This is a genomic window from Shinella sp. 1A1 (genome assembly GCF_055379515.1).
The window spans coordinates 1,546,413-1,602,491 of the sequence record NZ_AP039671.1 but is presented as its reverse complement, the minus strand read 5'-3'; the positions used below and the strand labels follow the sequence as shown (position 1 = coordinate 1,602,491).

51 protein-coding genes are annotated in these 56,079 nt (G+C 65.1%); 23 read left to right on the top strand and 28 right to left on the bottom strand.

The genetic code is table 11. From position 1 onward, the window contains the following. The first annotated feature begins 179 nt into the window (after window positions 1–179). A complete protein-coding gene (locus ACZ48C_RS08090; protein WP_464782689.1) occupies window positions 180–2,651 on the top strand; it encodes a ComEC/Rec2 family competence protein in 2,472 nt (823 codons plus the stop codon). Here ACZ48C_RS08090 and lexA read toward each other — a convergent pair. The 6 genes from lexA to ACZ48C_RS08060 form a co-directional block, all read right to left on the bottom strand. Continuing rightward, on the bottom strand, window positions 2,632–3,357 hold the full coding sequence (gene lexA / locus ACZ48C_RS08085) for a transcriptional repressor LexA (protein ID WP_424547320.1): 726 nt from the start codon (window positions 3,355–3,357) through the stop codon (window positions 2,632–2,634). The two genes, ACZ48C_RS08090 and lexA, sit on opposite strands and share 20 nt — an antisense overlap. Window positions 3,358–3,450: 93 nt before the next feature. Further along, entirely contained in the window at window positions 3,451–4,674 is a 1,224-nt protein-coding gene (locus tag ACZ48C_RS08080) for a molybdopterin molybdotransferase MoeA (protein WP_464782688.1), read from the bottom strand. Then, on the bottom strand, window positions 4,674–5,168 hold the full coding sequence (gene moaC, locus ACZ48C_RS08075) for a cyclic pyranopterin monophosphate synthase MoaC (protein WP_413251145.1): 495 nt from the start codon (window positions 5,166–5,168) through the stop codon (window positions 4,674–4,676). The genes ACZ48C_RS08080 and moaC overlap by 1 nt, the downstream gene beginning before the upstream one ends. Further along, window positions 5,168–5,983 carry an indole-3-glycerol phosphate synthase TrpC gene (gene trpC, locus ACZ48C_RS08070; protein WP_464782687.1) on the bottom strand — a complete coding sequence of 272 codons (816 nt, stop codon included), beginning with the start codon at window positions 5,981–5,983 and terminating at the stop codon, window positions 5,168–5,170. The genes moaC and trpC overlap by 1 nt, the downstream gene beginning before the upstream one ends. An 8-nt stretch (window positions 5,984–5,991) precedes the next feature. Then, complete coding sequence (trpD, locus tag ACZ48C_RS08065) at window positions 5,992–7,014, bottom strand: anthranilate phosphoribosyltransferase (RefSeq protein WP_464782686.1); 1,023 nt, start codon at window positions 7,012–7,014, stop codon at window positions 5,992–5,994. A 16-nt stretch (window positions 7,015–7,030) separates the two neighbouring features. Continuing rightward, window positions 7,031–8,920, bottom strand: coding sequence for a peptidylprolyl isomerase (locus ACZ48C_RS08060; protein ID WP_464782685.1), 1,890 nt, complete (start codon window positions 8,918–8,920; stop codon window positions 7,031–7,033). A gap of 294 nt (window positions 8,921–9,214) precedes the next feature. Between ACZ48C_RS08060 and ACZ48C_RS08055 the strand changes: the two genes are divergently transcribed. From ACZ48C_RS08055 to ACZ48C_RS08035, 5 genes are all read left to right on the top strand, one after another. Beyond that, window positions 9,215–10,864 carry a Na/Pi cotransporter family protein gene (locus tag ACZ48C_RS08055; protein WP_464782684.1) on the top strand — a complete coding sequence of 550 codons (1,650 nt, stop codon included), beginning with the start codon at window positions 9,215–9,217 and terminating at the stop codon, window positions 10,862–10,864. 80 nt (window positions 10,865–10,944) lie between these two features. Beyond that, window positions 10,945–12,324 (top strand): bifunctional UDP-N-acetylglucosamine diphosphorylase/glucosamine-1-phosphate N-acetyltransferase GlmU, encoded by a 1,380-nt coding sequence (gene glmU / locus ACZ48C_RS08050; RefSeq protein ID WP_464782683.1) that lies wholly within the window; start codon window positions 10,945–10,947, stop codon window positions 12,322–12,324. Window positions 12,325–12,451: 127 nt separating this feature from the next. Further along, complete coding sequence (gene glmS / locus ACZ48C_RS08045; RefSeq protein WP_464782682.1) at window positions 12,452–14,278, top strand: glutamine--fructose-6-phosphate transaminase (isomerizing); 1,827 nt, start codon at window positions 12,452–12,454, stop codon at window positions 14,276–14,278. Next, window positions 14,275–14,769, top strand: coding sequence for a GNAT family N-acetyltransferase (locus ACZ48C_RS08040; RefSeq protein ID WP_464782681.1), 495 nt, complete (start codon window positions 14,275–14,277; stop codon window positions 14,767–14,769). Before glmS ends, ACZ48C_RS08040 begins: the two co-directional genes overlap by 4 nt. A 35-nt stretch (window positions 14,770–14,804) precedes the next feature. Then, complete coding sequence (locus ACZ48C_RS08035) at window positions 14,805–15,512, top strand: DUF502 domain-containing protein (protein WP_119256361.1); 708 nt, start codon at window positions 14,805–14,807, stop codon at window positions 15,510–15,512. Window positions 15,513–15,551: 39 nt separating this feature from the next. On the opposite strand, the gene ACZ48C_RS08030 is transcribed toward ACZ48C_RS08035, so the two are convergent. Together ACZ48C_RS08030 and recG are read right to left on the bottom strand one after the other, a co-directional pair. Then, window positions 15,552–15,767 carry a hypothetical protein gene (locus ACZ48C_RS08030; RefSeq protein WP_464782680.1) on the bottom strand — a complete coding sequence of 72 codons (216 nt, stop codon included), beginning with the start codon at window positions 15,765–15,767 and terminating at the stop codon, window positions 15,552–15,554. Between the two features lie 79 nt (window positions 15,768–15,846). Further along, complete coding sequence (gene recG, locus ACZ48C_RS08025; protein ID WP_464782679.1) at window positions 15,847–17,949, bottom strand: ATP-dependent DNA helicase RecG; 2,103 nt, start codon at window positions 17,947–17,949, stop codon at window positions 15,847–15,849. On the opposite strand from recG, the gene ACZ48C_RS08020 reads away from it, so the two are divergent. From ACZ48C_RS08020 to ACZ48C_RS08005, 4 genes are read left to right on the top strand one after another with little or no spacing between them, the layout of a single operon-like run. After that, window positions 17,948–18,112 (top strand): hypothetical protein, encoded by a 165-nt coding sequence (locus ACZ48C_RS08020; RefSeq protein WP_464782678.1) that lies wholly within the window; start codon window positions 17,948–17,950, stop codon window positions 18,110–18,112. The two genes, recG and ACZ48C_RS08020, sit on opposite strands and share 2 nt — an antisense overlap. Beyond that, window positions 18,109–18,417, top strand: coding sequence for an FAD assembly factor SdhE (locus ACZ48C_RS08015; RefSeq protein ID WP_464782677.1), 309 nt, complete (start codon window positions 18,109–18,111; stop codon window positions 18,415–18,417). The genes ACZ48C_RS08020 and ACZ48C_RS08015 overlap by 4 nt, the downstream gene beginning before the upstream one ends. Beyond that, a complete protein-coding gene (gene mfd / locus ACZ48C_RS08010; RefSeq protein ID WP_464782676.1) occupies window positions 18,414–21,926 on the top strand; it encodes a transcription-repair coupling factor in 3,513 nt (1,170 codons plus the stop codon). Before ACZ48C_RS08015 ends, mfd begins: the two co-directional genes overlap by 4 nt. A 30-nt stretch (window positions 21,927–21,956) precedes the next feature. Beyond that, on the top strand, window positions 21,957–22,598 hold the full coding sequence (locus ACZ48C_RS08005) for a glutathione S-transferase family protein (protein ID WP_464782675.1): 642 nt from the start codon (window positions 21,957–21,959) through the stop codon (window positions 22,596–22,598). A gap of 5 nt (window positions 22,599–22,603) precedes the next feature. On the opposite strand, the gene ACZ48C_RS08000 is transcribed toward ACZ48C_RS08005, so the two are convergent. Continuing rightward, the gene (locus ACZ48C_RS08000) at window positions 22,604–23,275 is read right to left on the bottom strand and encodes a DsbA family oxidoreductase (protein WP_464782674.1); all 672 of its coding nucleotides are present in this window, start codon (window positions 23,273–23,275) and stop codon (window positions 22,604–22,606) included. A gap of 114 nt (window positions 23,276–23,389) precedes the next feature. Continuing rightward, a complete protein-coding gene (locus ACZ48C_RS07995) occupies window positions 23,390–25,189 on the bottom strand; it encodes an extracellular solute-binding protein (RefSeq protein ID WP_464782792.1) in 1,800 nt (599 codons plus the stop codon). 288 nt (window positions 25,190–25,477) lie between these two features. Here ACZ48C_RS07995 and ACZ48C_RS07990 point away from each other — a divergent pair, with 288 nt between their 5' ends. Next, window positions 25,478–26,101: an invasion associated locus B family protein gene (locus ACZ48C_RS07990; protein WP_119256354.1), complete on the top strand. Its 624-nt coding sequence runs from the start codon at window positions 25,478–25,480 to the stop codon at window positions 26,099–26,101. Between the two features lie 74 nt (window positions 26,102–26,175). Here ACZ48C_RS07990 and hspQ read toward each other — a convergent pair whose 3' ends face one another. Further along, window positions 26,176–26,508: a heat shock protein HspQ gene (gene hspQ / locus ACZ48C_RS07985; protein WP_119256353.1), complete on the bottom strand. Its 333-nt coding sequence runs from the start codon at window positions 26,506–26,508 to the stop codon at window positions 26,176–26,178. Window positions 26,509–26,652: 144 nt separating this feature from the next. Between hspQ and ACZ48C_RS07980 the strand changes: the two genes are divergently transcribed. Together ACZ48C_RS07980 and ACZ48C_RS07975 are read left to right on the top strand one after the other, a co-directional pair. After that, window positions 26,653–27,681, top strand: a complete 1,029-nt coding sequence (locus ACZ48C_RS07980) for a hypothetical protein (protein ID WP_464782673.1) — start codon at window positions 26,653–26,655, stop codon at window positions 27,679–27,681. Window positions 27,682–27,775: 94 nt separating this feature from the next. Continuing rightward, entirely contained in the window at window positions 27,776–28,810 is a 1,035-nt protein-coding gene (locus ACZ48C_RS07975; RefSeq protein WP_424547333.1) for a TAXI family TRAP transporter solute-binding subunit, read from the top strand. A 177-nt stretch (window positions 28,811–28,987) separates the two neighbouring features. Here ACZ48C_RS07975 and glnA read toward each other — a convergent pair whose 3' ends face one another. Both glnA and ACZ48C_RS07965 read right to left on the bottom strand, forming a co-directional pair. Then, the gene (gene glnA / locus ACZ48C_RS07970) at window positions 28,988–30,397 is read right to left on the bottom strand and encodes a type I glutamate--ammonia ligase (protein ID WP_119256350.1); all 1,410 of its coding nucleotides are present in this window, start codon (window positions 30,395–30,397) and stop codon (window positions 28,988–28,990) included. Window positions 30,398–30,456: 59 nt separating this feature from the next. Then, on the bottom strand, window positions 30,457–30,795 hold the full coding sequence (locus ACZ48C_RS07965) for a P-II family nitrogen regulator (protein WP_011975544.1): 339 nt from the start codon (window positions 30,793–30,795) through the stop codon (window positions 30,457–30,459). A gap of 366 nt (window positions 30,796–31,161) precedes the next feature. Here ACZ48C_RS07965 and ACZ48C_RS07960 point away from each other — a divergent pair, with 366 nt between their 5' ends. Then, window positions 31,162–32,649, top strand: a complete 1,488-nt coding sequence (locus ACZ48C_RS07960; protein ID WP_464782672.1) for an NAD(P)H-hydrate dehydratase — start codon at window positions 31,162–31,164, stop codon at window positions 32,647–32,649. A 36-nt stretch (window positions 32,650–32,685) separates the two neighbouring features. Here the strand turns inward: ACZ48C_RS07960 and ACZ48C_RS07955 are convergent, their stop codons facing one another. After that, window positions 32,686–33,489: a DUF72 domain-containing protein gene (locus ACZ48C_RS07955; RefSeq protein ID WP_464782671.1), complete on the bottom strand. Its 804-nt coding sequence runs from the start codon at window positions 33,487–33,489 to the stop codon at window positions 32,686–32,688. 17 nt (window positions 33,490–33,506) lie between these two features. Then, window positions 33,507–36,425, bottom strand: coding sequence for an excinuclease ABC subunit UvrA (gene uvrA / locus ACZ48C_RS07950; RefSeq protein WP_464782791.1), 2,919 nt, complete (start codon window positions 36,423–36,425; stop codon window positions 33,507–33,509). Window positions 36,426–36,716: 291 nt separating this feature from the next. Between uvrA and ACZ48C_RS07945 the strand changes: the two genes are divergently transcribed. Then, window positions 36,717–37,250 (top strand): single-stranded DNA-binding protein, encoded by a 534-nt coding sequence (locus ACZ48C_RS07945; RefSeq protein ID WP_119256348.1) that lies wholly within the window; start codon window positions 36,717–36,719, stop codon window positions 37,248–37,250. Between the two features lie 111 nt (window positions 37,251–37,361). On the opposite strand, the gene ACZ48C_RS07940 is transcribed toward ACZ48C_RS07945, so the two are convergent. Beyond that, window positions 37,362–37,991, bottom strand: coding sequence for a MarC family protein (locus ACZ48C_RS07940; protein ID WP_119256347.1), 630 nt, complete (start codon window positions 37,989–37,991; stop codon window positions 37,362–37,364). Between the two features lie 214 nt (window positions 37,992–38,205). Between ACZ48C_RS07940 and gyrA the strand changes: the two genes are divergently transcribed. Then, window positions 38,206–40,986 (top strand): DNA gyrase subunit A, encoded by a 2,781-nt coding sequence (gyrA, locus tag ACZ48C_RS07935; RefSeq protein ID WP_464782670.1) that lies wholly within the window; start codon window positions 38,206–38,208, stop codon window positions 40,984–40,986. 122 nt (window positions 40,987–41,108) lie between these two features. On the opposite strand, the gene ACZ48C_RS07930 is transcribed toward gyrA, so the two are convergent. Beyond that, window positions 41,109–41,255 carry a hypothetical protein gene (locus ACZ48C_RS07930; RefSeq protein WP_464782669.1) on the bottom strand — a complete coding sequence of 49 codons (147 nt, stop codon included), beginning with the start codon at window positions 41,253–41,255 and terminating at the stop codon, window positions 41,109–41,111. Between the two features lie 10 nt (window positions 41,256–41,265). After that, window positions 41,266–41,391, bottom strand: coding sequence for a hypothetical protein (locus ACZ48C_RS07925; protein ID WP_281048098.1), 126 nt, complete (start codon window positions 41,389–41,391; stop codon window positions 41,266–41,268). A 240-nt stretch (window positions 41,392–41,631) separates the two neighbouring features. On the opposite strand from ACZ48C_RS07925, the gene coaD reads away from it, so the two are divergent. The 6 genes from coaD to tgt all read left to right on the top strand — a co-directional run bounded on the left by coaD (window position 41,632) and on the right by tgt (window position 46,056). Continuing rightward, complete coding sequence (coaD, locus tag ACZ48C_RS07920; protein WP_464782668.1) at window positions 41,632–42,126, top strand: pantetheine-phosphate adenylyltransferase; 495 nt, start codon at window positions 41,632–41,634, stop codon at window positions 42,124–42,126. A gap of 34 nt (window positions 42,127–42,160) precedes the next feature. Then, on the top strand, window positions 42,161–42,727 hold the full coding sequence (locus tag ACZ48C_RS07915) for a peptidylprolyl isomerase (protein WP_119256344.1): 567 nt from the start codon (window positions 42,161–42,163) through the stop codon (window positions 42,725–42,727). An 81-nt stretch (window positions 42,728–42,808) separates the two neighbouring features. Next, a complete protein-coding gene (locus ACZ48C_RS07910; RefSeq protein WP_119256343.1) occupies window positions 42,809–43,324 on the top strand; it encodes a peptidylprolyl isomerase in 516 nt (171 codons plus the stop codon). Between the two features lie 79 nt (window positions 43,325–43,403). Next, window positions 43,404–43,853, top strand: coding sequence for a DMT family transporter (locus ACZ48C_RS07905; protein WP_464782667.1), 450 nt, complete (start codon window positions 43,404–43,406; stop codon window positions 43,851–43,853). Window positions 43,854–43,861: 8 nt separating this feature from the next. Next, window positions 43,862–44,929: a tRNA preQ1(34) S-adenosylmethionine ribosyltransferase-isomerase QueA gene (gene queA / locus ACZ48C_RS07900; RefSeq protein ID WP_464782666.1), complete on the top strand. Its 1,068-nt coding sequence runs from the start codon at window positions 43,862–43,864 to the stop codon at window positions 44,927–44,929. Continuing rightward, on the top strand, window positions 44,926–46,056 hold the full coding sequence (tgt, locus tag ACZ48C_RS07895; protein ID WP_454635424.1) for a tRNA guanosine(34) transglycosylase Tgt: 1,131 nt from the start codon (window positions 44,926–44,928) through the stop codon (window positions 46,054–46,056). Before queA ends, tgt begins: the two co-directional genes overlap by 4 nt. 9 nt (window positions 46,057–46,065) lie before the next feature. Here the strand turns inward: tgt and ACZ48C_RS07890 are convergent, their stop codons facing one another. Further along, window positions 46,066–46,488: a DUF4864 domain-containing protein gene (locus ACZ48C_RS07890; protein ID WP_464782665.1), complete on the bottom strand. Its 423-nt coding sequence runs from the start codon at window positions 46,486–46,488 to the stop codon at window positions 46,066–46,068. Beyond that, window positions 46,485–47,012: a DUF1428 domain-containing protein gene (locus ACZ48C_RS07885; protein WP_464782664.1), complete on the bottom strand. Its 528-nt coding sequence runs from the start codon at window positions 47,010–47,012 to the stop codon at window positions 46,485–46,487. The genes ACZ48C_RS07890 and ACZ48C_RS07885 overlap by 4 nt, the downstream gene beginning before the upstream one ends. Window positions 47,013–47,223: 211 nt before the next feature. Here ACZ48C_RS07885 and ACZ48C_RS07880 point away from each other — a divergent pair, with 211 nt between their 5' ends. Beyond that, the gene (locus ACZ48C_RS07880) at window positions 47,224–48,168 is read left to right on the top strand and encodes a phosphoribosylaminoimidazolesuccinocarboxamide synthase (protein ID WP_464782790.1); all 945 of its coding nucleotides are present in this window, start codon (window positions 47,224–47,226) and stop codon (window positions 48,166–48,168) included. Here ACZ48C_RS07880 and ACZ48C_RS07875 read toward each other — a convergent pair. From ACZ48C_RS07875 to ACZ48C_RS07840, 8 genes are all read right to left on the bottom strand, one after another. Then, window positions 48,156–48,974, bottom strand: coding sequence for an MBL fold metallo-hydrolase (locus ACZ48C_RS07875; RefSeq protein ID WP_464782789.1), 819 nt, complete (start codon window positions 48,972–48,974; stop codon window positions 48,156–48,158). The two genes, ACZ48C_RS07880 and ACZ48C_RS07875, sit on opposite strands and share 13 nt — an antisense overlap. Window positions 48,975–48,985: 11 nt before the next feature. Further along, window positions 48,986–49,765: a TatD family hydrolase gene (locus ACZ48C_RS07870; protein WP_318911953.1), complete on the bottom strand. Its 780-nt coding sequence runs from the start codon at window positions 49,763–49,765 to the stop codon at window positions 48,986–48,988. Between the two features lie 7 nt (window positions 49,766–49,772). Further along, the gene (gene metG, locus ACZ48C_RS07865) at window positions 49,773–51,323 is read right to left on the bottom strand and encodes a methionine--tRNA ligase (RefSeq protein WP_313194922.1); all 1,551 of its coding nucleotides are present in this window, start codon (window positions 51,321–51,323) and stop codon (window positions 49,773–49,775) included. Window positions 51,324–51,411: 88 nt separating this feature from the next. Continuing rightward, window positions 51,412–52,443, bottom strand: a complete 1,032-nt coding sequence (locus ACZ48C_RS07860) for a DNA polymerase III subunit delta' (protein WP_464782663.1) — start codon at window positions 52,441–52,443, stop codon at window positions 51,412–51,414. Next, the gene (tmk, locus tag ACZ48C_RS07855; RefSeq protein ID WP_464782662.1) at window positions 52,440–53,117 is read right to left on the bottom strand and encodes a dTMP kinase; all 678 of its coding nucleotides are present in this window, start codon (window positions 53,115–53,117) and stop codon (window positions 52,440–52,442) included. The genes ACZ48C_RS07860 and tmk overlap by 4 nt, the downstream gene beginning before the upstream one ends. 127 nt (window positions 53,118–53,244) lie before the next feature. Further along, the gene (locus ACZ48C_RS07850) at window positions 53,245–54,414 is read right to left on the bottom strand and encodes a D-alanyl-D-alanine carboxypeptidase family protein (RefSeq protein WP_464782661.1); all 1,170 of its coding nucleotides are present in this window, start codon (window positions 54,412–54,414) and stop codon (window positions 53,245–53,247) included. A 95-nt stretch (window positions 54,415–54,509) separates the two neighbouring features. Then, window positions 54,510–55,505: a septal ring lytic transglycosylase RlpA family protein gene (locus tag ACZ48C_RS07845; protein ID WP_464782660.1), complete on the bottom strand. Its 996-nt coding sequence runs from the start codon at window positions 55,503–55,505 to the stop codon at window positions 54,510–54,512. A 226-nt stretch (window positions 55,506–55,731) separates the two neighbouring features. Continuing rightward, window positions 55,732–55,947: a hypothetical protein gene (locus ACZ48C_RS07840; RefSeq protein ID WP_119256330.1), complete on the bottom strand. Its 216-nt coding sequence runs from the start codon at window positions 55,945–55,947 to the stop codon at window positions 55,732–55,734. Between the last annotated feature and the right edge of the window lie 132 nt (window positions 55,948–56,079).

The following is a 56,079-nucleotide window of genomic DNA, read 5'->3' as shown; positions in this document are numbered from 1 at the left end:
GGCTTTCCGGCAACGCAATATCTACCCTTTCCATGAAGTTGCAAGCAACTTTTGAGGGTGCTTTTCAGATTATGGAGGGGGCATCCTTTCTGTCTTGCTTAGCATTTGGCAAGCCTACTGCCGATTGAAGATTTCCCTGTTCGATTGCATGATGGGCCAGGGGAAGCGGGGCCGATGCCATGGCCGAGGGGAAAGTCGCGGAACGGAAGGAGACGCCGGAGGCCTACGCCTTTCGCATGGCCATCGACGACGGCGCCTTGCCGGTACCGGTGGCGGAAAGGCCACGCCTTCGTCTGCGGCTTGCTTCCTTCTTCCGGAAGATGCACCGGTTTCTGGTGGAACTGGGCGGCGAGCGGGCCGTCACGGAAGCCTTCGCCACCGAGCGGGCCTATGGGCACTTCTTCCTCTTCGTTCCCGTCTTTCTCGGGATAGGGGCGGCGCTCTGGTATGTGGCCGCCGCCGATCCGCCGCTGCATGCCATGGTCCTTTCGGCCTGCGTCACGATCTGGCCCGCCTGGCGACTGCGGCATCGGGAGGATTGGGCGGCGCTCGCCGCCGCGGCCGCCTTCCTCATCCCCGCAGGCATGCTCTTCGCGGCCATCGAAAGCGCCCGGCTCGACACCGTCATGCTGGATGCGCCGGTGACGACGGACGTCGTCGGCCGGGTGCTGTCGCGCGAGAGCGACGAGCGCGGCGCGATCCGCTATCGCATCGCGGTCGAAGCCACCCGCGATCCGGCGTTGAAGCGCGCGCCCGGCGTCGTGACCATGCTGGCGCGGATGAAGCATGCACCGGTCCCGATCGGCAGCGGCATCGAGGGGCGGGGGCGCATCAGCCCTCCGTCGGGGCCGGCGCTTGTTGGCCTCAACGATTTCGCCTTCGATGCCTATTTCGCCGGCAACGGCGCCGTCGGCTATTTCTATCGCGCGCCGGTCGCCGTGGCGGGCGGCGAGGCCGGATGGGACGTCAGGATCCTGCAGGAGATCGCGATCTGGCGGGACAACCTGACCGAGCACATTCGGGGCCGCATCGGCGGCGACGCGGGGGCGATCGCCGCGGCGCTGGTGACGGCCGAGCAGCGGGCGATCAGCCCGGATACGGTGGAGGCGCTGCGGCAGGCCGGGCTTGCCCATGTGCTCGCCATTTCCGGCCTCAACATGGTGCTCGCGGCTGGCACCTTCCTCGTCGGCGCGCGCATGGCGATGGCGCTCGTTCCGGGCTTTGCCGAGCGCTATCCGGCAAAGAAGATCGCCGCCGTCGGGGCGCTTGTCATGGTGACGCTCTATATCCTCGTCTCCGGCGGCGCCATCTCGGCGGTTCGCTCGTGGATCATGATCTGCGTGATGCTCATCGCCGTGCTTTTCGGCCGCTCGGCGATCAGCCTGCGCAATGTGGCGATCTCGGCGATCCTCATCCTGGCGGTGACGCCCTCGGCCGTCACCAATCCGGGTTTCCAGATGTCCTATGCGGCAACGCTCGGCCTCGTCGCGGGCTATGCGTCCTGGCGCGAGCGACCGGTCCGGCGTGAGAGCCGGGGAAGGCCGTTCCAGCTCTTCGGCGGTTCGGTCGGGCGTTTCCTCGGCGGGCTGCTTCTCTCCTCGATGATCGGCAGCCTTTCCACGCTGATCTATTCCATCGGTCATTTCCATCGCATTCCCGCCTACGGGCTGGCCGGAAACCTGCTCGCCATGCCGGTGATCAGCGCCATCGTCATGCCGTTCGGCATGATGGCGGTGCTGCTCATGCCCTTCGGGCTCGACGCCATTCCCTTCGCCATCATGGGCAAGGGCATCGACTGGATGATCGCGCTGTCGAAATGGGTGGCCGGCTGGGAAGGGGAGATCGTCATCGGCCGCATCCCGCCGCTCGCCTTCCTGCTGATCGGTGTCGGCGGCGGCCTGCTCTGCATCCTGCGCACGCGGCTGCGCCATGCCGGAACGGCGCTCGTCCTCATCGGGATCGGCGTCGCCTGCTGGCCGGAGGGACGCCAGCACCCGGAGGTGCTGGTATCGGAGGACGGCCGTCTCGTCGCCTTCCTCAGTGACGGCAAGGTGGCGGCGAACCGCACGCGCCCGCCGGGCTTCATCTACGACCAGTGGCGAAGGGCACTCCGGCTCGGCGAGCTCGTGAAGCCGGACATGCGGACGACGGCCGGCCTGACGATCGAACAGGTGAAAGAAGAACCGGCCGATACGTCACCACAAAAGCGCCCGCGCCGGAAGGCCGACCGCGGGAAGGCGGAAGCCGCCCTGATCGCGGCGCTGGAGACAGCCGAACGGAAAAACGGCTTCGTCTGCGAAAGGAAGGCTTTCTGCGCCGCCGTCTCACCGAGCGGCTGGCGGATCGTCACGCTGGAGGACACCGCTTTCCTGGGCCTTGCCTGCGACGGGGCCGACCTCGTCGTCGTGCCCTTCGCCCTCCGGCTCGATGCCTGTCGCTCCGGCGCAAGGCTCGTCACCGCGCGGCACCTGAGAAGGACCGGTGCCCTCGAAATCAGGCCGGCGACGGATTCCGTCTCCCAGGCGCTCGGCGATGCGGAGTTCACGGGAGCCGTCGAAACGCTCGACCGCCCCTGGTCCCGGCACCGCACCTACGACTGGCGCACCGACCGTTTCGAAACGGACACGCCGCTCAGTGATAGCGGCGAATAAGGCCGACCAGCTTGCCCTGGACCTTGACGCGGTCGGGGCCGAAGATGCGGGTCTCGTAGGCGGGATTGGCGGCTTCGAGCGCGATGGAGGCGCCCTTGCGGCGGAAGCGCTTCAACGTCGCCTCCTCGTCGTCGACCAGCGCCACGATGATCTCGCCCGGATTGGCGCTGGTGGTGCTGCGGATGATGACCGTGTCGCCGTCGAGGATGCCTGCCTCGATCATCGAATCGCCCTTCACCTCCAGCGCATAGTGATCGCCGCTGCCGATCATCTCGGCCGGGACGGTGACGTCATGCGTGTTGTTCTGGATGGCGGAGATCGGCACGCCGGCGGCGATGCGGCCCATGACGGGCACCGAGACGGAAGAGGCCATATCGGCTTGCGGCGCGGTGCGCTGTGGCGGGGCGGCGGCCGGCGCGGGCTGCTTGCCGCGGCTGCCCTCGATGACGGCGGGGGAAAAGCCGCGCCGGGGCTGGAGGCTCGGCGAATAGGCTTCCGGCAGCTTGATGACCTCGAGCGCGCGCGCCCGGTTCGGCAGGCGGCGGATGAAGCCGCGCTCCTCAAGCGCCGTGATGAGACGGTGGATGCCGGACTTGGAAGCAAGGTCCAGCGCATCCTTCATCTCGTCGAAGGACGGCGGAATGCCCGATTCCTTCATACGCTCATGGATGAACAGCAGGAGTTCCTGTTGTTTGCGCGTCAGCATGGCATCCCCATCGAGAATCGTGAAACAAATCCAGAACAGACACTATCTGTTCCATATGTGTTCCGCAAGGGGCCGCTGAAACAATAATGCCGCTCAGGCGGCAGGCTCGCGCAGGAGAAGGACGTCGCAGGGGGTGCCGGCGTCCGCGGCGGGCGCGTGCGGCGCACGGATCAGCAGCCCCTCGGATTCGGCGAAGATCTTCATCATCGAGGAATCCTGCTTGTCGAAGGGCGTGACGAGGAGTTCGCCGGCCGGGCCGCGGGCGATGCGGGCGCGGACATAGTCCTGCCGGTGGTCGTTCTCGCGGAGCGGCACGGCGGCGATCGCCTTGTGCAGGCGGCTCTTCGGCGGCAGGTGGGCGAGGCGGCGGACCAGCGGCTCCAGGAAGAGCAGCGAGCAGACCATGCTGGAGACGGGATTGCCGGGCAGTCCGACGAACTGGACCGGGCCGAGCCGGCCGACCATCAGCGGCTTTCCGGGCCGCATGGCGATGCGCCAGAAGTCGAGCTCCATGCCGGCCTCGCCGAGCACCGGCTGGACGAGGTCGAAATCGCCGACGGAGGCACCGCCCAGCGTCACCAGCACGTCGATGTCGAGCGACAGGGCATTGCGCACCGCTTCGAGGATAGCCTGCTTGTCGTCGCCAACGATGCCGAGATCGATGATCTCCGCGCCGGCCTCGCGGGCGATGGCCGAGACGCCATAGGTGTTGGAGGCGATGATCTGGCTTGCGCCGGGGGATGCGCCGGGCGGCACGAGCTCGTCGCCGGTCGCCAGGACCGCGATGCGCGGGCGGGCATAGACGGCGAGCGTTGCATGGTTCATCGCGGCGGCGACGGTCAGGCGGCCGGGATCGAGCACGCCGCCGGCGCGCAGCACGATATCGCCCTCGAAGAAATCCTGGCCCCGCGGACGGATGTGGCGGCCCTTCGGCGTGAGGAAGGTGGTGCGGATACGGCCGTCTTCCAGCCGTTCCGCGTCTTCCTGCAGGAGAACCGTGTCGGCGAAGGCGGGCAAGGGCGCGCCGGTGAAGATGCGCACGGCCTCGCCCGGACCTGCCGTCCCCTCGAAGGCATGGCCGGCGGCGGAGGTGCCGACGACCTTGAGGACGGAACCGAGTTCCGCGATGTCCTCATGGCGGACGGCATAGCCGTCCATGGCGGAATTGTCGAAGGGTGGTTGGGTGAGGCGGGCGGCGACATCCTCGGCGAGCACACGGCCCGCAGCCTCGTGCAGGCGCACCGTCTTCGTCCGTTGCACGGGCCTTGCCGCGGAAAGCAGGCGGTCGAGGGCATCGGAAACGGGCAGGAGGGACATCAGGCGTCTCCGCGTTTGTAATCGCCCGAGCGCCCGCCGGATTTTTCGCGCAGGCGCACGCCGCCGATCTCCATCTCCCGGTCGGCGGCCTTGGCCATGTCGTAGATGGTGAGGCAGGCGACGCTGACGGCCGTCAGCGCCTCCATCTCGACACCCGTGCGGCCGGTAAGCTTCGCCATGGCCTCGACGCGCAGGCCCGGCAGCGTGCGGTCCTCGCGAATGTCCACGGCGACCTTTGTCAGCATCAGCGGGTGGCAGAGGGGAATGAGGTTCGACGTCTGCTTGGCGGCCATGATGCCGGCAAGGCGCGCCGTGCCGATAACGTCGCCCTTCTTCGCGTCACCCTTGAGGATGAGGTCGAGGGTGGCCGGCGCCATGCGCACGAAGCCTTCGGCGACGGCGACGCGCACCGTCTCGGCCTTGTCGCCGACATCCACCATGTTGGCCTCGCCGGAGGCGTCGATATGGGTGAGCGTCCGGCCGTCCCCGGCCATCATTCGGCCGCCAGCATGCCGGCCTTGCCGGTCAGCAACTCGCGGGTGGCGGCGGTCACGTCGTCCTTGCGCATCAGGCTTTCGCCGACGAGGAAGGTGGAGATGCCGACCTTGCCGAGGCGTTCGCAATCGGCATGGGTGAATATGCCGCTTTCGCCGACGAGCAGCCGGTCGTCCGGCACCATGCCGGCGAGTTTCTCCGAAACGGCGAGATCCACCTCGAAGGTGCGCAGGTTCCGGTTGTTGACGCCGACGAGCTTGGACTTCAGCTTCAGCGCGCGCTCCATCTCCGCTTCGTCATGCACCTCGATCAGGACGTCCATGCCGAGCGAGAAGGCGGCGTCCTCCAGCATCTTCGCGGCATCGTCGCTGAGCGAGGCCATGATGATGAGGATGCAGTCCGCGCCCCAGGCGCGCGCTTCCAGCACCTGGTAGCTGTCGAACATGAAATCCTTGCGCAGCGCCGGCAGGGCGCAGGCCTGGCGGGCGGCCGTCAGGAATTCCGGGGCGCCCTCAAAGCTTGGCGTGTCGGTGAGCACGGAGAGACAGGCCGCGCCGCCCGCCTCGTATGCCCTGGCGAGCGCCGGCGGATCGAAATCCGGCCGGATGAGGCCCTTGGAGGGGCTTGCCTTCTTGATCTCGGCGATGAGGCCGAAGCGGCCTTCCGCCTTCCGGTCCCTGAGGCTGGCGAAGAAGCCGCGCGGCGGCTCCTGGTCGCGGATGCGGGCGCGAAGCTCGGCGGGGGCGACGCGCGCCTTGGCGGCGGCGATCTCTTCCAGCTTGTAGGCTTCGATCTTCTTGAGGATGTCGGTCATGGCCAATCCTACTCCGCCTGTCCCTCGTTGGAAACCGCGACGAGGCGTTCCAGTGCGGCGCTGGCGCGGCCGCTTTCCAGCGATTGCGTGGCGAGCTTCATGCCCTCCGCCAGCGTCTCCGCCTTGCCGGCAATGACCAGCGAAGCGGCGGCATTGGCGAGCGAGATGTCCCGGTAGGGCATGTGCGCGCCGCCGAGCACCGAGAGGAGGGCGGCGGCATTGTGCATGCCGTCCCCGCCGCGAAGGTCGTCGAGCTTGACCTGCGAAAGGCCGAAATCGGCGGGCGTCAGCTCGAAGGTGCGGATCCTGCCGTTTTCGAGGGCGGCAACCTGCGTGGTGCCGGTCGTGGTGATCTCGTCGAGGCCTTCGCCATGCACGACCCAGATGCTTTCCGAGCCGAGATCGCGCATCACCTCGGCGATCGGCACCAGCCATTGCGGCGAGAAGACGCCGAGGAGCTGGCGCTTGACGCCACCCGGATTGGAGAGCGGGCCGAGCAGGTTGAAGATGGTGCGCGTGCCGAGCTCGACGCGCGAGGGACCGACATGCTTCATCGCCGAATGATGCAGCTGGGCGAACATGAAGCCGAGGCCGGCATCGTGCACGCAACGGGCGATCTCGGCCGGGCCGATATCAAGCTTCACGCCGAGGCAGGAGAGGGCGTCCGCGGTACCCGACTTGGAGCTGAGCGCCCGGTTTCCGTGCTTGGCGACGGGAACGCCGGCACCCGCGACGATGATCGCCGCGAGCGTCGAGATATTGTAGGTACCCGCGCCGTCGCCGCCCGTGCCGACGATGTCGATGGCGTCGGCCGGCACGTCGACCGGCAGCATGCGGGCGCGCATGGAGCCGACGGCGCCGTAGATCTCGTCCACGGTCTCGCCGCGCACGCGCAGTGCCATCAGGAAGCCGCCGATCTGCGAGGGCGTGGCTGCGCCCGACATTATGATCTCGAAGGCGCCGCGCGCCTCCTCGCGATCGAGCGTGGCGCCAGTGGCGACCTTGGCGATATAGGGTTTCAGATCGGACATGCGGTGCCTTTCTGCCTTATCGCGCGATGCTCTGCTCGGCGAGCGTGCGGTTGATGGAGACGCCGTAGGCCGATTGCAGCGAGCTGACCATCTGGTCGAGGATGTCGTCGCCGCTGGTGCGGGCGACGGCGACGATCTGCTGCTCGTCGTTCGATAGCGCGTCGGTCGCGGCGTCGGCGTTCACCTCGGTGACCTTCAGCAGGATCTGGCCCTCGCCATCGACGCCGGGCGCGGCGGCGACCTGGCCGAGCGGACCTGCAAAGGCGGCAGCGACTGCCGCCGGGCTCAGCACCGGATCCTGCGCGCCGCGATGAAGGCCTACCTTGTTTTCGACGACCATGCCGAGCTCGGCGGCGATGGCGGCAAGATCGCCGCCCTTGCGCACGCGCTCGGCCAGTTCCTCGGCCTTTTTGGCGAGAGTCTGGCGCTGCTGCTCGGCCGTCCAGTCGGCGACGACGCGCTCGCGCACCTCGTCGAGCGTGCGGTCGCGTTCCGGGATCACGTCGAGCACCTCGAACCAGGCATAGCCTTCGCGGCCGACATTGATCGGCTGGGTCTCCATGCCGACATCCGTCTTGAAGACCTCGCCGAGCAGGGAGGATTCTTCCGGCAGTCCGGCGATCTCGTCGCCCTTCTGGTCGTTGCCTTGGGCGTCGGCGGCCTCGACGGTCACGGCCTTCAGGTTGTTCTTGGCCGCGGCTTCCTCGAGGGTGAGGCCGTCCGCGCGGCTGTCCTCGAGACGATCATGAACGGTGAGGATGCCGTCGGCGGCTTCCGAAAGGGCAAGCTCGCTGCGCAGTTCTTCCTTGACGTCATCGAAGGTCTTCATCGTTTCCGGGCGGATATTGGTCACGCGCAGGATGATGGGGCCGAAGGTGCCGTCGATCACCGGCGTCGTGCCGCCGTTCTCGGCCACGGCGAAGGCGGGGTCCGCCAGCTTCTGGTCCGGCATGTTCGCCTTGGTGAAATCGCCGAGCAGGACGTCGGCGGCGGTCTTGCCTTCCTCCGCGACGAGCGCGTCGAAGGTCGTGCCGGAGGCGAGCTTGACGGCGGCGGCATCGGCGCCGGCGCGATCCTTGAAGGTCAGCTGCTCGACGGTGCGCGTGGCGGGCGTGCGGTATTTCTCCTTGACGCGCTCGTATTCGGCCTTCAGCGCGTCATCGGTGATGGTGGAGGCATCCGCGATGTCCTTCGGCTCCAGCGAGACATAGACGAACTTGCGGTATTCCGGCGCGCGGTACTTCGCCTTGTTCTGCTCGAACCAGGGGGCGAGCACGTCGTCGCCGGGTGCCTTCACGGGATCGATATTGGCGTTGCTGAGCAGCAGGTAGTCGATGGTGCGCGCTTCGTTGCGGTACTGGCGCAGCGCATTGGTCAGCACGTCGGGTGCCTTGTAGCCGTCGGAGACGGCTTCCACGACCTGGGTGCGGATGGCGACCTGGCTGCGGTTGCTGATATAGTCGTTCTCGCGCAGGCCCGCATTGCGCAGGATGGCGGAGAAGGCCGTGCGGTCGAACTGGCCGTTGACGCCGCGGAAGGCCGGGTCGTCGGCGATCAGGCGGGCGAGGCGGCCTTCGGACAGGCCGAGATTCATGTCGCGCGAAAGCTGGTCGAGCGAGGCGCCGGCGACGAGTTCGGCGAAGACCTGATTCTCGACGCCGAAGGCGCGGGCCTGCTCGGCATTCAGCCGCATGCCGAAGCGCTGCGACATGGTGGCGACCTGGCGCTCGTAGGCGAGGCGGAAGTCGGTGGGCGAGACTTTGACGTCGCCGACGGTGACGACGGCGTTCGAACCGCCGGTGACGATCGTGTTCGAAACACCCCAGACAGCGAACGAACCGACCAGAACGATCATCAGGGCTTTTGCCACCCAGGTCTGGGCGGCGTGTCTCAGGGCGTCGAGCATCGTCTAAACTTCCTCATAGCGGCGGCCATGCGGCCGGAGATCGTCTCTTAACGGAAAGTTTGCGGGAATTGAAGTCCGCGGAACATGCGGAATGATGGGGTGAATGCCGGGCAAAATGCGCGATGCCGCAAATCGGTCAGGCATCGCCGATTTTGTTTGCCGGCAAATCAAAAATTTCTGAAATTATTGGCATATTCCGGCTGAATTCCCCTGTCATAATTTGAGAATTCGTGGTCGGATACAGGATCGCTGCAGTGAGTCAGCGCGCTGGCCCTTGCAGGAAGGAGTGCAGACGTGGAATCCACGATCGTCATGATCAACCTTTTCGGCGCGGTCGCGCTGCTGCTTTTCGGCCTCGCGCTGGTCAAGGACGGCATGACGCGGGCCTTCGGCGTCAAGTTGCGATCCGGGCTGGCGCTCGGCACGCGCGGGCCGTTCCGCTCCTTCTTCGCCGGTTTCGTCGCCACCGTCGCGCTGCAGAGCTCGACGGCGACGGCGCTGATGATCGCCTCCTTCGTGGAAAAGAACCTCGTGCGGGCCCGCATGGCGCAGATCGTGCTGCTCGGCGCCAATATCGGCACCGCCGTCACCGCCTGGCTGGTGGCGACCGGCATCGAATCGATCTCGCCGCTGATCATCCTCGTCGGTGTCGTGTTCTACAAATCGTCCGGCTCCTCGGCGCGGCAGGGGCTCGGCTCGGCCCTCGTCGGCATCGGCCTGATGCTGCTTTCGCTGCATCTCCTCAGCCTCGCGACGGAACCGATGCGCCAGTCGCCGGCGCTCGCCGCCTTCCTGACGCTGCTGGGCGATGCATGGCCCGCCGCGCTCGCCTTCTCCACCGTGCTCGCCATCATCTCCTCCTCCAGCCTCGCGGTGGTCGTGCTCATCCTGTCGCTGGCGGCGATGGGCATCCTGTCGCCGGCGCTGACGGTGATCCTCGTGCTCGGCGCCAATCTCGGCGGGGCCGTGCCGCCGGTCATCGCGACGCTCAAGGCGGCCGCCTCCGCCCGGCGCGTGACGCTCGGCAACCTCCTCGTGCGCGGCATCGGCTGTCTGGTCGTACTGCCCTTCGCCGGGCAGGTCGCGGGTCTCCTGGCGGCGCTGCCGCTTCCGGCGACCAAGCTGCCGGTCGATGTGCACCTTGCCTTCAACATCGTTGTCGCGCTGGTGTTCTGGCCGCTCTCCAGCCCGCTGTCGCGCCTCATGGAAAAGCTGGTGCCGGAGGAGAAGCCGGAAGATACCGGACCGAAATACCTCGACGATTCGGCGCTCTCGACCCCGGTCGTCGCGCTGTCCGGCGCGACGCGCGAGGTGCTGCGCGTCGGCGACCTCATCGAGGCCATGCTCATCCGCACCATGCGCGCCTTCAACGAGAACAACCTTGCGCCGCTGAAGGACGTCGGCGAGCTTGAGCACCAGGTCGATGCCCTGCAGCAGGAGGTGAAGATCTATCTTTCGCGGCTCGGCCGGCAGGGTGTCAGCGGCGAGAGCGCGGCGCGCTCGATCATCATCATCGACTATGCCATCAATCTCGAGCATGTCGGCGACATCATCGAGAAGGGATTGCAGGAGCAGGTGCGCAAGAAGATCGTCAACGGGCTGAAATTCTCCGAGGACGGCTACAAGGAGCTCGCCAACCTCTTCAACCTGACCATCGAGAACCTGCGCATCGCCCAGACGATCTTCGTCACGCGCGACACGGGCCTTGCCCGCCAGTTGATGGAAGTGAAGGTCGATGTGCGGCGCATGGAGAAGCAGTCGTCCGAGCGCCACCTCGAACGGCTGCGCGACGGCCGGCTCGACAGCCTCCAGACGAGCTCGCTGCATCTCGACATGCTGCGCGACTTGAAGCGCGTCAACGCGCATCTCGTCTCCGTCGCCTATCCGATCCTCGACGAGAGCGGCCAGCTCACGGAAAGCCGCCTGCGCAGCAACGCGAACTGAAGTGCGGAGGAATCCCTTTGTCTCCCGCTGTACCTTTTTGCTAAGGAACGGCGTCGAATACGGGTGAACGAGGGATTCCCATGACCGCAGACCGGACGAAGCGCAACTGCCTGGCCGTCATCCTGGCCGCCGGCGAAAGCACGCGGATGAAGTCCGCGCAGTCCAAGGTGCTGCATCCGGTCGCCGGCCGGCCGATGATCGCGCATGTCGTTGATGCACTGGCAAAGGCCGGCATTGGCGATATCGCGCTGGTGCTCGGGCGCGATGCGGAAAAGGTCGAGATCGCCGCCCGGAACGAGGCGGTCAGCAGCTCCGTCCATATCCAGACCGAACGGCTCGGCACCGCCCATGCCGTGCTCGCGGCGCGCGAGGCGATCGCCAGGGGCTACGACGATGTGCTCGTCGTCTTCGGCGACACGCCGCTCATCACCGAGGCACCGCTGGTCGCCGCGCGGGACGGGCTTGCCAATGGCGCGGATGTCGTCGTGATCGGCTTCGAGACGGCCGATCCGACCGGGTACGGTCGCCTGATCGTCGGGAACGGCGAGCTTCTGGCCATCCGCGAGCACAAGGACGCGAGCGAGGCCGAACGCGCGATCACCTATTGCAACGGCGGCCTGATGGCCATCGACGGGCGCAAGGCGCTCGACCTGATCGGCCGCATCGGCAACAGCAATGCCAAGGGCGAATACTATCTCACCGATATCGTCGAGGTGGTGCGTGCGGCCGGCGGCCGGGCAATCGCCGTGGAAGCGCCCGAGGAAGAGCTGACCGGCTGCAACACGCGCGCCGAGTTGGCGGTGATCGAACGCCTCTGGCAGCAGCGCCGCCGCCACGAGATGATGCTCGACGGCGTGTCGATGATCGCGCCGGAAACGGTGTTCCTCGCCTATGACACGAAGATCGGCCGCGACGTGACCATCGAGCCGAACGTGGTCTTCGGGCCGGGCGTGAGCGTCGAAAGCGGCGCTCTCATCCATTCCTTCTCGCATATCGAGGGCGCGCATGTCGCGGCCGGGGCCGAGGTCGGCCCCTATGCGCGCCTGCGGCCGGGCGCCAATCTCGGCGAGGGCGCGAAGGTCGGCAATTTCTGCGAGGTGAAGAAGGCGGAGATCGGGGCGGGCGCCAAGGTCAACCATCTCACCTATATCGGCGATGCCTTCATCGGCGCGCGCACGAATATCGGCGCCGGCACCATCACCTGCAATTACGACGGCATCAACAAGCATGTGACGCGCATCGGCACGGATGCCTTCATCGGTTCCAATTCGTCGCTCGTCGCCCCGGTTTCCATCGGCAACGGGGCCTATGTCGCCTCCGGCAGCGTGGTCACCGCGGACGTGCCGGACGATGCCGTGGCCTTCGGCCGGGCGCGGCAGGAAAACAAGGAGGGCAGGGCCGTCCTCATCCGCGAGCGCAACAAGGCGCTCAAGGACGCGAAAAAGAAGGCGGCGACGTAATTCGCCGATTGGGCGCGCCCACGTTAACGATTGCAATCGAAAGTGAGCGCGGCCGTGTTGCGCCGCAGGAAAAAAACTCTACGAAAAGAACGCAATGAAATGCGTCGGATAGAGATTGGAGCGCGCAATGTGCGGAATTGTCGGTATCGTCGGAAACCAGCCTGTCGCCGGTCGGCTTGTCGATGCCCTGAAGCGCCTCGAATATCGGGGCTATGATTCCGCCGGCGTCGCCACCGTCGTCGACGGCAGGCTTGCCCGCCGCCGCGCTGAGGGCAAGCTGTTCAACCTCGAAAAACGCCTTTCGGAAGAGCCGCTGGCCGGTACCATCGGCATCGCTCACACCCGCTGGGCGACGCATGGCGCACCGACGGAAGGCAATGCCCATCCGCATTTCGTCGATGGCGTCGCCGTCGTGCACAATGGCATCATCGAGAATTTCTCCGAGATCAAGGACGAGCTGATCGCCGGCGGCGCGACCTTCACCACGCAGACGGACACCGAAGTCGTCGCACAGCTTGTCGCGAAGTTCCGCCGCGAGGGGCTCGGTCGCCGCGAGGCGATGCATGCCATGCTGCGGCGCGTTACCGGGGCTTACGCCCTTGCCGTGATCTTCGAGGACGACCCTTCGACCATCATGGCCGCGCGCAGCGGCCCGCCGCTCGCCATCGGCCATGGCCGGGGCGAGATGTTCCTCGGCTCCGACGCCATCGCGCTCGCGCCCTTCACCAGCGAGATCAGCTATCTTGTCGACGGCGACTGGGCGGTGATCGGCCGCGACGGCGCCTTCATCTTCGATATGGACGGCAACCGTGTGGAGCGGCCGAAGCAGGTTTCCTCGGCCGCCGCTTATCTCATCGACAAGGGCAACCATCGGCACTTCATGGAAAAGGAAATCCATGAGCAGCCGGAGGCGATTTCCCATGCGCTCAGCCACTATGTCGATTTCCTCGCGCATACGGTGCGCCCGGTCGCCGGCGGCATCGACTTCGCGAAGGTGCCGAGCCTTGCCATTTCGGCCTGCGGCACGGCCTATCTCGCCGGCCTCGTCGGCAAGTACTGGTTCGAGCGCTATGCCCGCCTGCCGGTCGAGATCGACGTCGCCTCCGAGTTCCGCTACCGCGAGATCCCGCTGAACCCGGCCTCCGCCGCGCTGTTCATCTCGCAGTCCGGCGAGACGGCCGATACGCTCGCCTCGCTGCGCTACTGCAAGGAGAACGGCCTGAAGATCGGTGCAGTGGTCAATGCGAAGGAATCGACCATCGCCCGCGAATCGGATGCCGTCTTCCCGATCCTTGCCGGTCCCGAGATCGGCGTCGCCTCCACCAAGGCCTTCACCTGCCAGCTCGCCGTCCTCGCGGCACTCGCCATCGGCGCGGGCCGGGCGCGCGGCACGATCAGTGAAGCCGAGGAGAAGGAGCTGGTGCGCCACCTTGCCGAGATGCCGCGCATCATGGCGAGCGTGCTCAACACCATCCAGCCCGCCATCGAGCAGCTTTCGCGCGACCTCTCCAAGTGCAAGGACGTGCTCTATCTCGGCCGCGGCACCAGCTATCCGCTCGCCATGGAAGGTGCGCTGAAGCTCAAGGAAATCTCCTATATCCACGCCGAGGGCTATGCCGCCGGCGAGCTGAAGCATGGCCCCATCGCACTGATCGACGAGAACATGCCGGTCATCGTCATCGCCCCGCACGACCGCTTCTTCGAGAAGACCGTCTCGAACATGCAGGAAGTGGCGGCTCGCGGCGGCCGGATCGTCTTCATCACCGACGAGAAGGGTGCGGCCGCCTCCAAGCTGCCGACCATGGCGACGATCGTGCTGCCAGACGTCAACGAGATCATCTCGCCGATGATCTACTCGCTGCCGATCCAGCTTCTCGCCTACCACACCGCCGTCTTCATGGGCACGGACGTCGACCAGCCGCGCAATCTCGCCAAGTCGGTCACGGTCGAATGATCCTCCGGCCGGAGCGTGACGGCGATATCGATGCCATCCGCGCGCTGACGGAAAGGGCCTTCAGGACCGCGCCCCATGCCGACGGCACGGAGCAACTGATCATAGACCGCCTGCGCGCGGCCGGCGCCCTGACGCTTTCGTTGGTGGCGGAGGAGGGCGGGGCCGTCGTCGGCCATGTCGCGTTCTCCCCGGTTTCGGTGTCCGACGGCAGTGGGGGCTGGTACGGGCTCGGGCCGATATCGGTCGATCCCTCCCGGCAGGGCGGGGGGATCGGCAGCAGGCTGGTGCGTGAGGGGCTCGCGCGTCTGGAAGCGCTCGGTGCGGCGGGCTGCGTGCTGCTCGGCGATCCCGCCTATTACGGCCGTTTCGGCTTCGAACCGGATCCGAGGCTGACGCTCCACGGGGTGCCGCCGGAGTATTTCATGCGTGTGGCGTTTTCCCCGGTTTACGGCGAGGGAACCGTTTCCTATCATCCGGGTTTCTACGGCTGAGCGCCCTCCCACGCCCGCCTTACGCTGGACATCAGATGACCGACCTCGTTCCGAGACAGTCGCTCGCCATGCGGCTGCGCAACAATTTCCTGACCGGCCTCGTCATCTGCGCGCCGATCGCCATCACCATCTGGCTGACCTGGACCTTCATCCGCTGGGCCGATAGCTGGGTGAAGCCCTATATTCCGGCGCGCTACAACCCGGAAAGCTACCTGCAATTCGCCATTCCCGGCTTCGGCCTGCTGATCGCGCTGGTGCTGATCACGCTCATCGGCTTCCTCGGCAAGAACCTGATCGGCCGCACCATCGTCGAGTTCGGCGATTCGCTCTTCAACCGCACGCCACTGGTGCGTACGGTGCACAAAAGTTTGAAGCAGATCTTCGAGACGGTGCTGAAGGACAAAGGTAATTCCTTCAACAAGGCGGCGATGATCGAATATCCGAGCGCCGGCCTCTGGTCCGTCGTCTTCGTGGCGACGGATGCGCGCGGCGAGATCGCGACGAAGTTCAAGTCCATGGGCAAGGACATGGTCGCCTGCTTCCTGCCGCCGACGCCGTTCCCGACCGCCGGCTTCCTCGTCTACGTTCCGCGGGAAAAGCTCGTGCCGCTCGACATGAGCGCCGAGGATGCCGCCAAGCTGATCATCTCGGTCGGGCTCGTCACGCCGCCGGAAAAGACGCTGCAGCTCCTCGAAAGCGAGGAACAGCGCAAGGCCAAGGCGAAAGCCCGCAAGAAGGGATAAGGGCGAGCCGCCCCGAAAGGCGAGACGGCTCGAAACGCATTATTCCTCGACGACAGGCTTCTTCTGGTCGTTCGGAAGGATCAGGTCCGCGTCTGCCGGAAGGCGGGACTGCTTTTCCGTCGTGGTGACGCTTGCGGTCGTGATCGTCTTGTCGACCTTGGCTTCCGCCGAGACCTTGTTGTGCCAGGCGCAATCCGCAAGGGCCGCGGATGCCGAAAGGCCAAGCATGACTGCGACTGCGAGAACTGTCTTCATGGCATTTCTCCTCTTTCGCTGATGCAAAGGAGAGTATGCCTTCACGCGCGCTCTCGGCGAAATCACGTTTGCGTGGGCGTCAGCCGGCGCGCAGGAACCGGATCGCCTCGTCGCGGCGGTAGAGATAGAGCAGGGTGCGGATCGCTTCGCCGCGCTCGCTCGTCAGGTCCGGGTCGCGTTCGAGAAGATAGGCGGCGTCCTTGCGGGCGATCTCCAGAAGATCGCCATGCGCCTCGAGGCTGGCGACGAGGAAGCCCGGCGTGCCGGACTGCCTTGTGCCGAGAAGCTCGCCTTCGCCGCGCAGCTTCAGATCCTCCTCCGCGATGCGGAAACCGTCCTCCGTCTCGCGCAGGATCGAAAGCCGCGCCCGGCCGTTCTCGCTGAGCGGTCCCTTGTAGAGCAGGATGCAGCTCGACGCTTCTTCGCCGCGTCCGACACGACCGCGCAACTGATGGAGCTGGGCAAGGCCAAAGCGCTCGGCGTGCTCGATCACCATGATGGAGGCATCCGGCACGTCGACGCCGACTTCCACGACGGTCGTCGCGACCAGCAGCCGTGTCTCACCGCTTTTGAAGGCGAGCATAGCGGCATCCTTCTCCGGCCCGCTCATGCGGCCGTGCACGAGACCTGCGGCGGGGCCGAAGATGCTTGTAAGCGTCGCATGCCGCTCCTCGACGGACATTAGCTCGCTTTCTTCGGTTTCCTCCACCAGCGGGCAGATCCAGTAGGCCTTCTTGCCCTCGGCAAGCGCGGCGCGCAGGCGGTCGACGATATCGCCCACACGCTCCTGCGGCACGACGACGGTCTGGATCGGCTTGCGGCCGGCGGGCTTTTCCGTGAGCTTGGAGACGTCCATGTCGCCGAAGGCAGCAAGGACGAGGGTGCGCGGAATGGGCGTCGCGGTCATGACGAGCATGTGGGGTGAAATGCCCTTGGCCGTCAGCCGCAGGCGCTGGTGCACGCCGAAACGGTGCTGCTCGTCCACTACGGCGAGCACGAGATCCTTGTAGGCGACATTATCCTGGAAGAGCGCATGGGTACCGATGACGATCTGCGTCTCGCCGGAGGCGATGCGTTCGAGGATGGCGTCGCGCTCGCGGCCCTTGGTGCGGCCGGTGAGAACGTCGATGGTGACGCCGGCCGGAGCGGCCATGCGGGCGAGCGTCGCAAAATGCTGGCGGGCGAGGATTTCCGTCGGAGCCATCAGCACGGCCTGTCCGCCGGATTCGACGGCGGCCAGCATCGCCATCAGCGCCACCGCCGTCTTGCCCGCGCCGACATCGCCCTGGAGCAGGCGCAGCATGCGCTGCTCGCCGGCCATGTCCTTCAGCACTTCGGCAATGGCCGTCTGCTGGCTGTTGGTCAGCGAAAAGGGCAGGGCGTCGATGACTGGGCGGCTCAGTGCGCCCGTGGCGTTCACCGGCCGGCCGGCAACCTTGCGCAGGCGCTGGCGCACGAGGGCGAGCGAGATCTGGCCCGCGAGGAACTCGTCATAGGCAAGGCGTCGACGGGCGGGGGCCTGCGGGTCGAGGTCTGTTTCGTCGCGCGGATCGTGCATACGATGGAAGGCGTCGAAGGCCGAGGAGAAACCCTGCCGCTGCATCAGCGTGGCGTCGATCCATTCCGGCAGGTGCGGCACGCGGGCAAGCGCCGCTTCCACCGACTTGCGCAGCACGCGCGATGTGAGACCCGCCGTGAGACCGTGCACCGGCTCGACCAGCGGCACGCTGTCGGCTTCGCCGAGCCGCGCCATGTAGTCGGGATGCACCATGGAAGGACGGCCGTTGAACCAGTCGACCTTGCCGCTCACCACCACCGTCTCGTCGATGGGCAGCGCCTTTTCCAGCCAGTTGCCCTTGACCCGGAAGAAGGTCAGCGCCAGTTCCCCCGTCTCGTCGTGCAGGAACACGCGGTACGGCTGGTTGGACCGGCCCGGCGGCGGCTGGTGGCGGTCGACGCGGCCAGTGATGGTGACGATGACGCCGGGCGGCGCGTTCGCAATGCCCGGCTGGTTGCGCCGGTCGACGATCGAATGCGGAAAATGGAAGACGAGATCGACGACCCGGCAATCCTCGACGCTCTCCTGCCCGAAGAGGCGCGCGTAGAGGTCTCCCAGCTTCGGGCCGATGCCGGGAAGCGAGGAGAGGGGAGCGAAGAGCGGATCGAGCAGGGCAGGTCTCATGGCCGGCAAAATCGCCGGAGATCATGCCTTTGGCAAGGCTGACAAGCGGCTTTTGCCGGTTTATAGAAACGCCGACAAAGCAATTCCAGGAAAAGTGCAGGCGGTTTTCCGTTCGGAATTGCGAATAGCAACATTGCGGGTTGGAATGCGAGGACGATCATGACGGGAACGACACGCTCGAGCGCCGAGATCGACCCGCGCCGCAAGCGCATCCTCTTTCGCTGCTGGCACCGGGGCATCCGCGAGATGGACCTGGTGCTCGGCGCCTTCGCCGATGCCGAGATCGCCACGCTCTCAGAAGCCGAGCTGGACGAGCTGGAACGCATCATGGCCGAGGAAGACAACGACCTCGTGAAATGGGTGACCGGCGAGAAGCCCGTGCCGGACGAATTCCGGCGCGGCCTCTTCCCGCGCATCGCCGCCTACCGCCCCCATTTTTCGCCGCTCTTCAAAGACGACCGCGCATGATCCCCGGATTTTCTCCCGAACGCATTGCCGGCGCCGGCCGGCCGATGACCATCGGCGCCGTGCCCTCCGGCGTGGAACCGCTGATCCTCGCCGATCTCGCCCGCAAGACCGGCCCGGTCGCCTATGTGCTGTCGGACGGCCAGCGCATTTCCGATCTGGAACAGATGCTCGGCTTCGTCGCGCCCGACATTCCGGTTCTGACACTGCCCGGCTGGGACTGTTTGCCCTATGACCGCGTTTCGCCGAGCGCCGAAGTCTCCGCGCGCCGGCTTTCGGCGCTCTCGGCGCTGATCGCCCATCAGAAGAAGCCGCATGCGGCCATCGTGCTCGTCACCGTCAACGCCATGCTGCAGAAGACGGCGCCGCGGCCGACCATCGAAAGCCTCGCCTTCTCGGCAAAGCCCGGCAACCAGATCCGCATGGACGATATCGCCGCGCGGCTGGAGCGCAATGGCTTCGAGCGCGTGGCGACCGTGCGCGAGGTCGGCGAATTCGCCGTGCGCGGCGGCATTCTCGACGTCTTCGTGCCCGGCAGCATGGAGCCGCTGCGCCTCGATTTCTTCGGCGACACGCTGGAATCGATCCGCTCCTTCGACCCGGCCAGCCAGCGCACGACCGGACAGGCCCGCTCCCTCGACCTCAACCCGATGAGCGAGGTGACGCTGACGCCGGAGACGATCTCGCATTTCCGCAAGCAGTATCTCTCGTCCTTCGGCGCGGCGACGCGCGACGACGCGCTCTATCAGGCCGTTTCCGAAGGCCGGCGCTATGCCGGCATGGAGCACTGGCTGCCGCTGTTCTACGGCGAGCTGGAAACCGCCTTCGATTACCTGCAAGGCTTCCGTATCGTCACGGACCATACGGTACGTGAGGCGGCCGTCGAGCGCTCCCGTCTCGTGCGCGACTATTACGACGCGCGCCTCGCCTCCGCGACGCCCGGCAAGGGGCAGGTGGCGCAGGCGACGCCCTACAAGCCCGTACCGCCGGGCCTTCTCTATCTCGACGCCGAGCGCTTCGCCCGCGAACTCGACGAACGAGACGCCATCCGCCTCTCGCCCTTCAACGAGCATGAGGGCGAAGCACGTCATGTCGAGACCATCGCGGCGCGGCCCGGCGCGCGCTGGGCGCGGCCGGCCGGCAGCGAGGATGCCGACGGCGCGCGCGTCAACGTCTTCGACCAGGCGGTCAAACACATCGCAGACAAGCGGGCCTCCGGTGCGAAAGTGCTGGTAACGGGCTGGTCGGAAGGCTCGCTCGACCGCCTCCTGCAGGTGCTTGCCGAACACGGTCTCGGCAATGTCGTACCGGTCGAGAAATTCAGCGATATCCGCAAGCTGAAGCCGGGCGAGGCGGGTTCTGCCGTGCTCAGCCTCGAAAGCGGATTCGAGGCGGGCGATATCGTCGTCATCGGCGAGCAGGACATCCTCGGCGACCGCATGGTGCGCCGCGCCAAGCGCCGTAAGCGCGGCGCGGATTTCATCACCGAGGTCGCCGGTCTCGACGAAGGCTCCATCGTCGTCCACGCCGAGCACGGCATCGGCCGCTTCGTCGGCCTGCGCACCATCGAGGCCGCCGGCGCGCCGCATGCCTGTCTCGAACTCGTCTATGCGGACGACGCGAAACTCTTCCTGCCCGTAGAGAACATCGACCTCCTCTCGCGCTATGGCGGCGAGGGCACCGACGCGCTACTCGACAAGCTGGGCGGCGTCGCCTGGCAGGCACGCAAGGCCAAGCTCAAGAAGCGCCTGCTCGACATGGCGAGCGGCCTCATCCAGATCGCCGCCGCGCGCCTCGTGCGCCATGCGCCGGTACTAGCCGCGCCGGATGGCGTCTACGACGAATTCGCCGCCCGCTTCCCCTATGACGAGACGGACGACCAGGCGAACGCCATCGACGCCGTGCGCGAAGATCTCGGCGCGGGCCGGCCGATGGACCGGCTCGTCTGCGGCGACGTCGGCTTCGGCAAGACGGAGGTGGCGCTGCGCGCCGCCTTCATCGCGGCGATGAACGGCGTTCAGGTCGCCGTCGTCGTGCCGACGACGCTGCTCGCCCGGCAGCATTTCAAGACCTTCTCCGAGCGCTTCCGTGGCCTGCCGATCCGCGTGCAGCAGGCCTCCCGCCTCGTCGGCTCGAAGGAGCTGGCGCTGACGAAGAAGGAACTGACCGAGGGCAAGACGGATATCGTCGTCGGCACCCACGCGTTGCTCGGCTCGTCGATCAAGTTCGCCAATCTCGGCCTCCTCATCATCGACGAGGAGCAGCATTTCGGCGTGAAGCACAAGGAGCGGCTGAAGGAGCTGAAGAGCGACGTGCACGTGCTGACGCTCTCGGCGACGCCCATCCCGCGTACCCTCCAGCTCGCCATGACAGGCGTGCGCGAACTTTCGCTCATTACCACCCCGCCGGTCGACCGCATGGCGGTGCGCACCTTCATCTCGCCCTTCGACCCGCTCGTCATCCGCGAAACGCTGATGCGCGAGCATTATCGCGGCGGCCAGAGTTTCTATGTCTGCCCGCGCCTCAGCGACCTCTCGGAAATCCACGATTTCCTGCGCCAGGACGTGCCGGAATTGAAGGTCGCCGTCGCGCACGGCCAGATGCCGGCGACCGAACTCGAAGACATCATGAACGCCTTCTACGAGGGGCGCTACGACGTGCTGCTCTCGACCACCATCGTCGAATCGGGCCTCGACGTGCCGACGGCGAACACGATGATCATTCATCGCGCCGACATGTTCGGCCTCGCCCAGCTCTACCAGCTCCGTGGCCGCGTCGGCCGGTCGAAGGTCCGCGCCTTCGCGCTGTTGACCCTGCCGGTCAACCGCACGCTGACGGGCACCGCCGAACGCCGCCTCAAGGTGCTGCAGTCGCTCGACACGCTCGGCGCCGGCTTCCAGCTCGCCAGCCACGACCTCGACATCCGCGGAGCGGGCAACCTGCTTGGCGAGGAACAGTCCGGCCATATCAAGGAAGTCGGCTTCGAACTCTACCAGCAGATGCTCGAAGAGGCCGTTGCCGAAATCAAGGGCGACGAGGAAGTCGCCGACAGCGGCTGGTCGCCGCAGATTTCCGTCGGCACGCCGGTCATGATCCCGGACGACTATGTGCCGGACTTGCACCTGCGCCTCGGCCTCTACCGCCGCCTCGGCGAGATCACCGAGCTTGGCGACATTGACGCCTTCGGCGCGGAACTGATCGACCGCTTCGGCCCGCTGCCCATTGAGGTCCAGCATCTCCTGAAGATCGTCTATATCAAGTCGCTTTGCCGCGTGGCCAATGTCGAGAAGCTCGATGCCGGCCCGAAGGGCGTCGTCGTGCAGTTCCGCAACAAGGAATTCCCGAACCCGACGGCACTGGTCGGCTACATCGCCAGGCAGGGCGCACTGGTCAAGATCAGGCCGGACCAGAGCCTCTTCCTCGCCCGCGACTACCCGACGCCGGAAAGGCGCCTGACGGGCGCGGCGCAAGTGATGACGCAGCTTGCGGGGCTGGCAAAACAGGGCAACTGACCGAAGAATCGGGGCCGAGAGGATTGCGAAATGCCGGAAATGCATCCATCGGTCACGGTCTACGGCGCGAGCTGCAGCGTCTACGTTCGGATCGTGCGCATCGCACTCCATGAAAAGGGAGTGCCTTACAATCTCGTGCCGGTGGACGTGTTTGCAGACGAGGGCGTGCCGCCGGAGTATCTTGCGCGCCACCCCTTCGGCCGTATCCCCGCCTTCGAGCACGACGGGTTCGCCCTCTACGAAACAAGCGCGATAACCCGCTACGTGGATGAGGCATTTTCCGGACCGCCGCTGCAACCGAGCGCTCTTCGTGATCGCGCGCGCATGAACCAGATCGTCGCGATGCTGGACAATTACGCCTATCTGCCGATGGTGTGGGATGTCTACGTGCAGCGGATGGAAGCATCCGGGGCCGACGCGGTAGACGAAGCGCGCATTGCCGGCGGCCTTGAAAAGGCACGCCTCTTCCTGGGAGCGCTTTCGAACTTGCTGGGAGTGGAAAACTGGCTCTCCGGGCCGGAGCCGTCATTGGCCGATTTTCATGCCGCTCCGATGTTCGGCCTGTTCGTGGAAGCGCCGGAGGGCGCCGCGCTCATTCGCGAATTCCCGTCCATTCAGGCATGGTGGGAGCGGATCAGGGCCCGCCCCTCCGTTCTTGCAGCGAGCGAATAAACCGCTCAGTTCTTCCCGATGCGCTCTTGCGCCTTCATCGCCGCGATCTCGCGGAAGGCGTCGGTCAGCACGTCGACGGATTGCGCGCCCATCACGGCATATTTGTTGTCGATGATGAAGCAGGGCACGCCCGTCACGCCCATGTCGCGGGCCATGCCGATCTCCTCCTTGACGGAATCGACGTCCGCGCCGGCGGAGAAGAGGGCGGAGACGACGGCGCGGTCCATGCCCGACGCTTCCGCGATCTCGAGCAGCACGGCGCGGTCGCCGACATTGCGGCCTTCCTCGAAATAGGCCTTGAAGAGGGCGAGGGCGACGCGGTTCTGGACCTCCGGGCCCTCGATCATCGCCCAGCGCAGCAGGCGGTGCGCGTCGAGCGTGTTGGGGCTGATCTTGACGGCCGGGAAGTCGAACTCGATGCCGTCCGCTTCGCCCAGCCCCGCCAGCATTTCATGCGCGCGGTTGACGGCGTCAGTGCCGCCGAGCTTTTCGGCGAGATGCTTCTTGTGGTCGACGCCTTCCGGCGGCATGTCGGGATTGAGCTGGTAGGGCCGGAACGTCACCGCGACGGCAAGCTCGTCCTTCACGGTGTCGATCGCCTTGTCGAGCCGCTTCTTGCCCAGATAGCACCAGGGGCAGACGACGTCCGAGACGACATCGATCGTAATGGCTTCCATCCGGTTTTCCTTTCGAGATGCCGGGACATTCCGGACAGGACGCCGAGATAGGCCGGCGTGCTGCGCCTTTCAACAGGTTACCTCGAGGTAACCCGAGTTCTGGGGATAACCCCTTTACTGCGCCCGCTCGTCCCACCATGTCGGGAACTGGAAACCGTAGAGCGGAACCGCCTGCGGCCGGGCGATATGCTTCGAATGCGCGACCCACTGTTCGCCGAGATGGTAGAGCGGCACGACATAGTAGCCCGAAAGGAGCATCCTGTCGTGCAGGCGCACGGCCGAGCGGAAATCCTCCGCCGTGCGTGCGGTCAGGATGGCATCGAGGATGCGGTCGACGTCGGGATCGGCGAGGCCGGCGAAGTTGGAGCTGCCGGGCCGGTCGCGCATGGTCGAGCTCCAGTAGCTGATCTGGTCCCGCCCCGGCGAGAGCGAGGAGGGGAACGCCTTGACGATGACGTCATAGTCGAAGGTCTGCGTCCGGCTCTGGTACTGCGAATCGTCCACCGTGCGGATCGTCGCCTTCACGCCGAGCGCGGTGAGGAAGCGCTGATAGGCGAGCGCCAGCTTCTCCTGGTCCGCGTTCTGCGTCATGATCTCGAAGGTCAGCGGCTTGCCCGCGCCATCGACCATCTGCCCGCCTTTGATGGCGTAGCCGGCCTTCTCGAAGGAATCCATCGCCTGGCGCAGCACCTTGCGGTCGCGGCCCGACGCATCGGTCGTGGGCAGCAGATGCGTGCCGTCGAGAATATCCGCGTCGATGCGCGACAACGCGGGGCCTGCGATCTCACGCTCACGCGCATCGGCCGCAACTCCCATCGAGCTCAGCTCGGAATTCTGCCAGTAGCTCTGCGTGCGCTTGTAGGCGTTCTCGAAGAGGCTGCGGTTCACCCATTCGAAATCGAAGACCAGTGTAAGCCCCTTGCGCAGGTCGCGGTTCTGGAAGAGCGGCCGGCGGGTGTTGAAGACGAAGCCGAACATGCCCGAGGGCGTCTTCGGCTTGATGGCGTCCTTGACGACCGCGCCGGAGAGGGCGGCCGGGAAATCGTAGCCGCGCGTCCACTTCGTCGGGTTACCCTCCTGGTAGAGGTCGATCTCGCCCTTCTTGAACGCCTCGAAAAGCGAGTTGTCCTGCAGGAAATACTCGATGGAGATCTCGTCGTAATTGTCGAAGCCGACTTTCGAGGGAAGATCCTTTGCCCAATAGTTCGGGTCGCGGGCATAGACGATCTTCTCGCCGGGCTTGACCTCCTTCACCTTATAGGGGCCGGAACCGAGCGGGAAGGCGAGGGACGTGCGGTCGAACGTCTCGACGTCGATGGCGTGCTTCGGCAGAATCGGCGAATAGCCGGCGATCAAGAGGGGCGTCTCGCGGTCGGCCTTGTCGTTGAAGGTGAAGCGCACGCCGCGCTCGCCGACCTTCTCGACTTTCTCGACCCCGTCGAGCCGGAGGCTGAAGGGCGTGCGGCCCTTGTCGCGCAGCAACTCGAAGCTGAAGATGACGTCTTCCGGCGTGATCGGCACGCCGTCGGCCCAGCGCGCCCTGGGATTGAGGTTGAACTGGATGAAGGTGCGGTCGTCGTCCCATTCCGCCGTTTCGGCGATGAGGCCGTACATGGTGAAGGCCTCGTCGCGCGAGCGCTGCATCAGTGATTCGTAGACGAGATTGCCGAATTCCGGATCCCACATGCCGCGCGCGGTGGTGCGCATGCTCTTCAGGATGAAGGGATTGAGATTGTCGAACGTGCCGACCACGCCATAGGCGATGCGCCCGCCCTTCTTTACGTCCGGATTGACATAGCCGAAGTGCTTGTAGTCGGGCGGCAGGGCCGGATCACCGTGCATGGCGATGCCGTGCACCGGGGCTGCGTGGCCCAGCGTGGCCGGCAGGCCGAACAGGCAGGCGGCGAAGGCCATCAGAAAGGGACGCAAGCGTATCTCCTCGTCGGTCCGGATGATTCTCGTGCATTATAGCCGCCAGAAACAGGACGGCACCGTGGCGAGGCGGAAATAGAAGCAACGCGGGATTTTCGCAAGGAAAGGCTGGATATCCGGCGCGGCCCATTGTAACAGGTTACGCCGAAGCGGGTCATGCAAATGCCTCATTTCGCCGACAGGAGAGCGCACGGCTGACCAAATGCCCGAGAGGGGCTTGCGGAGGGGCGCTGTCGCTCCGGCACCGATTTTCAGGAGACCGAATTCGTCATGATCTTCACATCGAATCTCATCAAGCGGACCGTGCTTTCCGCCTTTGCCGCCTCGGTCGCACTCGCGGCGGCTCCGTCGGCATCGCTCGCGCAGCAGGCCGCTCCGCCGAAGGGCTGGTTCAAGGTCTGCACCAAGCAGGAAGACAACGACGTCTGCATCGTGCAGAACCTTCTGACCGCCACCAGCGGCCAGCTCATCACCGCCGTCGGCCTCATCACCGTCACCGGCAAGGCCAACCGCAAGATCATGCAGGTCTCGGTTCCGAGCGCCCGTCTCATTCCCGTCGGCGTGCAGATGCAGATCGACGGCGGCAAGGCCCAGAAGCTCGACTACGCCATCTGCATGCCCGACAAGTGCGTGGCCGAAGTGCCGCTCACCGACCAGGTCCTCGCAAGCCTCAAGAAGGGCGGCGAACTGGTTCTGACCTCGGTCAACTTCCAGCGCGCGCCGAATCCGATCAAGATCTCGCTCGAAGGCTTCACCGGCGTCTTCGACGGCGAGCCGATCGAACAGTCGCAGCTCGAAGAGCGCCAGCGCCTGCTGCAGGAAGAAATGCAGAAGAAGGCCGAGGAAGCCCGCAAGAAGCTCGAAGACGCCCAGAAGGCCGCCAAGAGCCAGTAAGCGGCCTTATAGCCAGATACGAAAAACCCGGCCATCGGCCGGGTTTTTTATTGCCTGCCATCGGGGTCCGCCGGTCAGTGGAAGAGGCTGCTCTGCTCCTTCCAGCGGTAATGGCCCTTGTCTACATCCATCAGCGCGCGGACCTGCGGGTGGCGGATCGGCTGGCCGCTGTCGTCGGCGACGAGGTTCTGCTCGGAGACATAGGCGACATATTCCGTGTCGTCGTTCTCCGCGAAGAGATGGTAGAAGGGCTGATCCTTCGAAGGCCGTATCTCGGCCGGGATGGAGTTCCACCATTCTTCGGTATTGGCGAATTCGGGATCGACGTCGAAGATCACGCCGCGGAACGGGAAGACCCGGTGGCGGACCACGTCGCCGATGGCAAATTTTGCGTCACGCATCTTCATGGCGTACCTACCTTTCCACTTATATTTGGGTAATTTCGCTGAAACATCAATAGTTCCGCTGCCGGGCGCCTTCCCCCTCGGCGCTTGCACCTCCGGCGGTTTCGGCGTACCTCGGGAAAAGATGTTTCAGGCGGATCGGACGGCATGAACAACCAGTGGGGCAGGAGCGGCAACGGAACGACGGCAGGCGGCGGCTCCGGGGCGGGCGGCATCCTGTTCGCCTCCGTGGTCAGCCTGGCGCTGGGCGCGGCAGCCGGTTACGGCGGCCTGCGGATGATGAGCGGCGCCGTTCCGGCCGGCGAGATCGAGCAGCGGGACCAGCGCATCGCCGAGCTTGCAAGCGAGCTCGACGCCCGCACCGCGCAGGTCGAGGACGGCAGCCAGCGGTCTCAAGCCCTCGCGGACGAGAACCGTACCCTCAAGCAGCAGATGGAGGCCCTTCGCAACGGCATAGGGAGCTCCGATAACGCTGCCGTTGCGGAAAATGCGCGGCTGACGCAGGAAGTCATCCCGGGGCTGAAGCGCGATCTGCAACGCGCCTCCCGCCGCGCCGCGGATGCGGAAGCCTCGAAGACGAAGGCCGAGAACGCCCTGCAGGAGCGCGAGCGCCAACTCTCCCTTAGCGCCGACCAGATCGCGCGGCTGGAAAAGGCCCTGGACCAGGCCCGTGGCGCGCAGGCGGGCGCGCAGAGCGCCGAGGTGAAGCGTCTCGCGGCAGAGGCCGCCACGCTGCGCCGGCAGCTCGACGAGGCACAGCGCGCCGCAGAGACCATGCGGGCGAAGGACCTGCCTGCATTGCGCAAGGAGATCGCTGACAGGGATAGGGAAATTGCCGACCTCAAGGCCAGCAACGGTACGCTCACGGCACGGATCGGCGCGCTGGAGGCGGCAGCGCGTTCAGTGCAGCAGGATGGTCCCGGGAATGTCGGAGACGATCCGGCGCGCAACAATGCGAAGCCGGCCGATAGCCGAAATCCGCGCGATGCGTCGCTCGTGGCCGATGCGATGCGCGACGCTCCCGGTCTCGATCGTCTCACCGGCACGCAGCGTGACCAGCTGGAACGCACGCTGGTTTCCGGCGAGTGCGTCACCAATTCGCTCGGCGGCGTCTTCAAGCGCGTGCCGGTGCTGACGCTTCGCAACCTGATGCGCGATCTCGACAGCGACTGCTAGTTTCCATGGCGGCCTTGCCGCCGGCCTGTATTTCCGCGATTCCCGATGCAAAGCCGCGGCGCTTTCTCCGGAATTGCCCAAGGGAGGGATTTCGATGAAGCGATCTGTTCTTGCGGCCGCACTCGGCCTTGCACTTTCCGTCGGCACCGCATCGGCCGAGGGGATCGAGCGCAACATCATGACCGGCGGCCCGCAGGGCACCTATATCAAGATCGGCCACGACATCGCCGCGCTCGGCGCCGAATGCGGCCTGAAGCTGAACGTGGTCGAAAGCGCCGGCTCGCTGGAAAACTTCGTCGGCGTGCGCAACCGCCGCAACACCCAGTTCGGCATCGTGCAGAGCGACGTCCTCGAATATCTGAAGACCTTCGAGGCGAACGACCCGGAGGTGCAGAAGGCGGTGAAGGGCGTGCGCATCATGTTCCCGCTCTACAACGAGGAGATCCATGTCCTCGCCCGCAAGGACATTGCCGGCATGAAGGACCTCGCCGGCAAGAAGATCGCCGTCGGCAAGAAGGACAGCGGCACCTTCCTGACGGCGACGCTGATCATGGACATCCTGCAGGTAAAGCCCGGCGAGCGCATCGACATCAACCCGGACGATGCGCTGCCCAAGCTGCTCTCCGGCGAGATCGATGCCTTCTTCTACGTCGCGGGCGCGCCCGCCGCGCTCTTTGCCGGCAATACGATCGACAAGGCGAAATTCCACCTTCTGCCGATCACCGAAGCGCCGCTGCTCGCCACCTATACGCCGTCGCGGATCGAGGCCGGCACCTATTCGTTCCAGGACCAGCCGGTCGATCTCGTCGCGGTGAAGGCCGTGATGATGACCTATGACTACGACGTCAAGCGCAATGCCTATCACCGCGACAGCTGCAAGACGGTCTCGGATTTCTCCAGCCTCATCCTCACGGGTCTCGACAAGCTGAAGGCCACTGGCCATCCGAAATGGAAGACGGTGGACCTCACCGCCCTGCCGCCCGGCTGGCAGGTGGGCGTCTGTGTCAAGGCCGGCATGGCGATGGACTACAAGCCCTCCTGCAAGGCCCCGGCCGAAAAGGCGGGAAGCGGCGCGGATGACTCGAACGAGGAATATCTGAACCTCCTCAAGCAGCGGCTGCAGCAGTAACGCTACGAGAGGGTGTTCCTGTCGCTGGCCGAGTGCCCGGCTTGAATCCTCGGGTCGAGCCCGAGAATCCCGCGACCTGACCGGCACGCTACACTGCCGGCAACAAAAAACCCGGCCGATGGCCGGGTTTCCCATATGGAGCACCTCCCGCCCGAAGGCGGGAGGGAATGCCGCCGATCAGGCGGAGTAGTACATGTCGAACTCGACCGGGTGCGGGGTCATTTCGAAGCGCATGACTTCCGCCATCTTCAGCTCGATGTAGGAATCGATCTGGTCGTCGTCGAACACGCCGCCGGCGGTCAGGAACTTGCGGTCCTTGTCGAGGTTTTCGAGGGCCTCGCGGAGCGAGCCGCAGACGGTCGGGATCTTCTTCAGTTCCTTCGGCGGCAGGTCGTAGAGGTCCTTGTCCATGGCCTTGCCGGGATGGATCTTGTTCTTGATGCCGTCGAGGCCGGCCATCAGCATGGCCGCGAAGCCGAGATAGGGGTTGCCGAGCGGGTCGGGGAAGCGGATTTCGACGCGCTTGGACTTCGGACCCGTGCCGAACGGAATGCGGCAGGAAGCCGAGCGGTTGCGGGCCGAATAGGCGAGCAGGACCGGAGCCTCATAGCCCGGGACGAGACGCTTGTAGGAGTTCGTCGTCGGGTTGGTGAAGGCGTTGATGGCCTTGGCATGCTTGATGATGCCGCCGATGAAGTAGAGGCAGCTCTCGGAAAGACCGGCATATTCGTCGCCGGCGAAGGTCGGCTTCGAGTCCTTCCAGATCGACAGGTGGACGTGCATGCCCGAGCCGTTGTCGCCGAAGATCGGCTTCGGCATGAAGGTTGCCGTCTTGCCATAGGCATTGGCGACCTGATGCACAGCGTATTTGTAGATCTGCACCTTGTCGGCGCTGCGAACCAGCGTGTCGAACTTGACGCCGAGTTCGTGCTGGGCGGCAGCCACTTCATGGTGCTGCTTTTCGACGGTGACGCCCATTTCGGTGAGGACCGTCAGCATTTCGGAGCGCATGTCCTGGCAGCTGTCGACCGGCGGGACCGGCAGGTAGCCGCCCTTGACGCGCGGACGATGGCCGAGATTGCCGGTTTCGTAGGCGGTGTCGTCGTTGGAGGGCAGTTCCGAGCTGTCGAGCTTGAAGCCGGTATTGTACGGATCGGCCTTGTACTTGACGTCGTCGAAGACGAAGAATTCCGGCTCCGGGCCGGCATAGACGGTGTCGCCGATGCCAGAGGCCTTGAGGAAGGCTTCGGCCTTCTTGGCGGTGCCGCGCGGGTCGCGGTTATAGGCTTCGCCCGAGACCGGCTCGAGGATGTCGCAGAAGATGACCATGGTGGACTGCGCGAAGAACGGGTCCATATGCGCGGTCGCCGGATCGGGCATCATCACCATGTCGGACTCGTTGATGGCCTTCCAGCCGCCGATCGAGGAGCCGTCGAACATGACGCCGTCGGCGAACATGTCCTCATCGACGCAGCTGACGTCCATCGTGATGTGGTGCAGCTTGCCACGGGGGTCCGTGTAGCGCAGGTCGACGAACTTTACGTCGTTTTCCTTGATTTGCTTGAGGATGTCATTGGCAGTCGTCATGTGTTGGTTCCTGTGTGAGATGACGAGATGGAAAGCCTTGGCCGGAAGGCGAGGCGGGATCAGATGGCGTCGATGCCGGTTTCGCCGGTACGGATGCGGATGACTTCTTCGACGTTGGAGACAAAGATCTTGCCGTCGCCGATGCGGCCGGTCTGGGCCGCGTTGCGGATCGCCTCGATCACGGCTTCCGCATTCTCGTCCGCCAGGACGACCTCGACCTTCACCTTGGGCAGGAAGTCGACGACGTATTCGGCGCCACGGTAGAGTTCCGTATGGCCCTTCTGGCGCCCAAAACCCTTCGCCTCGGTGACGGTGATGCCCTGGAGGCCGACTTCCTGGAGGGCCTCCTTCACCTCATCGAGTTTGAAGGGCTTGATGATCGCTTCGATCTTTTTCATGAGAAGATGTCTCTCCGCTTCTCCCGTTTGCGCAGCAGGACGGCGCCCGCTGCTCACTCCGAATGCATGTAGCATGCCAAGTCGAAGCAGGATGCATGCCAGACCGGAGGAAATCCGTTTCTTTCACCATCCCGCTCGTCCTCACGCGGCGATGATGCGGCTTTCCGGGCAAAAGGGCTAGGGGTTCCTGCCTAAAAATTGTCTCTTTGCTTTCCGGATGGCCGAAGGAGGCGGAGTGCCGGGCAACGCTGCCTGAGAAAGCTGCAAATTTGAGCATATCGAATATGCAGATGCATAAAATTCAGGCTTTTGGCGAAGATGGCCGACGACCTTGCCCCGGCGGCGTCTTTGCAGGCATGGTGGGGCATGCACCAGGAAATAGACACCTTGATCATCACGCCCAGGGACATGGGCCGCATCGATGCCGCCGCCGCGGCATCGGGCCTTGCGAGCTACGGCCTGATGGAGCGGGCCGGGCAGGCGGTCGCGGCGGCGGCGCTGCGGCGCTTTCCCGGAGCGCTCCGCTTCGTCGCGCTCTGCGGCCCCGGCAACAATGGCGGTGACGGATATGTCGCCGCGCGGGCGCTCAAGGCGGCCGGCGCGGAGGTCGCCGTCTACGCCCTCGGTGATCCATCCGCGCTCAGGGGCGACGCGGCCATTGCCTTGCGGCATTGCGGCGCCGCACCGAGGGCGCTTGCGGAATATGGGCCGCGCCCGGGCGACGTGGTCGTCGATGCGCTGTTCGGCGCAGGCCTGTCGCGCGACCTGCCGGACGAGGCCGTGCAGGTCGTCGAGGCCGTGCGCCGGCATGCGCTGCCGGTCCTTGCGGTGGACCTGCCGTCCGGTATCGACGGGCGGACGGGAGAGGTGAGGGGCGTGGCCTTCGAGGCCGTCGCGACCGTCACCTTCATGTGCCGCAAGCCGGGCCACCTGCTCCTGCCCGGCAGGACGCTCTCCGGCGACGTGGAGGTTTTCGACATCGGCATTCCCGGCCGTATCCTCGCCGGCCATGCGGGCCATGTCCGGGTGAACACACCGGATGTCTGGCGGCTTGCCGAACCGCGGCAGACTGGGGCAACGCACAAATATGTCCGCGGCCATCTCGCCGTCTTCTCCGGCCCGGCCACCGCCACCGGCGCGGCACGGCTTTCCGCGGCGGCCGGCCTTCGTGCCGGGGCCGGCCTCGTCACCGTGCTTTCTCCCACGGACTCGCTTTCCGCCAATGCCGCCCATCTGACCGGCGTGATGCTGAAAGGCGTGGACGGGGAGGCCGACCTCGCCACTTTGCTCAAGGACGAGCGCCTCAAAACCTTCGTCCTCGGACCCGGCTTCGGAGATGCCGGGAAGGCAAGGGCCTATGCCAGCATGATCGCCGCAAAAGGCCGCCGCCTCGTGCTCGACGCCGACGGTATCAGCGCCTTCCGCGATGCGCCGGAGGCGCTCTTTAAGCTTTTCGCCGGCGGGGAGACGCGGCTGGTGCTGACGCCGCATGACGGGGAATTCGCGCGGCTCTTTCCCGACCTCGCCGGCGACGGGACGCTTTCCAAGATCGATCGCGCGCAGAAGGCGGCCGCCCGAAGCCATGCGGCCGTGATCCTTAAGGGCGCCGATACGGTGATCGCCGCGCCCGACGGCCGCGCGCTCGTCAACGAGAATGCGCCGCCCTGGCTCGCCACCGCCGGCTCGGGCGATGTGCTGGCGGGCATCGCCGGCGCGCATCTGGCGCAGCGCATGCCCGCCTTCGAGGCCGCGGCCAGTGCCGTCTGGCGCCACGGCGAGGCCGGAAACATCGCGGGCGAGGGGCTGACGGCGGAGGATCTTCCAGAGGCCATCCCGCCCTGGCCCACGGCATGAACGTTTCGATTCTGTCGAGAGGACTCGAACTTTTTCTCAGCCGGTCCGCTTCTTCAGTTCGCGCGCGCCGTTCGGCGCGTTGACCTTGCCGGAGGTAATGAAGAAGGCGAAGACGTCGCGGGCCTTGCCGGCGGGCGTCGTCTCGGGATCGACCTTCGGCAGGTCGGATGGTTCGCCGCCGCCGGCCCAGTCCTTGAGCCGTCCCGCCCATTCGTCCAGCGCCTTTGCTGGATAGCAGGTCTCGATGTCGTCCGAGCCACGCTGCAGGCGGGCATAGACGAAGTCCGCCGTTACGTCGGCGATCTCGGGATAGTCCTCATGCTGCGCATAGACGATCGCCATATTGTGCTTGCGGGCAAGCGCGGCGAATTCCGGCACCTTGAAGCTGTCATGGCGCACTTCGAGCGCATGCTTGAGCCTGAGCCCGTCCAGCTTTTCCGGCAGCAGCTTCAGGAACCCCTCGAAATCCTCCGGTTCGAATTTCTTCGTCGGCGGAAACTGCCAGAGGATCGGGCCGAGATGGTCGCCGAGTTCGGCAATCCCCTGTGTCAGGAATTTCTCGACGGATTCGCCGCCATCGGCGAGGACCTTCCGGTTCGTCGTGAAGCGGCTCGCCTTGAGCGAGAAGATGAAGCCGTCCGGCACCTCGGAGGCCCATTTGGCGAAGGTCTCCGGCTTCTGCGAGCCGTAATAGGTGCCGTTCACCTCGATGGCCGACAATTCGCGGCTGGCGAATTCGAGCTGCCGCTTCTTCGGTAGCTTCTCCGGATAGAAGGTTCCCTCCCACGGCTCGAAGGTCCAGCCGCCGATGCCGGTTCTGATGGTGCCGGATGTGCTCATGGTCTCCTCCCGTGTGATTATTCCGCCGCCACCCGCTTCATCGGCCGACGCTCCAACAACTCTTTCAGGAAGTGGCCGGTATAGGAACGCTCGACCTTGACCACATCCTCGGGCGTGCCTTCCGCGATCACCTCACCGCCGCCGTCGCCGCCCTCGGGGCCGAAGTCGATGATCCAGTCTGCGGTCTTGATGACCTCCAGATTGTGCTCGATGACGACGACCGAATTGCCCTGGTTGACCAGTTCGTGCAGCACTTCCAGCAGCTTCGCCACGTCATGGAAATGCAGGCCGGTCGTCGGCTCGTCGAGGATATAGAGCGTGCGGCCGGTCGAGCGCTTGGACAGTTCCTTGGCGAGCTTGACGCGCTGCGCCTCGCCGCCCGACAGGGTGTTCGCCTGCTGGCCGACCTTGATATAGCCGAGACCGACCTGGTTCAGCGTCGTGAGCTTGTCGCGCACGGCGGGAACGGCGGCGAAGAACTCGACGCCTTCCTCGACGGTCATGTCCAGCACGTCGGCGATCGACTTGCCCTTGAAGGTCACGTCGAGCGTCTCGCGGTTGTAGCGCTTGCCGTGGCAAACGTCGCAGGTGACGTAGACGTCGGGCAGGAAGTGCATCTCGATCTTGATGACGCCGTCGCCCTGGCAGGCCTCGCAGCGCCCGCCCTTGACGTTGAAGGAGAAGCGGCCCGGCTGGTAGCCGCGCGCCTTCGCTTCGGGAAGGCCGGCGAACCAGTCACGGATCGGCGTGAAGGCGCCGGTATAGGTCGCCGGGTTCGAGCGCGGCGTGCGGCCGATGGGCGACTGGTCGATATCGATGACCTTGTCGATATATTCGAAGCCGTCGATGCGCTCGTGCTCGGCCGGGATTTCGCGCGCGCCCATGACGCGGCGGGCGGCGGACTTGTAGAGCGTCTCGATCAGGAAGGTCGACTTGCCGCCGCCGGAAACGCCCGTGACGGCCGTGAAGACGCCGAGCGGGATCGAAGCGGTGACATTCTTCAGATTGTTAGCTTTCGCTCCGACGACCTTGATTTCTTTTTTCTTCTTCGGCTTGCGGCGCTCGGCGGGCACCGCCACGGAAAGCTCGCCGGAGAGATACTTGCCGGTGAGGGACGCAGGGTTGGCGATGACTTCGTCGGGCGTGCCCTGCGCGATCACCTCGCCGCCGTGGATACCGGCGGCGGGGCCGATATCGACCACATAATCCGCCGTCAGGATCGCGTCCTCGTCATGCTCCACGACGATCACCGTGTTGCCGATGTCGCGAAGGTGCCGCAGCGTTTCGAGGAGGCGCGCATTGTCGCGCTGGTGGAGGCCGATGGACGGCTCGTCCAGCACGTAGAGCACGCCCGTCAGGCCGGAACCGATCTGCGAGGCGAGGCGGATGCGCTGGCTTTCGCCGCCCGACAGCGTGCCGGAATTGCGCGACAGCGAGAGATATTCGAGGCCGACATCGTTGAGGAAGCGCAGGCGCTCGCGGATCTCCTTGAGGATGCGGACGGCGATCTCGTTCTGCTTGGCGTTGAGATGCTCCGGCAGCGCCTCGAACCAGTCGCGCGCCACGCGGATCGACATTTCCGTCGTCTCGCCGATATGCAGCTTGTTGATCTTCACCGCCAGCGCCTCGGGCTTCAGGCGATAGCCGTTGCAGGCCGGGCAGGGGGCGGCGGACATGTAGCGCTCGATCTCCTCGCGCGACCAGGCCGAATCCGTTTCCTTCCACCGGCGCTCGAGGTTCGGCACGATGCCCTCGAAGGTCTTCACCGTCTTGTAGGAGCGCGCGCCGTCCTTGTAGTTGAACTCGATCTTCTCCCTGGTGCCGTTGAGGATGGCGCTCTGTGCCTCCTGCGACAGTTCCGACCAGCGATTGGAGAGCTTGAAACCATAGGCCGCGCCGAGCGCTTCCAGCGTCTGGTTGTAATAGGGCGAAGAGGACTTGGCCCAGGGCGCGATGGCGCCATCGCGTAGCGTGCGCTCGCTTTCCGGCACGATCAGGTCCGGATCGATCTTCTGCTGGCTGCCGAGGCCGTCGCAGGTCGGGCAGGCGCCGAAGGGGTTGTTGAACGAGAAGAGCCGCGGCTCGATTTCCGGGATGGTGAAGCCGGAGACCGGGCAGGCGAACTTTTCGGAGAACAGCACGCGCTCGTGCGTCTCGTTCAGCGATTTGTTGGCCGAACCGCCGGCCGCCGTTTCCTCGACCGGCAGCGGCTTGTCGGCGAATTCGGCGATGGCAAGGCCCTCGGCGAGCTTGAGGCAGGTCTCAAGACTGTCCGCAAGGCGCGAGGCGAGGTCCGGGCGCACGACGACGCGGTCGACCACGACGTCAATATCGTGCTTGTACTTCTTGTCGAGCGCGGGAACGTCGGCGATCTCGTAGAACTGGCCGTCCACCTTGACGCGCTGAAAACCCTTCTTCATCAGCTCGGCGAGTTCCTTCTTGTACTCGCCCTTGCGGCCGCGCACGACGGGCGCGAGGATATAGAGGCGCGTGCCTTCGCCGAATTCCAGCACGCGGTCGACCATCTGGCTGACCGTCTGGCTCTCGATCGGCAGCCCTGTCGCCGGCGAATAGGGCACGCCGACGCGCGCGAAGAGCAGGCGCATGTAGTCGTAGATTTCGGTGACCGTGCCGACGGTCGAGCGTGGGTTCTTCGACGTCGTCTTCTGCTCGATGGAGATGGCGGGCGACAGGCCGTCGATCTGGTCGACGTCCGGCTTCTGCATCATCTCCAGGAACTGGCGTGCGTAAGCCGAAAGGCTCTCCACATAACGGCGCTGGCCCTCGGCATAGATCGTGTCGAAGGCGAGCGACGATTTGCCCGAACCCGAAAGACCGGTCATCACGATCAGCTTGTTGCGGGGCAGATCGAGGTCGATGCCCTTGAGATTGTGTTCGCGTGCGCCGCGAATGGAAATTGTCTTGAGTTCGCTCATGGTATCCAGCGTCAGAAGGTCGTTGCGCATTGCAGAAGGGGTCGGCCCCTATGTAGGCATTGGTTGGAGCCTGTCCATGCGCGGTCAGAAGATTCCGTGCCCGTTTCCGATTCGGTTGACAAGAGTGTAGGGAATTATTAGAACAAAAAAAGAACGAATTTTCGCAATTGATCTGTGGATTATCGCTTGCACGGGGCGGCGCTGGCGCGCTGCAGCCGATAAGATGCCGCATTCGTGTAGTGATAATGATGCCGGCGCCTTTCGTCCGGCGCGACAACGGGAAGTACGGGCATGGCTGGTAGCGTCAACAAGGTGATCTTGATCGGGAATGTCGGGGCTGACCCGGAAATCCGCCGGACGCAGGACGGTCGGCCGATCGCCAACCTGCGCATCGCCACCTCCGAGACCTGGCGCGACCGCAATAGCGGCGAACGCCGCGAGAAGACCGAATGGCACAATGTCGTCGTCTTCAACGAAGGCCTGTGCAAGGTCGTCGAGCAATATGTGAAGAAGGGCGCCAAGCTCTATATCGAGGGCGCGCTGCAGACCCGCAAGTGGCAGGACCAGACCGGCAACGACCGTTATTCGACGGAGATCGTGCTGCAGGGCTTCAACTCCACGCTGACCATGCTCGACGGTCGCGGAGAGGGCGGCGGCGAGCGCCGCGGCGGCGGTGATTTCGGTGGCAGCAGCAATTACGGCGGCGGCGCGCCGAGCTATGACGACTACGGTTCGCGCCCGGCCTCTGGCGGTGGCGGCAGCGGCAGCCGCTCGGGTGGCGGCGGCTCCATGGCCCGCGACATGGATGACGACATTCCGTTCTGAGAACGGGAACAACGAAAGGCCGGCCTGAGCGCCGGCCTTTTTCTTTGAAGAAGGCTTTGGGAACGGCGGCGGCCCGCTATCGCGAGCGGCACATTCGACCTTCGGGCCGCGTCAGCCGATGAATACCGATTTCACCCCATCCACCACGAACTGCACCGCCAACGCGGCGAGGATCACGCCGAGCAGGCGCGTCAGGATCGCGCGGCCGGTATTGCCGAGGAAGCGGTCGATGCGCTCGGCGATGACCAGCGAGAGGAAGAGGACGACGAGGCAGAGCGCGAGGACGCCGATGAGGGCGGTGCGCTCCAGGACGGAGGGGAATGAGCCGGAGAGGAGGATCGTCGCGGAGATCGCGCCGGGACCGGCGATGAGGGGCAGGGCGAGCGGGAAGACCGCGATATTGTGGATGTGATCGCGGGTGATCGCCACCTCGCTGGTTTTTTCCTTCCGCTCGTTGCGGCGCTCGAAGATCATCTCGAAGGCGATCCAGAACAGCAGCAGGCCGCCGGCGATGCGGAAGGCGCCGATGGAGATGCCGAGCAGCGAGAGCACGCCGGCGCCCGTCAGGGCGAAGACGGCGAGGATGCAGAAGGCGATCAGCGAGCCGCGCAGCGCCACCTGCTTGCGCTGCGGTCGCGTCATGCCGACGGTCAGCCCCAGGAAGATCGGCGCAAGGCCCGGCGGGTCGAGGGTCACGAGCAGCGTCGTGACGGCATTGACCAGAAGATCGATGTTCAGCATTGCGGCGTTCCCCTCGCCTTGAACGGCCGTTTCGACGGCCTTGTGCCCGCATTGTTAGGCGAGGGCGGCGCATTAGGGAAGGGCGGCCACGAAAATGCGCAAATTGGCGGATTTTCTGGGAAAAGCCTGTTCAAAACCCTTGGCGAAATTGGCGCTTCGGGTGCCGGTAGGCTATAAAATCAGCACTGATTCTGAACAAAGATCGTGACCGAAATTGACAGAACAATCGACACCCGGCGGCAAGAACCCTCCCGGCATTGAGCCGATCTCCATCATCGAGGAAATGCAGCGCTCCTATCTCGATTACGCGATGAGCGTGATCGTGTCCCGTGCGCTTCCCGATGTGCGCGACGGCCTGAAGCCCGTGCACCGGCGCATCCTCTACTCGATGAGCGAGATGGGCGTCGACTGGAACAAGAAATACGTCAAGTCGGCCCGCGTGACCGGTGACGTGATGGGTAAATACCATCCGCACGGCGACGCCGCGATCTATGACGCCTTGGCGCGCATGGCGCAGGACTGGTCGCTCCGCCTGCCGCTGATCGACGGCCAGGGCAACTTCGGCTCCATCGACGGCGACCCGCCGGCAGCGCAGCGCTACACGGAATGCCGTCTCGAAAAGGCCGCCCATTCCCTGCTGGACGACCTGGACAAGGAAACGGTCAACTTCCGCGACAACTACGACGGCACGATGAGCGAGCCCGTCGTCGTTCCCGCCAAGTTCCCGAACCTGCTTGTCAACGGCGCCGGCGGCATCGCCGTCGGCATGGCGACGAACATCCCGCCGCACAACCTCTCGGAAGTCATCAACGGCTGTATCGCGCTGATCGACAATCCGGCGATCGAGCTGCTCGACCTGATGCAGCACATCCCGGGGCCGGACTTCCCGACGGGCGCGCTGATCCTCGGCCGCGCCGGTATCCGCCAGGCCTATGAGACCGGCCGAGGTTCGGTCGTCATGCGCGGCCGTGCCCATATCGAGCCGATGCGCGGCGACCGCGAGCAGATCATCATCACGGAAGTTCCCTACCAGGTGAACAAGGCGACGATGATCGAGAAGATGGCCGAACTGGTGCGCGACAAGCGCATCGAAGGCATCTCGGACCTGCGCGACGAATCCGACCGCCAGGGCTACCGCGTCGTCATCGAGTTGAAGCGCGACGCCAATGCCGATGTCATCCTGAACCAGCTCTACCGCTACACGCCGCTGCAGACTTCCTTCGGCTGCAACATGGTGGCGCTGAACGGCGGCAAGCCGGAGCAGATGACGCTGCTCGACATGCTGCGCGCCTTCGTCGCCTTCCGCGAGGAAGTCGTCAGCCGCCGCACGAAGTATCTGCTGCGCAAGGCGCGCGATCGCGCCCACGTCTTGGTGGGTCTTGCCATCGCCGTCGCCAACATCGACGAAGTGATCAACCTCATCCGCCGCGCGCCCGATCCGCAGACGGCGCGCGAACAGTTGATGGAGCGCCGCTGGCCGGCCAAGGACGTCGACGCGCTGATCCGCCTCATCGACGATCCGCGCCACCGCATCAACGAGGACCTCACCTACAATCTCTCAGAGGAACAGGCCCGCGCCATCCTCGAGCTGCGCCTTGCCCGCCTCACGGCGCTCGGCCGCGACGAGATCGACGAGGAACTCAACAAGATCGGCGAGGAGATCAAGGACTATCTCGATATCCTCTCCTCGCGCCTGCGCATGATGAACATCGTCAAGGAAGAGCTCGCCGCCGTGCGCGACGAGTTCGGCACGCCGCGCCGTACCGAGATCGCCGAGGGCGGTCCCGATATGGACGACGAGGACCTGATCGCCCGCGAGGACATGGTCGTGACGGTGTCGCATGCCGGCTACGTCAAGCGCGTGCCGCTCGCGACCTATCGCGCGCAGCGCCGCGGCGGCAAGGGCCGCTCCGGCATGGCCATGAAGGACGAGGATTTCGCAACCCGCCTCTTCGTCGCCAACACGCATACGCCGGTGCTGTTCTTCTCCTCGCGCGGCATCGTCTACAAGGAAAAGGTCTGGCGCCTGCCGATCGGTACGCCGCAATCGAAGGGCAAGGCCCTCATCAACATGCTGCCCATCGAGCCCGGCGAGCGCATCACGACCATCATGCCGCTGCCTGAGGACGAGACGACGTGGGAAAACCTCGACGTCATGTTCTCGACGACGCGCGGCACGGTCCGCCGCAACAAGCTGTCGGACTTCGTCCAGGTCAACCGCAACGGCAAGATCGCGATGAAGCTCGAGGAAGAGGGCGACGAGATCCTCAACGTCGAGACCTGCACGGAGCGGGACGACGTGCTGCTGACGACGGCGCTCGGCCAGTGCATCCGCTTCCCGGTCGATGACGTGCGCGTCTTCGCCGGCCGCAACTCGGTCGGTGTACGCGGCATCACGCTGGGCAATGGCGACCGCATCATCTCGATGGCGATCGTCGGCCATGTCGACGCCGAGCCGTGGGAGCGGGCCGCCTATCTCAAGCGCTCCGCCGCCGAACGCCGCGCCAGCGGCGTCGACGAGGAGGATATCGCGCTGGTCGGCGAGGAGGTCGGCGAAGTCGGCGATCTCTCCGACGAGCGATATCTGGAGTTGGGCAGCCAGGAGCAGTTCGTGCTGACGGTCTCGCAGAAGGGCTACGGCAAGCGCTCGTCCTCCTACGATTTCCGCACCTCCGGCCGCGGCGGCAAGGGCATCCGCGCCACCGACACCTCCAAGACGGGCGAGATCGGCGAACTGGTCGCCGCCTTCCCGGTCGAGGAGAAGGACCAGCTCATGCTCGTCTCCGACGGCGGCCAGCTTATCCGCGTGCCGGTCGACGGTATCCGCATCGCCAGCCGCGCGACGAAGGGCGTCACGATCTTCTCCACCGCCAAGGATGAGAAGGTGGTCTCGGTCGAGCGCATCAGCGAGCCGGAAGGCGACGAGGATGCCGAGGACGTCGCCGGAGAAGGCGATATCGAAGCCGGGGATGCTGTGGAGGGCGGCGAGGAATAGTCCTCGCCCAAATTCAGGACATGAAAAAGCCGGACGGGCAGGGAACGACCGTCCGGCTTTTCATTTGGAGCGGGCAGCCCGGAGGGAAGACTGCCCGCTTTGACGGCGGCAAGGGGGCGCTCTCAGACGCCGAAGCCGCCTGCTTTCGTTCTCAGCCGGACGGCCTTCAGGACTGCGCGCTCACGCTTGATCTCAAAAATCGTGCGGGCAAAGTCCATCGTGAAGACCGTGCTGATGAAGACAATGGAAAGGATGCTGATCGCGGCCATGGGAAACGCCTCAGCGCAGCCACTTGCCGCGGCCGGCGACCTTGGGCGCTGCCGGGCGATCCTCTTCCCGCAGCGCATGGATCGTTGCTGCGGTCAGCGCGATGAACATGGTCATGCAAAGTAGAGCGAGTGCCATTTTCGTGTTCCTTCCAGCCTAAGGAAACGCGTTACTTGTTCCGTTGGGTTCGGCCGGTAAAATGCGCCACCGCGCATATTGTTCCCGCCCCCTATGCTGTCATTTAGACATGCGGCGCCTGAAATGGTCTTGAACGGCCCGTTCATGCGCGGTTCATGTTCTTCAACAGGGGACAGCGCGTGCCGCGACCTTGCGGAAAGAGGCGGTCCGTGACAAAAGGCGGCAAACGGAACCCCGCCGATGACAGTCGCCTTCTACCCTGGCTCCTTCGATCCGATCACCAACGGCCACATCGACGTGCTGGTCCAGGCGCTGAACGTGGCGCCGAGGGTCATCGTCGCCATCGGCATCCATCCCGGCAAGGTACCGCTCTTCTCGTTCGAGGAGCGCGCCGACCTCATCCGCCAGTCCATCGCCGAGGCCTTGCCGGAGCGGGCAGGGGACGTCAGCGTCGTCTCCTTCGCTAACCTGGTCGTGGATGCCGCGCGCACCCACAAGGCGCATCTCCTCATCCGGGGCCTGCGCGACGGGACGGACCTCGATTACGAGATGCAGATGGCCGGCATGAACCGGCAATTGGCGCCCGATGTGCAGACGATCTTTCTGCCGGCGGGCGTTGCCTCGCGGCCCATTACCGCCACATTGGTCCGCCAGATCGCGGCCATGGGCGGCGATGTCGGCGCCTTCGTTCCGGCGCCCGTCCTTGCGGCCCTCAAAGCCCTTCGAAAGGGCTGAGTACAATCATCCTGAACCCCTCAAGGGAGCTATCATGAACATCCTCCGTCACGCCTTTGCAGGAGCCCTGTTCCTTGCGACCGCAACCGGCGCCTTCGTTGCCCAGGCCGCCGATTTCATCACGATCCAGCTCAAGGATGGCCCGGTCGTCATCGAGCTGAACGACAAGGCGCCGAAGCATGCCGAGCGCATCAAGGCGCTCGCCGCCGGCGGCGAATACGACAATGTCGCCTTCCACCGCGTGATCGAGGGCTTCATGGCGCAGACCGGCGACGTGCAGTATGGCGACATGGAGAACGGCTACCAGCCGCAGGCGGCCGGCACGGGCGGCTCCAGCCTGCCGGACCTTCCGGCCGAATTCTCAGACATTCCCTTCGAGCGCGGCACGGTCGGCATGGCCCGCGCTCAGGACCCGAACTCGGCGAATTCCCAGTTCTTCATCATGTTCGCGCCGGGCGACTTCCTCAACGGCCAGTACACGGTCGTCGGCAAGGTGGTTTCGGGCATGGAGAACGTCGACAAGATCAAGCGCGGCGACGATGCCAATAACGGTTCGGTGACCGACCCCGACCGGATGATCAAGGTCACCGTCGGCAAGTAAGCCACTTTATGACTGGCCGCATGTTGCAATCGCGATGCGGCGCCCCACTTCTGCGCAACAGGCTTTAGAAGGAGAAAGACTATGGCCGAGATCAAGGATCCGGAAAACACCATCATCATGGAGACCACGAAGGGAAAGGTGGTCATCCAGCTTCTTCCGGATCTCGCACCGGGCCACGTCGCACGCGTCAAGGAACTGGCGCGCGAAGGCGCCTATGACGGCGTCGTCTTCCACCGCGTGATCGAGGACTTCATGGCCCAGACGGGCGACGTGAAGTTCGGCAAGCAGGGCGGCGCCGACTTCAACCCGGCCCGCGCCGGCATGGGCGGCTCGGAAAAGCCGGACCTCAAGGCCGAATTCTCCAACATGAGCCATGTGCGCGGCACCTGCTCCATGGCGCGCAGCCAGATGCCGAACTCCGCCAACTCGCAGTTCTTCATCTGCTTCACGGACGCGCCCTGGCTGAACAAGCAGTATTCCGTCTGGGGCCAAGTCATCGAAGGCATGGAAAACATCGACAAGATCAAGCGCGGCGAGCCGGTGCGCGATCCCGACTCGATCGTCTCCATGAAGGTTGCCGCCGACGTGGCAGCCTGATAGAAAGCCGTCGTTTTCGACCGCGCTCGCCCCGGCGGGCGCGGTTTTTCTTTGTGCGCTTTTCAAGAGACAAGTCGATATGACCGCTTTCCTCTGGGCGCTGCTCGGCATTGCGGCCGGCGCGTGCATCGCAATCCAGGCTCCCGTCAACGCCCTGCTCGGACGCGGTCTCAGCATGCCGGTCGCGGCAGCCTGCGTCTCGTTTCTCTCCGGGGCGATCATCCTCGGCATCGTGATGCTCGCCACCACCTCCTTCGAGGGGCGGGCGCCCGACTGGCGCGGGCCGGACCTCTGGCTCTATGTCGCCGGCGGCGCGCTTGGCACCGTCTATGTCACCACCGCGATCTACCTGACGCCGCGCATCGGCGCGGCCGCCGTCATGGCCTTCGCCGTCTCCGGCCAGCTTCTCGCGGGCATCCTGCTCGACCGTATCGGCTTCCTCGGCATGGCCGTTCGTGAAATCTCCGTCGGCCGCATCGCCGGCGCCCTCCTGCTTGTCGCCGGGGCGCTGATGATCCGCTTCCTCTGAGGCCCGCCATGCGCGTCGACCTTTTCGATTTCGACCTGCCGGAGGAGAACATCGCGCTTCGCCCGGTGACCCCGCGCGAAGCGGCAAGGCTGCTCGTCGTGCGGCCCGGCGCCGACATGCCCTATGAGGACCGCACCATCGGCGACCTGCCGTCGCTGCTGCGCCCGGGCGATGCGCTGGTCTTCAACGATACGCGCGTCATTCCCGCCCAGCTCGAAGGCACCCGCCACCGGGCAGGGGCGGGCGGCCAGAAGGTCTCCGCGACGCTGCACATGCGCATTGCCGGCGACCGCTGGAAGGCCTTCGCCAAGCCGGGCAAGCGCATCAAGCTTGGCGACCGCATCACCTTCGGCGCGGCGGAGAACCTGTCGGCAACCGTCGAGGAGAAAGGCGAGGGCGGCGAGGTCACCCTGCATTTCGACGCATCGGGTCCTGAGCTCGACCGCGCCATCGCCACGGTCGGCCATATCCCGCTGCCGCCCTATATCGCCTCCAGGCGCGCCGACGACGAAGCGGACCGCAAGGATTACCAGACGATCTATGCCAGGGAGGAGGGCGCCGTCGCCGCGCCCACGGCCGGGCTGCACTTCACCGACACCCTCTTCGAAAAGCTCGACGCGCTCGGCGTGGAGCGGCATTTCGTGACGCTGCATGTCGGCGCCGGGACCTTCCTGCCGGTCAAGGCGGACGATACGACGGACCATGTCATGCACGAGGAGATCGGCTATGTCTCGGAAGAGACCGCCGCCGCCCTCAATGCAGTCCGGGCGAGGGGCGGGCGCATCGTCTCCGTCGGCACGACATCGCTGCGCCTCCTCGAAAGCGCTGCCGGCGAAGACGGCACAATCAGGCCCTGGTCCGGCGCGACGGGTATCTTCATCACGCCCGGCTACCGCTTCCGCACGGCCGATATCCTGATGACCAATTTCCACCTGCCGAAGTCGACGCTCTTCATGCTCGTTTCGGCCTTTTCCGGCCTGGAGACGATGCGTGGTGCCTATGGCCATGCGATTTCGACCGGCTACCGCTTCTATTCCTACGGCGACTCCAGCCTGCTTTTTCGGGACGACCGATGACCGAGACCTTCCAGTTCAAACTTCTCGCCACCGATGGCAAGGCCCGCCGCGGCGAGGTCTCCATGCCGCGCGGCACCATCCGCACGCCGGCCTTCATGCCCGTCGGCACGGTGGGCACGGTCAAGGCGATGTATCTCGACCAGGTGCGCGAACTCGGCGCCGACATCATCCTCGGCAACACCTATCACCTGATGCTGCGGCCCGGCCCGGAGCGCGTCGCGCGGCTCGGCGGCCTGCACGAGCTGATCCGCTGGCCGCACCCGATCCTCACCGATTCTGGCGGCTTCCAGGTTATGTCGCTCTCGGGCCTGCGCAAGCTCGACGAGCAGGGCGTCACCTTCAAGAGCCATGTCGACGGCGCGCTGCACCACATGTCGCCGGAGCGCTCCATCGAAATCCAGGGCCTGCTCGACAGCGATATCCAGATGCAGCTCGACGAATGCGTGGCGCTGCCGGCATCGCCGAAGGAAATCGAGCGCGCCATGGAAATGTCGCTGCGCTGGGCCGAGCGCTGCAAGGTGGCCTTCGGCGACCAGCCGGGCAAGGCGATGTTCGGCATCGTGCAGGGCGGCGACATCCCGCATCTGCGCGTGCGGTCCGCGCAGGCGCTGGCCGAGCTGAACCTCAAGGGCTACGCCATCGGCGGCCTTGCCGTGGGCGAGCCGCAGGAGGTCATGCTCGACATGATCGACACGACCGTCCCGCACATGCCCTTCGAGAAGCCGCGCTACCTGATGGGCGTCGGCACGCCGGACGACATGCTGAAATCCGTCGCCCGCGGCATCGACATGTTCGACTGCGTGATGCCGACCCGTTCGGGCCGCCACGGCCTTGCCTTCACCCGCCGCGGCCGCATCAACCTGCGAAACGCCCGCCACGCCGAGGACATGCGCCCGCTGGACGAGGAATCGAGCTGCCCGGCCGCCCGCGACTATTCGCGCGCCTATCTGCACCACCTCATCCGCGCCAACGAGTCGCTCGGCGGCATGCTGCTGACCTGGAACAATCTTTCCTATTATCAGGACCTTATGGCCGGCATTCGCAAGGCGATAGAGGAGGGGCGTTTCGCCGATTTCATGGCGGAAACCCAGGAGAACTGGGCGAGGGGCGATCTCGCCCCTCTCTGAGACGCAGGTCTAGATTTCAGGCCCCGGCGCCGCATGCACCATGTGCACGCCGTTGATCTTGTAGCTGCCGTCGGGCTGCTTCACGAGTTGGTAGAAGGCCGTCCAGTCCTTGCCGCCCGGCCCCGAAATCAGCACTTCCTGCACCACCGTATCGCCCTGCACCTTCGAGCGGCCGAAGGCGACATGGCCCGGCCGGAAGACCGGCGCATAGTTCTTCTTCACCATGTCGAAGAAGGCGTCCTCGGTCGGAAACCGGTCGCGGACGGAGGGTGAGGCGAAGGCATAGGCGCTCTTCGCATCGTGGTTCAGGAACGCCGCGATCTGGCTCTGGATGATGCTTTGCACCGTGTCGATCGGCTCTTCCGCCCATGCGGGGGAAGCCGTGAGCATGGGCAATGATAGACCGAGGAACATGGCGGCAGAGAGCTTCATGGCGATAACATCTCCCGAAGCGGCGCGAAGCTTCCGGCCACGAGACGGCGGCCTTCGAAGACCAGGCCTTCACCGGGCTCCGGCTGGATGCGGGAATCTGCCAGTGCCTTTCGCAATCCGCTATCGCGGGCGTCCTTGCTGGGCCATTCGGTCCAGGCGAGAATGACCGTTTCGCCGGGCCGTGCATCGGCGGCGAGGATGAAGTCCCGCAAGGGGCCGGCAGCGGCAAGCGCATCCCGCGCGCCATCCGCATGGAATTCCTCGCCGCCGGGCGTCTCTGGATCGAGCCGGAAATCGACGATGCGAGTCGCGCCGTATTCCCGATAGACGTCGGCGACCTTCCGCGAGAAAGCCTCGTAGGCAGCAAGCTTGTCGATGGCGACCGGTATCAGATAGGCGTCGATGTACATTGTCCCGTTCTCCGGCAAGGCAAAGCGACAGCGCGGATGGTACTCCAGAGCGCCGCCGCAGGCGAGGTGCATCGGAAGAACAGGTTCGTCAAAGCGGAGGGCGGTAAAGCTCATAGCGCCGAAAATGCCGGCATGCAGGGCGCTTCGTCCTTGCCCACCTAGCCCCATATAAAAGTCGCATAAGATAGGTTATGGAACTAAAAGATACGCCTGAATACCCCGAAAGCGCTGGAAACCCGGTTTTCGCCTTGACCGGAATGCTTTCCCGGCCTTAAGCGAAACGGCAGACGGAACCAACAGCGAAAGCCCTGCCACGATGAGCGATTTGCGCATTCTCTCCGACGCCCATATCCCGGAACTGCCGAACCGCTACAAGGGCAAGGTTCGCGAGAACTACGACCTGCCGGACGGCAGCCGCATCATCATCGCGACGGACCGGCTCAGCGCCTTCGACGTCATCCTGACATCCATTCCCTTCAAGGGCCAGGTGCTGACACAGACGGCGCGCTACTGGTTCGAGGAAACCGCCGATATCTGCCCGAACCATGTCCTGGCCTATCCGGATCCGAATGTCGTCATCGGCACGCGGCTCGACATCCTGCCGGTCGAGGTCGTCGTGCGCGGCTATCTCGCCGGCACCACCAGCACGTCGATCCTGACGAAATACCGCAAGGGCGAGCGCCAGATGTACGGCATCACGCTGCCGGACGGCCTCAGGGACAACGAAAAGCTTCCCCAGCCGATCATCACGCCCACCAGCAAGGCCTTCGACGGGGGCCACGACGAGCCGCTTTCCGGCGAGGAAATCCTTGCCCAGGGCCTGCTGACGGCCGAACAATGGGAAACCGTCTCGCGCTATGCGCTTTCGCTCTTCGCGCGCGGACAGGCCCGCGCGGCCGAGCGCGGCCTGATCCTCGTCGATACGAAATACGAATTCGGCACGGACAAGGACGGCCGCATCGTTCTGGCAGACGAGATCCACACACCGGATTCGAGCCGCTACTGGATCGCCGACAGCTACGAGGAAAGCTTCGCCAAGGGCGGCCGGCCGGCCAGCTTCGACAAGGATTTCGTGCGCACCTGGGTCACCGAACGCTGCGACCCGTACAAGGACCCGATCCCGGAAATCCCGCGCGAACTCGTCGAGCAGACCTCGAAGGTTTACATCCAAGCCTTTGAACAGATTACCGGAAAGACCTTCATGCCCGACCTTTCCGGCGCCACGGTCCTCGACCGCATCCGCAAGAATCTGGCACCCTATTTCGCCTGATCGTCGGAAAGCGAGACCTCGAAGCTGAGGCCATCATACGCCGGCTCCACATGGGCCGGCGTTTCCTTTTGAACCGTGTCGTAATCGAGCGGCACATGCATATGCGTCAGGATCGCCCGGGCCGGCTTCAGCCGCTCGATCCATTCCAGCGCCTGGCCGATGGACAGGTGGCTCGAATGGAAGCGGTATTGCAGCGCGTCGATCACCAGCATGTCGAGACCGGCAAGATGCGGTAGAGTCTCGTCCGGAAAGTCGCTGATGTCGCTGCAATAGGCGACATCGCCGATGCGGAAGCCGAGCGAATGGATCGAGCCATGCACCTGGAGGAGGGGCTGAAACGTGATCGCGCCCCCTGCCCCTTCGATGGTCACCGGCGCATCCATCGGGTCGATCAGGTTCTCCGTAACGATGGGCGGATACATGCTGCCGAGCGGCGTCCTGAGGCAATAACCGAAGCCTTCTCGGATGCGGTCCATCGTCTCGACATCGGCCCAGATCGGCACCTGCCGGTGATTTTGCAGCACGAAGCCGCGAATATCGTCGATACCGTGGATATGGTCGGCATGGGCGTGGGTATAGAGCACGGCGTCGATGCTCTCGACGCCGGCCGAAATCATCTGCGTGCGGAAATCCGGCCCCGTGTCGATGACGACGGTCGTCTTGCCCTCCGGGCCGATCTGCTCGACGAGGAAAGCGGCGCGGGTGCGGCGGTTCTTCGGATTGGCGGGATCGCAGGCGCCCCAGTCACCGGTGATGCGCGGCACGCCGGGAGACGAGCCGCAGCCGAGAATGGTGAAGCGACGCATATAGGCCACGGCTACACCCGCGGCATCTTCGAGAAGATGCGGAAGGCGTTTTCCGTGGTGATGCGGGCGATCTCTTCCGTGCTGACACCGACTGTATCGGCCAGTACCGCCGCCGTGTGGGCCGTATAGGCCGGCTCGTTGCGCTTGCCGCGGAACGGCTTTGGCGCGAGATAGGGCGCGTCCGTTTCCACCAGCATGCGCTCCAGCGGCACGGTCCTGGCGATCTCGCGCAGCTCTTCCGATTTCGGGAAGGTCAGGATGCCGGAGAAGGAAACGTAGCCGCCAAGCTCGACACCGACGCGCGCCAGCTCGGCGCCGGAGGAGAAGCAATGCAGCAGGAAGGGGAAGGCCCCCTTCCCCGTTTCCTCGGTCAGGATCGCCGCCATGTCCTCGTCGGCCGAGCGGCTGTGGATGACGAGCGGCAGGCCCGTTTGCCGGGCGGCTGCGATATGATTGCGCAGGCCGATGGCCTGTGCATCGCGCGGCGCATTGTCGTAATAGTAATCGAGCCCCGCCTCGCCGATCGCCACCACGCGCGGATGGTTCGACAGCTCGACCAGCTCCGAAACAGGAATGTCCAGCTCCTCGTCCGCATTGTGCGGATGCGTGCCCACCGAGCAGAAGACCGACGGATACTTTTCGGCGATCGCCAAGATCGTCGGGAATTTGCGCACCCGGGTCGAGATCGTGATCATTTGCTTCACGCCGGCCGCGTGCGCCCGCGCGACGATATCGTCGCGCTCCGCCTCGAAGTCGGGAAAATCCAGATGGCAGTGGGTGTCGATCAGCATCTCGGTCTCACGCCTCTGGGGCGACGTAGCGCGGGAAGACCGGCGTCGGCGCTTCCAGCGGCGTGCCGCTGACGAGACGGCCGGCCTCGCCGAGCGCCGCGAAGTCGCGCTTGTCGACGGGCGCGGCGACGAGGTCGAGCAGCTTGCGGCCGGACTTCGGCATGAAGGGCTGCAGCAGGATCGCGATCTGGCGCACGACTTCCGCCGTCACATAGAGCACGGTGCCCATGCGGACGGGGTCGGTCTTCTTCAGCGCCCAGGGCGCCTCGCCGGCGAAATAGCGGTCGGCTTCCGAGACGACGGCGATGATCGCGGCCAGCGCCCTGTGAATCTGCTGCTTGCCCATCTCCTCGCGGGTGACGGCGTGCAGCGCGTCGACGGAGGCGAGCATCGCCCGGTCCGCCTCGGACAGCTCCCCGCATTCCGGCACCTTGCCGTCGCAGTTCTTGACGATCATCGACAGCGAGCGGCTTGCAAGGTTGCCGATGCCGTTGGCGAGGTCGGAGTTGATGCGCGTCGCGATCCCCTCCTCGCTATAGCTGCCGTCCTGGCCGAAGGAGACCTCGCGCAGGAAGAAATAGCGGATCTGGTCGAGGCCGAAATGGTTCACCAGATTGACCGGATCGACCACGTTGCCGAGCGACTTCGACATCTTCTCGCCCTTGTTGAGCAGGAAGCCGTGGGCGAAGACGCGTCCGGGCAGCGGCAGGCCGGCGGACATCAGGAAGGCCGGCCAGTAGACGGCATGGAAGCGGATGATATCCTTGCCGATGATGTGGATGTTCGCCGGCCAGTATTTCGCACGATCGCCTTGCGGATCAGTGAGATAGCCGGTTGCGGTAATGTAGTTTGTCAACGCGTCGACCCACACATACATGACATGCGCCGGGTCGTCCGGAACCGGAATGCCCCAGTCGAAGGTCGTGCGCGAGACGGAGAGGTCCTTGAGGCCGGACTTGACGAAGGAGATCACCTCGTTGCGGCGCTCGGCCGGGCCGATGAAATCCGGGTTGTCCTCGTAGTGCTTCAGGAGCTTTTCCTGATAGGCGGAAAGGCGGAAGAAGTAGCTCTCCTCCTCCACCCATTCGACGGGCGTGCCCTGCGGGCCGTAGCGAACACCGTCGTCGCGCTTCTCGGTCTCGTTTTCCTGGTAATAGGCTTCGTCGCGAACGGAATACCAGCCGGCATAACCGCCCTTGTAGATATCGCCATTGGCGGCCATGCGGCGCCAAATCTCGGCGCAGGCCTCGTAGTGGCGCTCTTCGGTCGTGCGGATGAAATCATCGTTAGACGCATTAAGAAGAACGGCCATATCCTTGAATTCTTTTGAATTCCTATCCGCCAGCTCGCGCGGCGAAATGCCTTCCTTGCGCGCCGTCTGCTGCATCTTCTGGCCGTGCTCGTCCGTGCCCGTCAGGAAGAAGACGTCGCGCCCGTCGAGCCGCTGGTAGCGCGCCATGGCATCCGTCGCGATCAGCTCATAGGCATGGCCGATATGCGGCTTGCCGTTCGGATAGGAAATGGCGGTGGTGATGTAGAAGCGGGACGTGTCGGTCATCTGGGGTGCGTTCTGTCTTCGGTTGTGCAATGCCGCAAGGTATTAGACCATGCGGACGCAGAGGGAAACAGCAAGTTTCCGCTTTGAACTAGAGCGCGGCGCGGATGTCGTCGAGGACGGTGATGATCGTCTGCTTGCGATCGAGATTGTAGGCCTGCGCGATGGTGATGCGCTCGCCGAGCTGCGAGGAAAGGTGGGCAAGCCGGTCGGCGCGGGCGATGTCGCCGGAAAGCGCCGCGCTGCGGGCCGCATCTGTGACGAAGTCCGAGACGTGCTGGCAGAAGAAGGAGAAGACCGTGTCGCTGTCCTTGGCCGACAGCACGTCGGCGAGCCTGTGCACGTCGCGGCGTGGCGGCTCGCCCGGCGCCGCGACGATGGCGCGGAAGGCTTCCACGATGTCGAAGCCGCCGTAGTTCACGAGCTTCAGCGCTTCGGAGACGCTGCCGTGGGCGGCGGACAGCACCTCCCCTGCCCGAGCGCCGGACGGCGCCGCGCCGAGGCTTTCCAGTGCGGCGGCGAGATCGCTCTCCGACAGCGGAGACAGCGACAGCGGCAGGCAGCGCGAGCGGATGGTCGGCAGCAGCTTGCCGGGCGCGTGGGTCAGGACGAGGAAGAGCGAACGCTTCGGCGGCTCTTCGAGGATCTTCAGGATGGCGTTGGCAGCGTTGCGGTTGAGGTCGTCCGCCGGGTCGATAATGACGATGCGCCAGTTGCCCGTGCCGGACGTCTGCGCCAGGAACTTTCCGGCCTTGCGCACCTCGTCGACGGTGATGGCGGATTTCACCTTGCCGGTCTTCTCATCGACCGGGCGGGTAAGATGCAGCAGATTGTGCGAGGCGCCGGCGGCGAGCTGGCGGGTGATGGGCGACGCAGGCGACGGGTCGGCCATCGTTTCGGGCGCGTCCGCCGGTTCCGGATGGTGCAGCACATGGTTGGCGAAGCGGAAGGCGAGCGTCGCCTTGCCGATGCCCTCCTGCCCCTCGATGAGGATCGCGTGATGGCCCTTGCCGGAGCGATAGGAGCGCGCCAGGAACGCCGCCGCCTCGGCATGGCCGAAGAGCTTCGTCTGCTCGGCGGGATGCACCGCGCCATCGAGGATGCCGGGACGCTCCTCGCTCACGAGACATGCTCCGGATGGCCATGCGCATTGATCGGCAGCAGCGGCTCGACGATGGCGAGCACTTCCGCGGCAATCGTCTCCTGCGCCTTGGTGGCATCGACCACGCGGCAGCGCAGCGGCTCGCGCTCGGCGATGTCGAGGAAGGCCTCGCGGCGCTTCTCGTGGGTCTCCAGCTCTTCCTTCTCGAAGCGGTCGGGCTGCTCGTCCGGCCCGGCGGCGCGCTTGCGGGCACGTTCGAGGCCGATGGAGGCGGGAAGATCGAAGATGATCGTGCAGTCCGGCACGACGCCGTTGATCGCCACCCGCTCGAGCGTCTCGACGAAGGATTGCTCCAGATTGCCGGTTATGCCCTGGTAGACGCGGGAGGAGTCCATGAAGCGGTCGCAGAGGACGACGGTGCCCGCAGCAAGCGCCGGGCGGATGACCTGCTCGACATGGTCGCTGCGCGCCGCGGCGAAGAGGATCGCCTCCATGCGGATGCCGTAGGGTTCGGCCGCGCCGGACAGCAGCACGTGGCGCACCGCCTCCGCGCCCTTCGAGCCGCCGGGCTCGCGCGTCATGAGCACGGTCAGCCCGCGCTCGCGCAAGGCATTCGCCAGAAGCCGTATCTGCGTCGACTTTCCGGCGCCTTCGCCGCCTTCGAACGTGACAAACAAACCGGGTGCGGCAGACAAATCCTAGTTCCGTTCCAGCGGCCGCCGCGGCGGCCATTTGACATTTTCCGGTGAGGCGGAGGCGAGTCGGACCACTACTAACCCATGTTTCCGGCGGACGAAACGCTTTTCACCCTGCCCCGCCCCGTCAAATCCAGAAGAAGAACAGTTCGATCAGCGCATCCAGCGCGCGCGAGCGCAAGGTGCCGACGGTCACCGTCCCGGCGGTCTTCACCGGCACCTCGCGCAGGAGCTGCTTGTCGTTCCAGATTTTCAGCGTGCCGACGTCCTGTCCGGGCTCCACCGGCGCGCGCACCGGCCAGTTATAGACGACGCGGGCGACGAGCCGCTGAGAATTATCCTTGGGCAGGAACACGTCGACCTCGTCGCCCGCGACGAGCGGCACGGTCGAGGCGCTGCCGCCATAGACGCTCGCATCGGCGATCGTCTCGCCCTCCTTGAACAGCGTGCGCCGCTCGAAGGTCGCCAGCGCCCATTCGATGATGCGGCGGGATTCCTCCGTGCGCACCTTGTCGCTTTCCATGCCGCCCATCGCCAGCAGCAGGTGCTTGCCGTCACGGTTGACGGCGGCGACGATGGAATAGCCGCCCTCCTCCGAAAAGCCGGTGACGAAGCCGGTCACGCCGATATTGAGCGCCAGGAGAGGATTGCGGTTGCGCTGCTTGATCTTGTTCCACTCGAATTCCGGTTCGAGATAGTAATGCATATAGGCCGGATAGGCCGTTTCGAGATGCCGGGCGAGCAGCACCATCTCGCGCATCGTCACCTTGTTGCCGGGATCCGGCAGGCCGGTGGCATTGGCGAAGGCGGATTTTTCCAGCCCGAGCGCCCTCGCCTCCGTATTCATCCGCTCGACGAAGGCGGTTTCCGAACCCGCAATGCCCTCGCCCAGAATGATGCAGGCATCGTTCGCGAACTGGACGGTGACGCCGCGCACGAGATCCTCGACGCGCACGCTGGATTTCAGCGCCGCGAACATGGTGGAGGTGCGCGACGGCGCGCCGCCGGTCCGCCAGGCATGTTCCGTGACAGGATATTGCGTATCGAGCGTGATCTCGCCGGCCGACAGCGCCTTGAAGACGCTCGCCATGGTCATGAGCTTGGCAAGGGAGGCCGCAGGAACGACCTCGTCTTCCGCCCGGGCGAAAAGCACCGTGCCGGTCTCCGCCTCGATCATGTAGACCTGTCTTGCCTTGACGTCGAAGCCGGCCTGCGCCTGCGGCGCCGGGGACTGGGCGTGCGCAACCGTCAGCAGGGACAGGAAGAGAATGAAGCAAGCAGAAAGGCGGCGATGCATGGCGACTCCGGGTGCCGTCACACTCCCACAGCCGGACGCGTTGCGCAAACGGCTTTGCGGGAAGAAGGCGCCACGCCGCCCGTCACGCCCTATCCTCAACCCGCGTTGTCGGCGAGCGCGGAAAGCGGCGTCAACTGGCCGTCGAGCGTGAGGATGGCGTCGAAGGCGCCGGAGGCATCCCGCACCCGCTCATCCGCATAGGCGGCCGCGTAGCTGCCGCCGGAAAGCTGCGGAACGAAATCCGGCCGCTCGATCGGCACCGGGCCGATTTCGGGCAGGAGCACGAATTCCTGCTCCATGACCTGGAACGGAATGGCCTGCGGCGCGGTCTTGTTGAGCGCCGTCATCGCGCTCTGCTCCGGCATGGAGAACGTATCTTCGCCTGTCGAAGGCATCGCACGCGTATCGGCGGAAGCCACCATGACGCCGGTCGCGATCTGGCCGCCCGGATCGACCGCCGGAATGCGCGATCCCTTCTGCACGTAGGAGGCCATGAGATAGGGCATGTCGTTGCCCTCGAGCGGCGCCTTGCCGACATATTGCACGCGCACCTTGGCCGTGCCGGTGCGCTTCATGTCGAGGAGGTCGGCCGTCTTGGACGAGACGTCGATCAGGCGGTTTTCGTGGAACGGGCCGCGGTCGTTGACGCGCACGATGACCGACGTGCCGTTTTCGAGATTGGTGACGCGGGCATAGCTCGGCAGCGGGAATGTCGGATGGGCGGCGGAAAGGTGGTAGCGGTCGTAGACCTCGCCGTTCGCCGTCTTGCGGCCGTGGAAGGCCGAACCGTACCAGGAAGCAAGACCGGTCTTGCTGTAGCCCATCTCTTCCTTCGGCTGATACCACTTGCCGCGGACCTGATAGGCCTTGCCGAGCTGGTAGCGCCCGCCGCCCTTCGGCACGGGCTGGCCATCCTCGACGATACGGGGGCTCGCCTTCACGCCGTATTCGGATTCGGAGAAGAATTCCTTGCTGCGGACCTTCTTCTTGGGAGCTTGAGCCGTCGTCGCACAGGCGGCAAGGCCTGCGCAGACCAGCGGAATTGCGATGAACCGAAGGCCTTGGCCAAGACGGTTCGCACTCTTCTTCAAGTTATTATGTCCCACGCCGCTATTGTCCCCGACAGTGTGTCAGCCAACTGCCTTGCCCCTGCAAGTCGGCCGTCAATGCCATTCAGTAAATAACAGTGTGTTAATCATGCCAGTAAGATGGCGAAATTGCGAATGAACGCCGCAATGGGCGCGAAGATTGATAAGTTATGGTTTATGCATGGTTAAGGCGCCCGCCGGACCTGGCGAGCGCCGGCTCTGCATTTCGTCAGGTCGCCTCGACCTGGAGGACATCGAAAAGCCGATCGGGATCGCGCACGCCATGACGATAGAGCGTGATGATCGAGCGTGCCAGGGAACGCGCCCCGGCCTCGTCGAGGCGAAGGCTGCCCGAGGCGGTCAGGCGGGTGAATACGCCTTTCAGGATATCGAGGTCCTGCGGTTCAAACATGCCGATATGCGTGGGGTCTCGAAGCACGTCCATTGCGGCCTCCCCTTGCTTGGCACCGAGCCGGCAGTATCGCTTTCCGGTGCCGTTAAACTCTAGGGCCACAATGCGTCCGCAACAAGTCGGGAAAAGTTATATGGCGTTTTACGTCCTGTGCCATCGCGGCAC

Coding starts and splice junctions, on each gene's coding strand:
- ACZ48C_RS07980 (WP_464782673.1), top strand. CDS start 26,653: ATGAACAACCAGTGGGGCAGGAGCGGCAACGGAACGACGGCAGGCGGC.
- ACZ48C_RS08040 (WP_464782681.1), top strand. CDS start 14,275: ATGATCCTCCGGCCGGAGCGTGACGGCGATATCGATGCCATCCGCGCG.
- trpC (WP_464782687.1), bottom strand. CDS start 5,983: ATGACCGACATCCTCAAGAAGATCGAAGCCTACAAGCTGGAAGAGATC.
- queA (WP_464782666.1), top strand. CDS start 43,862: ATGCGCGTCGACCTTTTCGATTTCGACCTGCCGGAGGAGAACATCGCG.
- ACZ48C_RS08080 (WP_464782688.1), bottom strand. CDS start 4,674: ATGTCCCTCCTGCCCGTTTCCGATGCCCTCGACCGCCTGCTTTCCGCG.
- ACZ48C_RS08020 (WP_464782678.1), top strand. CDS start 17,948: ATGGCCGGCAAAATCGCCGGAGATCATGCCTTTGGCAAGGCTGACAAG.
- ACZ48C_RS07940 (WP_119256347.1), bottom strand. CDS start 37,991: ATGCTGAACATCGATCTTCTGGTCAATGCCGTCACGACGCTGCTCGTG.
- ACZ48C_RS07840 (WP_119256330.1), bottom strand. CDS start 55,947: ATGGACGTGCTTCGAGACCCCACGCATATCGGCATGTTTGAACCGCAG.
- ACZ48C_RS08060 (WP_464782685.1), bottom strand. CDS start 8,920: ATGCTCGACGCCCTGAGACACGCCGCCCAGACCTGGGTGGCAAAAGCC.
- recG (WP_464782679.1), bottom strand. CDS start 17,949: ATGAGACCTGCCCTGCTCGATCCGCTCTTCGCTCCCCTCTCCTCGCTT.
- glnA (WP_119256350.1), bottom strand. CDS start 30,397: ATGACGACTGCCAATGACATCCTCAAGCAAATCAAGGAAAACGACGTA.
- glmS (WP_464782682.1), top strand. CDS start 12,452: ATGTGCGGAATTGTCGGTATCGTCGGAAACCAGCCTGTCGCCGGTCGG.
- ACZ48C_RS07915 (WP_119256344.1), top strand. CDS start 42,161: ATGAACATCCTCCGTCACGCCTTTGCAGGAGCCCTGTTCCTTGCGACC.
- mfd (WP_464782676.1), top strand. CDS start 18,414: ATGATCCCCGGATTTTCTCCCGAACGCATTGCCGGCGCCGGCCGGCCG.
- ACZ48C_RS08030 (WP_464782680.1), bottom strand. CDS start 15,767: ATGAAGACAGTTCTCGCAGTCGCAGTCATGCTTGGCCTTTCGGCATCC.
- trpD (WP_464782686.1), bottom strand. CDS start 7,014: ATGTCCGATCTGAAACCCTATATCGCCAAGGTCGCCACTGGCGCCACG.
- ACZ48C_RS07945 (WP_119256348.1), top strand. CDS start 36,717: ATGGCTGGTAGCGTCAACAAGGTGATCTTGATCGGGAATGTCGGGGCT.
- glmU (WP_464782683.1), top strand. CDS start 10,945: ATGACCGCAGACCGGACGAAGCGCAACTGCCTGGCCGTCATCCTGGCC.
- tgt (WP_454635424.1), top strand. CDS start 44,926: ATGACCGAGACCTTCCAGTTCAAACTTCTCGCCACCGATGGCAAGGCC.
- ACZ48C_RS07890 (WP_464782665.1), bottom strand. CDS start 46,488: ATGAAGCTCTCTGCCGCCATGTTCCTCGGTCTATCATTGCCCATGCTC.
- ACZ48C_RS07925 (WP_281048098.1), bottom strand. CDS start 41,391: ATGGCACTCGCTCTACTTTGCATGACCATGTTCATCGCGCTGACCGCA.
- ACZ48C_RS07930 (WP_464782669.1), bottom strand. CDS start 41,255: ATGGCCGCGATCAGCATCCTTTCCATTGTCTTCATCAGCACGGTCTTC.
- ACZ48C_RS07875 (WP_464782789.1), bottom strand. CDS start 48,974: ATGCGTCGCTTCACCATTCTCGGCTGCGGCTCGTCTCCCGGCGTGCCG.
- ACZ48C_RS07870 (WP_318911953.1), bottom strand. CDS start 49,765: ATGCTGATCGACACCCACTGCCATCTGGATTTTCCCGACTTCGAGGCG.
- ACZ48C_RS07975 (WP_424547333.1), top strand. CDS start 27,776: ATGAAGCGATCTGTTCTTGCGGCCGCACTCGGCCTTGCACTTTCCGTC.
- ACZ48C_RS08090 (WP_464782689.1), top strand. CDS start 180: ATGGCCGAGGGGAAAGTCGCGGAACGGAAGGAGACGCCGGAGGCCTAC.
- ACZ48C_RS07910 (WP_119256343.1), top strand. CDS start 42,809: ATGGCCGAGATCAAGGATCCGGAAAACACCATCATCATGGAGACCACG.
- coaD (WP_464782668.1), top strand. CDS start 41,632: ATGACAGTCGCCTTCTACCCTGGCTCCTTCGATCCGATCACCAACGGC.
- ACZ48C_RS07955 (WP_464782671.1), bottom strand. CDS start 33,489: ATGAGCACATCCGGCACCATCAGAACCGGCATCGGCGGCTGGACCTTC.
- ACZ48C_RS07990 (WP_119256354.1), top strand. CDS start 25,478: ATGATCTTCACATCGAATCTCATCAAGCGGACCGTGCTTTCCGCCTTT.
- ACZ48C_RS07850 (WP_464782661.1), bottom strand. CDS start 54,414: ATGCATCGCCGCCTTTCTGCTTGCTTCATTCTCTTCCTGTCCCTGCTG.
- ACZ48C_RS08005 (WP_464782675.1), top strand. CDS start 21,957: ATGCCGGAAATGCATCCATCGGTCACGGTCTACGGCGCGAGCTGCAGC.
- hspQ (WP_119256353.1), bottom strand. CDS start 26,508: ATGAAGATGCGTGACGCAAAATTTGCCATCGGCGACGTGGTCCGCCAC.
- ACZ48C_RS07965 (WP_011975544.1), bottom strand. CDS start 30,795: ATGAAAAAGATCGAAGCGATCATCAAGCCCTTCAAACTCGATGAGGTG.
- ACZ48C_RS08015 (WP_464782677.1), top strand. CDS start 18,109: ATGACGGGAACGACACGCTCGAGCGCCGAGATCGACCCGCGCCGCAAG.
- metG (WP_313194922.1), bottom strand. CDS start 51,323: ATGACCGACACGTCCCGCTTCTACATCACCACCGCCATTTCCTATCCG.
- uvrA (WP_464782791.1), bottom strand. CDS start 36,425: ATGAGCGAACTCAAGACAATTTCCATTCGCGGCGCACGCGAACACAAT.
- moaC (WP_413251145.1), bottom strand. CDS start 5,168: ATGGCCGGGGACGGCCGGACGCTCACCCATATCGACGCCTCCGGCGAG.
- lexA (WP_424547320.1), bottom strand. CDS start 3,357: ATGCTGACGCGCAAACAACAGGAACTCCTGCTGTTCATCCATGAGCGT.
- ACZ48C_RS08000 (WP_464782674.1), bottom strand. CDS start 23,275: ATGGAAGCCATTACGATCGATGTCGTCTCGGACGTCGTCTGCCCCTGG.
- ACZ48C_RS08035 (WP_119256361.1), top strand. CDS start 14,805: ATGACCGACCTCGTTCCGAGACAGTCGCTCGCCATGCGGCTGCGCAAC.
- ACZ48C_RS07885 (WP_464782664.1), bottom strand. CDS start 47,012: ATGAGCTTTACCGCCCTCCGCTTTGACGAACCTGTTCTTCCGATGCAC.
- ACZ48C_RS07905 (WP_464782667.1), top strand. CDS start 43,404: ATGACCGCTTTCCTCTGGGCGCTGCTCGGCATTGCGGCCGGCGCGTGC.
- ACZ48C_RS07960 (WP_464782672.1), top strand. CDS start 31,162: ATGCACCAGGAAATAGACACCTTGATCATCACGCCCAGGGACATGGGC.
- ACZ48C_RS07995 (WP_464782792.1), bottom strand. CDS start 25,189: ATGGCCTTCGCCGCCTGCCTGTTCGGCCTGCCGGCCACGCTGGGCCAC.